This is a genomic window from Pseudanabaena sp. FACHB-1998 (genome assembly GCF_014696355.1).
In the GTDB taxonomy this organism is placed as follows: domain Bacteria; phylum Cyanobacteriota; class Cyanobacteriia; order Pseudanabaenales; family Pseudanabaenaceae; genus Pseudanabaena.
The window spans coordinates 1-57671 of record NZ_JACJQA010000039.1 but is presented as its reverse complement, the minus strand read 5'-3'; the positions used below and the strand labels follow the sequence as shown (position 1 = coordinate 57671).

The window sequence follows — 57671 nt, the reverse complement described above, 5'->3', positions numbered from 1 at the left end:
ATGCTGAAGAGACGGCTCTGCTCTATGCAGCAACGGCTTTAGCAGTTTCTCAAACTCCATTAGGGTTATCCCATCTTAAGGGAAGTATGCAAGTTTTAAGCGATCGCCTCATTTCAAGTATTGAGAGGGATGGCGGGAAAGTGTTAATGCAGCATCAAGTTAGCGCGATCGCTGATCACGGCAAAAGTAAACAGGTCAAAGTAAAAAATTTAAGAACAGGAGAAATCTGGTGGGATGAGGCGGATCATGTGGTGGCAAATGTGACGGTGAATAATTTTGTGCAGCTTTTGGGAGATGCTGCGCCTAAGGGCTATGTTAATCGAGTTGAGAATCTCAAACCTGCTGCTGTGGCGTTTGTGGTTTATTTAGGTGTAGATCGCGCCGCAATTCCCGATGGCTGTCCGCCGCATTTGCAATTCCTAGAAGCCTATGAAGAAGCCCATAAAAATAATTCCTGCACCAAACCCCATTCGTTATTTGTATCCGTGAGCAAAGAGGGAGATGGTCGCGCTCCAGAGGGTAAAGCGACCATTATTGCTTCGGAATTTACCGATGCGGCGGTTTGGTACGGTGGTGAGGATTATCAAGAACTCAAAAAGAGATTTACCGAACGGGCGATCGCGCAGTTAAGTACCTATTTTTATCTCAATGAGCAGACTATTATTCATGTCGAGGCGGCGACACCGCAAACCTTTGAGCGTTACACAGGACGCGATCGCGGCATTGTGGGCGGCGTGGGAATGCGCGTCTCTACTTTTGGCCCCTTTGGTTTTGCTAATCGCACCCCTATCAAAAATATTTGGCTAGTCGGTGACTCTACGCATCCGGGGGAAGGAACCGCAGGCGTAAGTTATTCTGCTTTAACGGTGGTTCGACAAATAACCATGTAAGGTGCGGGATATTTATCCAAATCGGTAAATATGTAGTATTATCCGTGCCAAGAAATTGATTTTTTCAGATTTTGTACTACATATTGGTTCGGCAATTGTAACGATAAGTTACAATACAGTGCTAAAGTTAGATGCAAATTAGTCTAAAAAACTCAAGAACCCTGTGCAAAAATCTTGAGAAATTTCTTGAGAGGGACTCCCATCTCTCCCAGCAGGGCAAAACCCGAGTAAAAAACTAAAGTGTGTTGAGTCCCATCCTTGCTCAGGGCTGGGCGATCGCTGAAGCAAATATTCAGTCGTGAGGAGCATTTTCTACCTGTGGCAACAAATCCCATTAATCTAGGTCAAAAATCGCGGTTGGCTAATAATCCATCTAAGAAAAAAAACGTTATCAGCCCTAAATGGACGATCTTTTTCGTTCTGTTTGTCGCGCTGTTATCGGGGGGATTAGGAGCAGGCTTAGCTTTTGTACTAAGCAGTAGACCTTTTCAGCAGCGTCAACTTTCGGCTGATGAAGCGGCTGTCTTTAATCGCAACTCCGACAGTATGACGGCGGCGATCGCAGGTGTGCCTACTCTGTCACGTCCTGTCAATATCCTAGTTTTAGGGACAATTATCCTCACCTCCGATCTCCCTGATGCTCAAACCAGACCTAAAGGCAAATATTTAGCTGAAGTTGACAACAATTTCAACGGCATGAGCGATGCCATGCTACTGATCCGCTTTGATCCCGCATCCCAAAAAGTTTCAGTTCTTTCAATTCCGCGTGATAGTCGCGTCAATATTCAAGGCGTAGGCACAACCAAAATTAATTTTGCTAACTACGCAGGTGGAGCCTCGCTATCGGCTCAGACCGTAAGCCAATTAGTAGGCGATATTCCGATTGATCGCTACATTCGCTTTAACGTCAATGGGTTTGGCAAGCTCGTCGATGCCCTTGGTGGGGTAGATGTATATGTCCCCAAAAAGATGAAATATCAAGACGATAGCCAACATCTATACATTAATCTCAATGCGGGGCAGCAAAAGCTAAACGGTAGCAAGGCTATTCAATATATGCGTTACCGTCATGATGATTTAGGCGATATTGGTCGCGTACAACGCCAACAAGCATTTTTTCGCGCCTTCATCGATCAAAAGCTAAAGCCTGAAAGTATTACCAAGTTTTCCGAAATCCTTGCCATTGTTAAGGACAATATTGATACGAATCTCTCCGTTGAAGAGGTTTTAGCCCTTGCTGGTTATACGTCTAAAATCGATCGCAAAAATATTCAGATGCACATGGCTCCTGGGCGATTTAGCAATCCTGGGGAATTTGACAACCTGAGTTACTGGATTTTGGATAATCGCCTGCTTGCCAAGATTATGTCCCAAAGCTTTGGCGTGCTTAAAAAGGCAGATGCTAGCTCTACCGATAGTAGTCCCCAATCTTTGAGAGTGGCGATTCAAGATAGTCTGTCTCAGCCTGAAGGAACCAAAAAAGCTACTACTACTTTGTCTAAGGCTGGATATTCACAAGTTTTTCCTGCTAGCGATCGCTGGACTAAGTCTCTACCGAAGACCCAGATCATTGCTCAAAATGGCGATCGCGAAACTGCGGAAAAAGTGCGTGAAGCCTTGGGGATTGGTGAGGTTTTAGTTGAGTCTACGGGGGATTTAGAGTCTGATGTAACGGTGCGGGTTGGTAAGGACTGGCTCCAAGCGAATAATATTCCGCTTAAGCCTGTGAAACCCACCCCCACTAATCAACGCTAATTAAAATAAGGGCTGCGCGAAGCGCAGCCCTTATTTATGGGAAGGCGATCGGGCGATCGCTTGCATCCGCACTAGTCACAATCTCTACGATCTTATTGTGGGCGGACTCCTGAAACAAAGCCTCCACTGTCACTTGGGCAACTTTAGTACGGGGAATACTGCCTTCAAATAGCTGATCTGCCCCAGCTATAACCAATCCGCCTTGCTTTTCATAATTCAGCAATCCCCTGGGGCGCACAATCGTATAGGTCAAGCCACTGGCTTGTAAATACTGCTCCGCTTGTTTTTTCCAAAACAGCACTAACCAAAAAAGATTTAAGGGGTGAAAAAATTTAGATACGCAAAGGGAAGAAACGATCGCGAAATGTTGAATATTTTTTGCCTTAGCAGTATTAACTAAATTCTTTGTGCCTAAATAATCGACTAGATAGGGTTCGAGAGCATTAAGACTTGGCTTTGCACCCGTAGCGCAGATCACCATGTCACAATCAGCGATCGCCGCGTTTAACGGGTCGGCAAATAGGACATTGCCTTGAACTAATTCCGCCTCGGGTGGCAAGATCTGCCTAGCTTGGTCTAAATTTCGGACTAAAGCCCTGACGGAAATATTACGTTTGATTAATTCCGCCACAATATGCTGTCCTGTTTGCCCTGTGGCTCCTGCGACAAATACTTTCATAGGTAATTAATTATTTATAGATTATTTAGATTCTATAGCGCTTTTCAAGTAAGCAAGGCGCAGAGAGTTGTCTTCTCCCCGTAGGTAAAAGCAAGCTTGTAACAAGTACAAGCTTGCTTTTGCAATGCCTAGCCTCAGGTAGAGCGATCATTGGTGAGCATTTTGGCGGTAGTCTCTCTGGTATAATCCATAACTGAAAAGGTCTGTTTTGATTCTGTTTTAACAAAGTGCTTTTACGGCAAATCTATTAAGAAAAGTTAAGAAACACTCAAGAAATATCTAAAGAAATATCAATGCAACTCACACACCGTCCTCGCCGCCTCCGCCGCAATCCTTCTGTCCGCAGTCTTGTTAGAGAAGCACATTTGTCGGTAGATGACTTTATCTATCCAATGTTTGTAATGGAAGGAGAGAATAATCGCGTTGAAGTTCCTTCGATGCCCGAAGCCTATCGCTTTACTCTTGATCTATTAGTAAAAGAAGTAGAAGAGAACTATGCGTTAGGTATTAAAGCGATCGCCCTTTTTCCTGCTGTGCCAGAAGAGAAAAAAGACCTAACAGGCACAGAAAGCTTTAATCCTGAAGGGCTAGCCCAGAGAGCCGTCAGAGCAATTAAGGCGGCAGTTCCTGAAGTGATCATTTTTACGGATGTTGCCCTTGATCCTTTCACCACCCATGGTCATGATGGCATCATTGATGACAATGGCGTAATTCTGAACGATCCTACTGTAGAAGTACTGGTAAAAATGGCAGTTTCCCAAGCTGCCGCAGGTACAGACTTTGTTTCTCCCTCAGATATGATGGATGGGCGCATTGGTGCGATTCGTCAAGGCTTAGATGAAGCAGGATTTGAGAATGTAGGCATCCTCGCCTATTCTGCCAAATACGCCTCGGCATACTATGGACCCTTCCGCGATGCCCTTGGTTCTGCTCCAAAATCTGGCGATAAGAAGACCTATCAAATGGACCCTGCGAATTCTCGCGAAGCCATTAAGGAAGTCTATCTCGATATTGCGGAAGGTGCGGATATTGTGATGGTTAAGCCTGCTTTGGCTTATCTGGATATTATTGCCAAGGTTAAAGACGCAACCAATGTACCTGTTGCCGCCTATAACGTCAGTGGCGAATATGCGATGGTCAAGGCGGCGGCTCAACTGGGTTGGATTGATGAGAAGAAGGTGATGTTTGAAACCTTGCTCAGCATGAAACGGGCTGGTGCAGATTTGATCCTCTCCTATCACGCTAAGTCAGTCGCCCAACTTCTTGCTTCGGGTTATCGTATTTAGTCCTTAAAAAATGAACGCAAAAGAACTTCTCGAAAGTTACGCTTTGGGCGATCGCGACTTTAGTAAGCGATCGCTCATAGGATTGATTTTGACTGGAGCTAACTTAGCTGGAGCCAACTTTATTGAATCCGATCTCGAAGAGGTGACGCTGGATGTTGCCAATTTAGAAGATGTTGAGCTAAATCTGGCTAATTTAGTGCGGGCTAACTTGAGTGGTTCAATTTTGATTCAAGCAAATCTGAATGGCACAATTTTGGAACAGGCTTCGCTGATTGGCGCTAATCTCTCCGAAGCTTTCTTAATTGAGGCGGATCTTAGTGATTCTATTTTGGTTGAAGCCAATTTTAGTAATGCATTTTTAACGGGCGCTAACTTAACTGCGGCAAGGTTATGTCGGGCTAATTTAGCCAATGCCTTTTTGACGGGTGCTTGTCTCAATGGAGCCGATTTGCGCGGCGCAAATCTCACCGAAGCGGATCTGACGAGGGCAAATCTTACTGGGGCAAACTTATCGGGCGCAAATCTCACTCGCGCTAATTTAACTAATGCCAAACTGAATTGGGCAAATCTGGCTAATGCGAAGCTGGTGGGCGCAGACCTTACGGGGACTTATTTATCAACGTTGAAAAGTATTGAGGGGACGGACTTTACCGATGCGCGTAATGCCCCTAACTCCGTTGAGCTTGTTAATATGGAAGAGTTAAACTCAATAAATTCACCAGAATAAATTTGAAAGTATCGTGGGCTTTGCCCACGATACTTTCAAATTTAATAAATTGGTATGTAAATTAAAAAAGCTTATGCGATTGTTTCGTTCAATTTTCCTCACTCAAAATTTTACTTCTGGGATTGCTTCTAGTTGTGCCAAAATCGCCTTGGCGATCGCAATCGCTGGGGGGATGACAGTTCCTGTATTGGTGCAAGTATCAGATAGCGCCTATGCTCAATCTAAAAAAGATGCAACCGACTGGATCAGACAAGGACGACAACTCTGGCAAAAAAATGATATCGCTGGGGCGATCGCAGCCTATCAACAAGCCTCCCAATTAGAACCAAAAAATTCCAAAATTCTTACTAGTCTAGGCTTTTTGCTGACCCAGCAAAATAATTATTCGGCAGCCATTAGTGTCTTAGAGCGAGCTACGAAATTAGATGCGACTAATGCCAAAGCTTTTAATGCTTTGGGTTTTGTCTATGTGAGGATTAAAGACTCGGGCAATGCACTTAATGCCTACCGTCGGGCGATCGCCTTGGATCGCCAAAATATTGATGCCTATAACAGTGTGGGCTTTTTACTAACGGAACAAAAAAACTATACGGAAGCTGCCAAAATCTATCGCCAAGCGATCGCGATTGCGCCTAGAAATGCTAAGAGCTACCTCAACTTAGGCTATGTTCTGAAATTAACGGGCGATCGCAAGGGAGCCTTTGAGACTTATAGTCAAGCTGATCGGATTTCACCCTTTGATGCGGATATTTTGGTGGCGATCGGTGGGCTATTTGCGGAGCAAAATCAATACGAAGAGGCGATCGCCAAATACAAAAGAGCGCTAGAAATCAATCCTCGCCATTCCCAAGCTAATCTCGCCATTGCCAAGGTATTTCAAAGCGAAGGAAAGTATAACGACGCGATCACGGCTCTGCGTCGGGCTGCTTCGGCGCGGAATATTGCCCCTGATAATTTTGTCAAAATTCAACAGGCGATCGCTGATATTTATATTCAGCAAGGTTCTTTATCTGGGGCGATCGTTGCCTATCGACAAATTATTGAAACTAACCCTGAGGAAGCGTCTATACATCTTGCTCTAGGAAAACTACTGATCACGCAGCAGCGCACTACCGAGGCACGCAAGATTCTGGAAAATGCGGAGCGTTTATTTAATCAACAAGGAAATATTGATGGCTTAGCCCAAACCCGTAAAGCTCTGTCAGAAATTAAGTAGGTTAAATTTTCGGCAGTGGTGCTGTCAAAACTTGATTGCGCCCTGCGGCTTTGGCGCGATAGAGAGCAGCATCGGCGGATTGCATGACGGCGCTACCCGTTGCGCCATGTTGAGGGAAACTTGCCACACCAAGAGAAGCCGTCAGATTGCCTAGATGTTGAGCATTATGGGTTAGAGAGATTTTGGCGATCGCCTCTCGAATCTCTTCGGCACGTTTACTAGCGATTTCCAAAGATGAATCTGGCAAAACGAGGATTAGTTCTTCGCCGCCGTAGCGACAGGCAATATCAGAACCACGCACATATTTTTTGAGCAAGGTTCCCACGGTTTGTAGTACGTAGTCACCTGCCTCATGTCCATAGGTATCGTTGAACTTCTTGAAATGGTCAATGTCCAGCATGATTACCCCAATTTGATGCTGCTGACGTTGGGCGCGGGATAGTTCTTGGTTAAAAGTTTCTTGGAGATAGCGGCGGTTAAATAAACCTGTGAGGGGATCGCGGATACTTTGCTGTTGCAGGGTTTCTTGTAAGCGGAGATTGGCGATCGCTAATCCCACCTGTTCTGCTAATGTTTTCGCCAGTTGTTGTTTCGATTCAGTTAAAGCGTTTGCATAATTGGTGCTGAGATGAAATAAACCAAGGGTTTCACCCTGAGCAATCATGGGGATACAAAGAGTAAGATCGATCGCCTCACCTAACAAAATATGATTGCAATATAGCCCTGACCTGTGATCTACAAAATGCACCCGACCTCGGCGCAAAGCCCAACAGTTATTAGGCAAAAAAGCAACTTCCGAATAAAGCGCTTCTCCCCAAAATGACATCATCTCAACGTGATCGCGAGAAGCACAGGTGAGAAAAATCCCACCTACACATTCGGGGAAGAGCGGTTCTATCAAATGACTCAGAGCCTTACAAGCCTCGTCTACGGTAAAACAAGCTTGGAGAAAATCAATGATTTCACTCAACTTCACCATTTCCCAATGGCGCTGGTTTAGTTCAGCAATATGCTCGCTAAGCCGCTGATTAGCAAGTTTGAGATCGAGTTCCACTTGTTTGCGATCGCGAATATCTCGCAAAATTTTCGATGCACCAATCACATTATCGTTCTCATCCCTAATCGGCGAAACCGTCAAGTCCACATCTATGAGACTGCCATTCTGATGTAGGCGTTGGGTTGCGTAAGTTTCTATTCTTTCACCTTGATGGATAGCCCATAAAATGTGAGATTCTTCAGATTGACGCTCCAAAGGAATCAGCATTAATACATTTTGACCAATTACATCTTGAGCGCTATATCCCAATAAATTCTCGGCTGCTTGATTCCAACTAGTAATAGTACCGTTAAGAGTTTTACTAATGATCGCATCTTGAGAATATTTCACAATGGCTGCTAGCTGGGCTAAGTCAAAAGTGCGAGACGCAACCTGTGCTTCTAAGGATGCTTTAGAAACTTGCAATTGCTCTAGCAAAGAAGCTTGATAGAGCGCAATACCGACATGGACGGCAATCTGCTGTAATCCATTAATTTCGTCAGGCAACCACTGACGTGGTGCAGTGCAATTGTGGGCAATCAGAAAGCCCCAAAGCTGAGATTGATAAAATATCGGGCAGACCAGATTTGCTCGTATTTGATACTTCGCGAGAAACTCCGCATGGCAGGGTGTAAGACTATGATCAGCGACAATATCTGTCCTTGTTGAGAACTGTCCCTGACGAAATGGTTCTAATTCAGCTTCTTCAAAGCAGAAGTCCCGCACTACGCGATCAAGCAAGGAAAACTGTGGCTCAGAAACCGACTCTACCACTACCTCACCCCTGCCGTCTGGATCAAACTGATACAGCAATACACGCTCACAGCCCAGCAGTTGATGAACCTCATCGGCAGTTGTTTGTAAAATTGTTAATAGTTCCAAGGATTCTCTAATCCGCAAGACAATCGTCACAATCAGATTTCCCCAGTCAACTTGAGATGGACTGGGGGCTGATAAATTACTTTGACCTAAATTCTTCATAGAGCGCTCGCAACTTAACTAGAACCTCAGAAGCGGCTATGTCCTAGCCTCTTGATTTTATCTTCCTACAACCGACGAGCTTGTTAAGTTAGTTATTGAATTATGTAAGTTCGTAGAAACCTGCCAAGCAGATTTCTACGAACTTAAGTAGCGAGGCGAAATTAAATACAAAATCCCCAAACCTGTGGCGCAGGCTGCGCCTGCGCCACAGGTTTGGGGGGACTTACATAATTTCGTTGGTAAACCACTAGTTTGGAACTGTAGGACTTTCTAAACCTGTGGCTTTACCTGCTTTACGGAGGCGATCGCTTTCGGGTTCCATCCATGAATAGACAAAATGACTGAAGCAATTAATCTTTGGCTCTTGGGCAAGAATCGCTCGCATTTGGATTTCAAAACTCGGATGTCCATCAAAGCTTTGTCCCCAAGTGCCAGCAAGCACTGGACAAACTAAAGTTTCGGGCGGCGATTGGCGGACAACTTCACTGACTTGATCGGCAACACATTTGCCATCAGCACAAAGAGCGTAGGTCATCGGATGGCGTTGCATATGGCTAGGGAAGCGATCCCAAGGTTGCATTCTTGCCTCATATTTTCCTGATTCCACACGATTGCCATTGGGGAAGAAAACTGTGCCGATGGGGAGATTATTTTGCTTGAGGGGATTAGTAACGACCGTGAGAAAATTAACTACGCCTTGATAGGCATGGTTTGTGGCGATATTCCACAGTAAGCCTTCCGCGATCGCCGCAGTTTCCGCAGGATTTTTAATATTATTGGGTTTGACCTTAGCGGCTTGGGCGAGTTGTTTTTCGGTCTGAACGACATCATCGGCAGTGAGGTCGCCATTTTTGAGATAGAGCGCCATCATCTCTCTCACATTTTTGTTGTCAATGCTATTAAGCAAAGCCGATCGCGAAGAGGCTCCGTAAATCCATAGCTGCTTGACGTTATCAATTAATTCACCAGTGAGATTAGTGGGATAACGCACATAGTCAAAGACCATCCCATCGGGATTACGCTGCATTAGAGCGTTGACTGCTGCTAGCAAGTCATTTTTGGCGATCTGGCTGTAGGGATCGACAAACAGATGATCGGATTCGTAGGCATCTTCATAAAAGGCGCGACCATTGGCAACCAGCTTGCGGTCAAAATTGGTATTGGCAATGCTGTTATCACCTTTGCCATTAATTGCCAGAGCCGCAGTCCGTCCGCGTACTTCGCTATAGCCATAGCCAAAATTCATTGCAAACGACCAGCCGTATACTTTGATGCCTCGTTCGCGCCCGATCGCGATCGCCTTTTGCCAGAGATCATAGTCCGCAGGCACTTCACCCGCCTTGACGGCTTCTTCCATCACTGATCGCCAAGGTGTGGGATTATTCGCCACAGGCAGTAATATCCGCCCATCATAAAAAACTTCAATAAAAACTTGGTTATAGCCCCGATTCGCCATCTTATCAAAGACATCTTCTAGCACCCCAGCCTTAACATCATTGGGATAGAGGCGCAGCCATGTCGCTTGGGTTTGAGGTGCGAGGCGATCGCGACAGGTTTGTAAATCTGATTTATGTTTTTGAATAATTCCTTGATATTGAGACTGATATTGCGCTTGGAGCTTAGGATCGGTGGCACTGACTAGGGCTAATTTTCGTAATTCATGTTTCCGTAAAATCTCCGCCGTACTTACATCGCAGGTTGGCTTACCCCATAAAATTTTGTCGGGCAAAGCTCCCGCGATCGCCCCTCCCGCAAATGTACTGAGATACCCCACGGACGCGATCGATAGCAAATTTAACCATGACAAATTTTTGATAGCTGCTTTCCATTTCATAGACTTCACGAAAACTGATAAAAATTATGTTTGCTTTTCTGGAGGCGTATTCAACCAATAAGAGTGGCGGCGCTTGGTTGCCACTCTTATTGGTTGAGAGCGACAAGATTTCCCGCTTATATAGACGGACTAGCCTTAACAATGTGGCACACTGACAAGTGTATTTCACGAATCGCTTAACCATGCTTCACAACCCCACCAGATTTAAGCCTAGTTCGATCGAAGCTGACTCCGAAAATGACGAGGAATTAGAATTTTATGATTTTAATGAGCCAGAACCCGGCAGTCCACCTGGGACATTAATCATTGATGAAGATGCCAGCATTCCGAATATTTTCTTGATTGATTACAATACGGATGAAGCACTGGGAGTTCAATTGGCAACTCCAGAGGAATGCTTTCCTTATCTTGATAGTCAGTCGGTGTCATGGGTGGATGTACAGGGGTTAGGCTCTGAGGATGTTTTGAAGCGCTTAGGCAAAGTTTTTAGTCTCCATGAATTGGTTCTTGAGGATATCGTGAATATTCCCCAAAGACCAAAGGTAGAAAGCTTTGAGGATCAGGAATTGATCATTCTGCACATGGTTACAAGTCGTGAAGATGGGCGGGGATTTTATGATGAGCAGGTGAGCTTAATTTTGGGGAAAAATTATGTCTTAACAGTGCAAGAGGAGCCTGAAAATGATGTATTTGAGCCAATTCGCCAGCGTATCCATCGCAATCGTGGGGTGATCCGATCGCAAAAAGCCGACTATCTTACTTATGCCCTCATTGATGCGATCGTTGATGGATTTTTTCCCGTGTTAGAAGACTATGGCGAGCGTTTAGAAGACTTGCAAGATGAAGTGGTGGATAAGCCCACGCGCCAAACCCTTGATAAAATCCATAAAATTAAGCGAGAATTATTGCTACTGCGCCGCGCCATTTGGCCGCAAAGAGATGCGATTAATTCTCTCATTCGCGAAGAGAGTCCCTTGATCGATCGCGATGTTCGGGTATTTTTGCGCGACTGCTATGACCATACCGTACAGGTGATCGACATGGTAGAGACTTACCGCGAACTTGCGGCTAACTTGATGGATATTTATCTGTCTTCCTTGAGCAATAGCACTAACGAGGTAATGCGTTTCTTGACCGTGATTTCGACCCTCTTCATTCCCCTAACTTTTGTGGTTGGTCTGTATGGCATGAATTTTGATACTAGTTTGGCGGGCAATATGCCTGAACTGAAAATGCCCTACGGTTATGTGGGTTGTTGGGTCGGAATGTTAGGTATTTCAGGAGGTTTAATCTTTTACTTCTGGAAAAAGGGCTGGCTCTTTAGCCCAAAATAAAATTTTTTACTTAAAGCAAAGAACAAAATGGCAATGCCATTTTGTTCTTTGCTTTAACTGGATTTGTTTTTTATAGCTGTCGTCTGTCTTGATTAGAAAACAAAACCCGAAGCGAGAGGCGGCGCTTTGCGCCGCCTCTCGCTTCGGTGGTTCCCGACCTAATTCAAGTGACGACAGCTATAATTCCCAAAATATGAATTTAAGGAAAATATGCTACTTCCGAAAACTCAAAGTAAAAATCAACTAAAAAAACGGAGATTGCAAAGGGTAACTTTACAAGCCCACCAAGTCACCCAAAATCTGCAAATTCATAGCGCGATCGCCCTCACTCCAGAGCAGAAACACTATTTAACCAACGTATTGCGCCTCGAACTGGGGGCTGAATTTATTGCCCTCGATCGCCAAGGTGGATGGTGGCTTTCTCAATTAGCGATCGCCGCCGATGGGGAAACTATTCAAGCAAAAATTATTGATCAACTAGAAAATAATTCCGAATTATTTGCCCACATCACCCTTGGCATCGCCATGCCTAAAGGCAGCAATATCGAGTCCATCATTCGCCAAACGACCGAGCTAGGGGTGCGCCAAATTTCGCCATTATTTAGCGATCGCACCGTTATCAAATCAGGGACAGATATTGGCACTCAAAAACGCGATCGCTGGCAACGCATTGCCGAGGAAGCCGCCGAGCTTTCCCTACGAAACTATGTGCCAGAGATAAATCCTCCCCAATCTTTCAAGGAATGGCTAAATAATTCCACGCAATTACTAGAGCAATCTCACAAATATATTTGCGTGATTCGTGCCGATGTCCCCCATTTGCTCAATGCTTTACAAAGCGTGAATTTACAAAGTATTAATGATGTCGAAGCGCGATCGCAAATATTTATGGCGATCGGTTGCGAAGGCGGATGGACAGAACGAGAAGAAGAAATGGCGATCGCCGCAGGATTTATTCCTGTTTCTCTAGGCGATCGGGTCTTATCAGCAGTCACAGCCCCAGTGGTAGCATTGTCTATAGTTAGCGCCTTTTTAGAAGCCTGTTGAAATTCATATTATGATTGCCAATCAATCCCAAATAGCCCAAACATTACAAACCCAACCATTACAAATGGTGCAGCAAACCATTGCTCTGCGTACCAACGGTAAGAATCTCCACAATATTACCCGCCAAGTGGAAGCAGTATTAACCCAATCAGGGATAAAGATGGGACTGTGTAACGTCTTTTTAAGACATACATCTGCCAGTTTGATCATTCAAGAAAATGCTGATCCCGATGTATTAGCTGACCTAGAAACATTTTTTAGTAAGCTTATCCCCGAAGATGCTAGCCAATATCGCCATATTTCCGAAGGTGTTGACGATATGCCATCCCACATTCGCAGCACCCTAACTAAAACCTCAGAAACTATCCCGATCGCCAATGGTAAACTTGCCCTCGGTACTTGGCAAGGGATTTTTGTCTGGGAACATCGCAATATGGGACATACCCGCGAAGTATTGATACACATTACAGGATGCTAGATGAAGACCTCCAAAAAGCCATCAGCGAGTCGATATCGCCCCACAACTAAACAAAAAAAGTGGCTGAGAGGATTCCAGTGGTTTTTGCCAGGATTGCTAGTCAAGCGATGGCTTTTTGTCAGCATTATTGGCATTATTTTGATCGTCTTAGGTATTGCCATTTCCGCCAGACTGACCCCAATTTTATTTCTATCGCGAGTAATTGGTAATACACTCGATTTATTAGTCTCGATTTTGCCACGAAATATCAGTGGGCCCATTGCCTTGGCGATCGGGCTGGGCTTGCTTTGGTTTGGTCAGAAACGAGCCCTTGGGTCGATTACTCAAGTACTGATGCCTGATCAAGACAAGGAACTCGTAGATTTATTAGTCTCCCATCGCAAACTCAATCGCGGTCCCAAAATTGTCACCGTTGGGGGGGGGACAGGCTTATCCAATTTATTACGGGGTCTCAAGCAATATAGCGCCAATATTACGGCGATCGTGACGGTCGCGGATGATGGTGGCTCGTCAGGGCGCTTGCGCCGTGAGCATGGGGTCTTGCCTCCGGGGGATATTCGTAATTGCCTTGCCGCCTTAGCGGATGAGGAAAAATTAGTTACTGAGTTATTTCAATATCGATTTAAAACAGGTGAAGGGCTTTCAGGGCATAGCTTCGGTAATTTATTTCTGACCGCCATGAGTGAAGTGACTGGGGATCTCGAAAAGGCGATCGCCGCGAGTTCACAGGTTTTAGCTGTTCGTGGTCGGGTACTACCTGCCACCCTCGATCACATGGTTTTATGGGCGGAGTTTGAGGATGGACGCTATGTAGAGGGCGAGTCCAATATTCCTGAAGCTAAGGGCAAAATCAAACATATTGGTTGTAAACCCGAAAATCCCAAAGGCTTACCTCAAGCTATTGATGACATTAATGAAGCCGATCTGATTATCATCGGACCCGGCAGTCTTTACACCAGCATTATTCCTAATTTGCTGGTTCCAGATATTTTACAAGCATTGATCAATCGGAATGTACCATCAATCTATCTTTGTAATATCATGAGTCAGGTAGGAGAAACTGACGGTTACACCGTATCTGATTATGTACGAGTTTTAGATGAGTTAGCTGGCGTACGATTGTTTGATGTGGTTTTAGTCCAAAAATATCCACCTTCTGAGCGATCGCTACAACACTATGAATCTTTCGGCTCCCACTTCACCTATTTAGATCGTGAAAATCTTGCCAAAATTGGTTGTCCCGTACTAGTAGCCAATATAATGCGAGAAAAGAATAATGGGACTGTGTGTCATGATTCCGAAAAACTTGCAGGGGTGCTAATGCGTTGGTATAACCGTCAATAAAGCTCAATTTTCAAAGCTCAACTTTTAAAGCTCAATTTTTAAATATCAGATTCGCCAAACGTTAAAAAATACTTTCAGTGTCACAGCATTATCATATCCAAGTTAACAGTGATATCTACGCTCTTACCAAGTTACAGGACTGGTTTGAGCAGTTTCAAACCATTTTGCCCAAAAATACATGGATGCAATGCAATCTCGTATTGGTTGAAGTGTTTACTAATGTCGTTTCCTATGCCCACGAAGCCATGCCAGAGGAAACACCGATTGATATTGAAGTACTCATCCATGAATCAGAAGGGAGCTTGGAGCTTAAAATCTGGGACTATGGCAAGCCCTTTGACTTTAAGACAGAAATGGATCGGCGCATGACCGAAGCCCAGCGAAATCAAAACTTAGAAAGTATTGACGACATTCCTACAGGCGGAAGGGGCTTAGTTATAGCAAAAACGATCGCGGATAACTTAAGCTACGAATCTGAAGCCGATGGTCGTAATTGTTTTATCATGACCAAAAAATATTCCAGTTCTTCAGAAATTTAATCTTAACCAAACCCCAAAAGCGAGTTGTGGCGCGAAGTGCCACAACTCGCTTTTGGGGTTTTAGTAGCGCTTTATCCATAACACAAAGGCAAACAAGGCGATCGGTAAGCTAATCGCCGCAAGGGAGATCGCATTCATTGCTTCTATGGATAGATCGTTAAGTGATGGTAATAATGGCGCAAGGTATTTGATTACAGCCGAAATGAGAGTTGAGTATACAAATAGCTGTAATACAAACAAAAACTGAGTGAATTTGGTTAGTGGCATAGTTAATTTTTCTTTTTACCACCTTCTTTGTCTTGAATTTCCGCAGGCACAGGGAATTGCTCAATCGGTTGCCCTGCTAAAGCTCTTTCCATAAACTTGCGCCAAATGGGAACGACATAAACACCACCCGTAACCCCATTTGCCATAGGCGAATAATCATCATTGCCGATCCAAATCGCTACAGATAATTGGGGTACATATCCCACAAACCAAGCATCACGAAAATCCGAAGTGGTTCCTGTTTTCCCTGCAACAGGTCGTCCTTCGCTAAGTTGCGCCTCAGTTGCCGTCCCATTAGTAATTACACCTCTTAACGCATCAGTTAAATAAGAAACAGCTATCGGATCAAGAATTAGCTCGGGTTTGGGCGTGTTATCTAAAACCAAGTTGCCATTGCGATCGGTTACACGAGCAATCAAAGTAGTTTTCGATTTATAGCCACCACTCGCAAATACGGCATAGGCTCCCGCTATTTCCATGGGAGTTACATCAGCAGCACCTAGAGGCAAGGATACTACGGGTTTAAGCGGGCTATTAATTCCCAGTTTGCGACAGATTGCAATTACATTGTCGTTACCCACCTCAATGCCTAACTTAATGGCGGGAATATTGCGGGATACAGCGATCGCCTGACGAATACTAATAGAACCTGAAAACTTGTTGTCATAGTTGCGCGGTACATAGGGTTCGTCCCCATCGGGAATCGTCATCGGACTATCATCGATCACCGAGTCAGGAGTATAGTTGCCTGTGGCAAAAGCTGCATAGTAAACGAAAGGCTTAAACGAAGAACCTAATTGTCTTCTGGCTAATACGGCTCGGTTAAATTGGTTTTTATCAAAATCACCAACACCTCCCACTAGCGCTTTCACAAAACCTGTACGCGGATCGACCGCTACTAAGGCTAATTGATCAGCATACGCTCCGCGATCGACCAGATCCTTATGCCCCTCTGCCGCAACTTCTTCAGCAATTCTTTGGAGTTTCAGATCAATCGTAGTCTGCACGCGCAAACCACCCTGCAACACCACATCTTTACCAAATTTTTCTTCTAATTCCGCAGTTACAGCCTGTGACACGTAAGGTACACGGCTAGCTTCGTAGGAGATCCCTTGTTTGCGAATGACAATTTTTTGAGCTTTAGCGGCTTTTACCTCCGTAGGTGTTGACCACCCCAGTTCTAAAAGTCGATCTAAAACTAATCCTTGGCGCTTCTTAGCTTCCGCAAAATTATCGACGGGGTTAAATACAGAGGGTGCTTGAATAGTCCCCGCTAGCATGGCGGATTCGCCGAGGGTCAAGTCAGCCGCCGATTTACCAAAGTAATTTTGAGAAGCGGTTTCGGCTCCGTTAGTGTTTTTCCCCAAAAACACTTGATTAAGATACATCTCAAGGATTTGCTCCTTGGTAAATACCTGTTCTACTCGCATTGCTAAAACTGCTTCAGCAACTTTGCGATTAAGACTACGTTCGTTTGATAAAAATAAGTTTTTAACTAATTGCTGCGTTAAGGTAGATCCTCCTTCTACGGTTCCTCCAGCATTAAAGTTGGCTAAAACTGCCCGACCGATCCCACTGGGATCAATGCCTTTATGGGTGTAAAAGTAGGCATCTTCCATCGCCAGAACCGATCGCTTTAAATGGGGAGAAATGCGATCGAGGGTAACGACTTCACGGTTAACGTCACCATGTAAGCGGGCGATTAACTCACCATTGATATCATAAATATAAGTTGTTTCTACGGGTACATAGCCTTTCAGAACCCTCACATCTGGTAGATCCCGAAAACTTAGGGCTAGTCCCACTAGTCCGCCAGCTACTGCTGCACCACCAATCATGATAATGCCCAGTAACGTGCCACCAACAGCTTTGAGAGTGCCTTTTATAATACTGCCAGTAAGAGACTCAGAACGCTCTACACTATTCGATGCCACAGCAATCTACCCTTTGATTAACTCATAGGTAATCTTACTGCATTATTCAAATAAATTAAAACCGATAAATGAAAGCAGGTGTAAAGCACCTGCTTTCATTTATCGGTTTTATAGCTGTTGGCATTCTTGTTAGGACACAAAACCAGAAGCAAGTGGCGGCGCGAAGCGCCGCCACTAAAAAAGAAATCCAGTAAAAAATTTTCAAAACAAAAAATGGCGTAGCTATGTTTTGTTTATAGGTTAGCGGCGTTGGGCTAGTTTGTCGTAGACCAATTGCAGATCGACATGGTGATGGGCGATCGCTACCAAGGTGTGATAAAACAAATCCGCTACTTCACCAGCGATCGCATCAGGATCATCATCCTTACAAGCCATGACCACTTCCGCAGATTCTTCACCTATTTTCTTTAAAATCTTATTATCGCCACCTGCAAACAATTTACAGGTATAGGAGCTTTCTTGCGGATGCTCGCGGCGATCGACAATTACGGCAAATAATTCAGACAGAGGATCATTCATAAAATCAAAGTACTTATGCAAAGTAATTGTGAAGTACTTTGTTTGTACCTCACTATCTTAATAATAAAGGCACGCTATGCGTGCCTTTATTTATCTTGAATGTCTTGCTTTGCAAGACATTCAAAAAAATTAGTTGTTGCCAACAATTACTTGATGGAAACCTTACCACCAGCTTCTTCGATTTGCTTCTTAGCAGCTTCAGCATCAGCCTTAGGCATAGCTTCCTTGATGGTCTTAGGAGTAGACTCAACCATGTCCTTAGCATCCTTCAAGCCCAAGCCTGTGATTTCACGGACGATCTTCAGAACGGCAATCTTCTTATCAGCAGGAACTTCATCAAGTACCAAGTCAAAAGAGGTCTTCTCTTCAACTTCTTCAGCAGGAGCAGCAGCGCCAGCAGCAGCCATTACCATACCACCAACAGGAGCAGCAGCAGAAACACCAAAGGTTTCTTCGATTGCTTTAACCAATTCAGAAGCTTCAAGAAGGGTCAAAGTCTTTAGTTCTTCAACAATGCTGTCAATTTTTGCGGACATAGGTTTTCTCTTTGATTTAGTCAGTTATTAGATTTTAGTTTTGGTCGCTTCAGGCGGTTAGCCTTAAGCATTTTGGAGAGATTGAGCTAATAGCTAGACGCTAATAGCCAATAACGATCTAAGCAGCTTCTTTTTCGGAAACAGCTTTGATAGCGCGTCCCAAAGATTGGGGAACCTCTTTGATACCGATCGCAATCTTGGCAGTAACAGCATTGATTGCACCAGCAATTTGAGAGATAAGAACTTCCTTGGAGGGGAGATCGGCGATCGCCTGCAAGTCTTTTGCAGACAACGCGCGACCTTCTAAGACACCGCCCCGAAGTTCGGTTTTCTTAGATTCCTTCTGGAAAGCTTGATAGGCTTTAACAGCACCACCAATGTCTTCCTTAACAAACAAGCAAGCAGAAGGTCCAGTCAAGAAACTTTCAAGAGGCTTCCATTCAGGAGTTGTAGAAATTGCTTGCTTGAGCAAAGTGTTTTTGGTAGTTCTGCACACTGTTCCTGTGGAACGAAGTGAGCGACGGAGCTTAGTAATTTCCGCCACTGTCAAAGTTGCAAAGTCAATGACCATGACCATCTGAGTTCCTTCAAACTCTTTTGCCATTTCACCGACTAAAACTTTTTTCTGGTCTAGGGTCTTGCCCATATATTTTTCACCTCCTTTTGTTTTTCGTAAGATTTAAAGTTGACTTATAACTTTAAACCTTGCTATAGAACCCTTAAAGCCATAAAAAAAGCCTTATCTTTTAAAAGACCAAGGCTCAAAAGGTATCCAAATTGGAATCCTTTGTAATCACCTCGGCAGGAAATTAAGCCATTAGCACCTGCTGTCTTTGGAGCTATTCAGTTGTAGAAATTTCTCTCTAGGCTTATAACAACAATTTAGATTTGGCTTTCTTATTTTTGTCAAAGTTTCAACTTTATGAAAGCAATAACTTTGACAAAAATAATGACTTTAAAAGGCTTTATAACTATGCTTCTGACAACTTGAGATCGCGCAGTGCAGCGACATCGACCTCAATCGCAGGTCCCATAGTTGCAGATACATATAGCGATCGCCAGTATCTGCCCTTCGCGCCAGATGGACGATTGCGGTCAATCGTTTCTTGCAAAGCTTTGAGGTTGGCAAGTAAATCTTCTGCGGAAAACGCAGCTTTGCCAAATAGGATGTGAACAATGCCTGTGCGATCGGCACGGAATTCTAGCTTACCAGCTTTGAACTCATTAATTGCACCACCCAAATCAGTAGTTACCGTACCACCTTTAGGCGAAGGCATCAAGCCTCTTGGACCGAGCAACTTACCGAGTTTAGCCACCTGCGGCATCATGTCGGGTGTAGAAATCAGCAAATCAAAGTCCATTCTGCCCTTGCTGATTTCATCAATTAGTTCTTCAGAACCAGCGATATCTGCACCTGCGGCTGTTGCTTCAGCAACTTTTTCCCCACGGGCGATTACCGCTACTCGAATGGTCTGACCAGTTCCTTTGGGAAGGGTTACGGTAGTACGCAATTGTTGGTCGGCGTACTTAGGATCTATACCTAAACGGACGTGAGCTTCTACTGATTCCGCAAACTTAGCTGTCGCTGTTGCTTTGACTAGTTCTAGAGCTTCAGTAGGTTCATAAGGACGCTCCTCAACTTTACTTTGAGCTTCCCTAAGACGCTTTGATACTTTTTTTGCCATGATTGCTCCTACGGGGTGCGATCGGAAAATTAATTTCCTCCCCCAACTAAAGTTTTGATTGTTGTGGTTGAGATACTTATTTAATTGAAGTTATAAGTATTTAAAGATTTCATCTAAAGACTTCTAAACTTAGGCAGTAATAGTAACGCCCATGTTTTTAGCAGTACCTTCGATAATCTTCATCGCCGCATCAATGTCATTGGCATTGATGTCTGGCATCTTGGTTTCCGCAATTTGGCGAAGCTGATCGCGAGTAATTGAACCAACTTTCTTACGGTTAGGTTCTGCCGATCCAGAGGTAATGCCAGCAGCTTTTTGAATTAAAACTGATGCAGGAGGAGTTTTGAGGATGAAGGTAAAACTTCTATCTTCATATACAGATATTTCTACAGGAATAACCATACCTGCCTGATCGGCAGTACGGGCATTATATTCCTTACAAAACATCATAATGTTTACACCATGCTGACCCAAGGCAGGACCAACTGGTGGAGTTGGGCTTGCTTTGCCAGCATTAAGTGCTAACTTGATAATTGCCGTAACTTTTTTAGCCATTTTCTTTTTTAGCCAATGATAGCCGTTAAAATTTCTACTAAAGACGCTAAAAACTTGAGTTTAAGCGAATTTAATTTTGCTTTTGTACCTGATTGAACTCTAGTTCTACAGGCGTATCTCTACCAAAGATCGAGAGAAGGGCTTTCAGCTTACTGCGCTCTGGGCTAACTTCAACCACTTCACCTTCAAAATCTTTGAAAGGTCCATTAAGCACTTTGATTTTGTCGCCTTGAGCCATATCAATTTTGACTACTGGCTCTTGCTCGACGGTGACACGGAAGATTCTTTCGACTTCTTTTTCGGTCAGAGGACGGGGCTTAACATGTCCGCGACCACGACCATAGTGACGTTTTTGTTCTGTACCCACAAAGTTGATTACATGGGGAGTGCTTTTTACAGCCAACCATGCATCGTCATCAACTTCTAGTTGTCCAGCTTCATTTTTGACAGTCTTAATCTGGATAAGAACATACCCAGGAAAGATTTTTTCTTCAGAGGTCTGACGACTACCATCTTTTCTGAGCTTGACTGTAGGTGTTTGCGGAATTTCGATCTGCTTAATCCTATCTTCCACATCAAGGGTCTTGATGCGTTGTTCTAGGCTTGACTTAACCTTTTTTTCGCAACCAGAGGCAATTTGGACGGCATACCATTGAAATAGTACGTCTGATTCCTCTTGGCTAGAATAATGGTCGATGTCTTCAGTAAACATTATTGAAACACCTGCAATGCTAGTGTTCTAAACAATGCATCAATTAGATAAACAAAAGTTGCAACCGCAACGATCATTAAAAGAACAGATGCAGATTCACTAATAAGTTGTTGGCGGCTAGGCCAAACAATTTTGCCGAACTCGGCTTTGGAGTCTGCAAAAAACTGAGATATACCAGAGATGTCAGATGTCGATTCTGAGTCAGACTTTGATATTTCTTTTGGTTGCTCTTTTAGTTCGTTTTTGGTCATAGGGGCAACTCTTGCGATCCTTTTGCAATCTTTATAAGTGAGATATGTTCAACTTAAAGCTTGAGCATATCTATATTTTAAGTGTGGTGAAGCGCGCCCTGAGGGACTCGAACCCCCGACATCAGGTTTTGGAGACCTGCGTTCTACCAACTGAACTAAGGACGCACGTATTGAAAACGCTGTTTTGATACGAAACCAGCTATATCTAATGTATCAAAAAAGTATTCGATAATTAGTATACCTGTAGATGGTTTTATAGTGGACGATCAAAACGTTGTTTAAGACGAGTTGCTTTACCAACAAGGTCGCGTAAGTAGTAGAGCTTAGCACGACGGACTTTGCCACGACGAATCACTTTAATGCTTTCAACTTGAGGAGAATGTAGCAAGAAGGCTCGCTCAACTCCAACTCCTTGAAATACACGACGAACAGTTATGACAGAGTTAATGCCAGAACCACGTCTTGAGATGATCACGCCTTCGTATGGCTGAGTACGTTCTTTGCCGCCCTCTTTGATCCTAACTCCAACCTTAACAGTGTCTCCCACATAAAGTTGAGGAAGATCTGTTTTGATATATTCCGCTTCAATTGAGCGTATGATTTCAACAGCGTTCATGAGGAATGCCAAAAAAGTCGCGATCATCTATGTTAGTGGATGATCGCGCTAATGTCTATATTTTTTGCAAAAAAAGTAAGGACAAGGCAGAGCAACTTGTTTAGGACTTTGCCGCGCCATCAAAAATCTTAAATGTTTTTGCGAAGGCTAGAGCTAGGGGGAAGGTTACTCTTATTCTGTTCCGTTTGACGGTTGGCGATAATTTCGGAGGCGTTGCTTTGTAAGGTGCGATCGCGGTAGGGGATCGCAGCACGAGTGGTGAGAAAGGCGGCTTCGGTGTCCGAGATGGGGGGAAGTGGGGTGGAAGGAAAGGAGGCGATCGTGCTGGGGGATTTGCGTCCGATGGGGGCGATTGCGCCAATTCGTAATCCTGCGGCAAGCATGGCGGCGCGAACGGCAGCGGATGAGGAGTAAGTGACGAGATAGCCGTCGGGTTTGAGGCAGTTGGCTAAAAGTTGAATAAATTCGACTGTCCAGAGTTGGGGACAATGGGGCGGGGAGAAGGGATCGAGAAAGATGGCATCTGCCCATTTTTGAGGGACTTGGCTAATAGTTTGCCTTGCATCGCCAATTAGTAGTTGGAGTGTGAGATCCTTGGTTTCGACTATTTGCTTTTCGGCGGCAGTGGTGAGAATTTGGGCGATCGCTGGTTGCCAGATATTGACTAAGCCTGCGGCGATCGCTTGTTGGGGGACATCAAGGTTATTTTCGAGGGCGATGATGTGAAGTTTGGCAGATGGTGTGGGTAAGGCGAAGATACTGGCGATCGCGGCTGCCGAGTTATAGCCTAAGCCATAGCAAACATCGAGAATGTGGAGATAAGTTTGCGTTTGGGCTTTTTCCGAAATCTTTGTCGGGATCACAAATTTTGCTTCGGCTTCATTTTTCGCGCCATGAGAGCTATGAAAGGTTTCTTGAAAGGTTTCTGACCAAAAGGTAATCGAACCATCTTCGGTAGGGAAAAGTGAGAGTGTATCCATAGTCTAAAAGAATACCTAATACGCGATCGCCTCTTTAATCTCTGTGTTAGTAAAGGGCGATCGCTAAAAGTTGAGTATTTTTATATACTTTATTTTCGTATAATCCTCATATGTGATAATGTATAGGCAAATATGACGATTAAATGATGTATTTATGGTAGATCCAGCTAAAAATCAACTATTTTACGGGGATAATCTTGAGGTGTTGCGGCGGCATATCAAGGATGAGTCGGTTGATTTGTGTTACATCGATCCGCCGTTTAACTCGAAGCGCAACTATAACCAGATTTATAACAATATTGGGAAGGAAGATCAGGCACAGGCGCAAGCTTTTATCGATACTTGGACTTGGGATGATATTGCTAATCAGGGTTTGGCGGAGATTCAAGAAAATTATCTAGGTCATTTTACTTCCCAAAGTATTGATCTCATTTCTGGTTTGGCTAAGGTTTTGGGGAAGGGAAGTTTACTTGCTTATCTGGTCAGCATGACGTTACGGATTGCTGAAATCTATCGAGTTTTAAAGCCAACTGGAAGTTTTTATTTGCATTGCGATCCCAGTGCTTCTCATTACTTAAAGATAATTACAGATGCTATTTTCTGTCCACAAGGTGGAGATTATAAAAACGACATTATTTGGAAACGTCAATCTGCTCATAGTGACGCTACAAAAAAGTTTTGTGATATTGCAGATATTATTTTCTACTATGTGAAATCATCAAAAACGGTTTTCCATCCACAATACGGAGAACATGATAGCAATTACGTTGAAAAATTTTATAGACATGACGATAATGACGGGAGGGGAAGATATAGACTTTCAGATATGACTAGTCCTAATCCACGACCAAATATGATGTATGAGTGGATGGGATATCCTTATCCAAGTAAAGGTTGGCGTTACCAAATAGAAACAATGCAAAAATTACATGATGAGGGAAGAATTTATTATCCTCGTCATTCAGATGGTAAATTCGACACAAAAAAACGTCCTCAGTTAAAGCGCTATTTGGAAGAGCAGGAAGGTTCGATTATTACAAATATTTGGACTGACATTCAATCGCTAACTCCTCATGCAGCCGAGCGTTTAGGTTATCCAACTCAAAAACCTGAATCACTATTAGAAAGAGTTATTAAATCTAGCAGCAAAGAAGGTGATGTAGTTCTTGATGCTTACTGTGGTTGTGGTACAACTGTTGCAGTTTCTCAAAGATTAAATCGTCAATGGATTGGAATTGATATCACCTATCAAAGCATCAGCCTAATTCTCAAACGCTTAGAAGATAGCTTTGGCAAAGGCGTATTAGACAACATCTTGCTAAATGGCATTCCCAAAGACATGAAATCTGCCGAAGCGTTAGCTCTTAAAAGCGACGATCGCACCCGTAAAGAATTTGAAAAATGGGCAGTCCTTACCTATTCCAACAACCGCGCCACAATTAATCAAAAGAAAGGCGCAGACAAAGGCATCGATGGCATTGCTTACTTTAGAAGCGAAAAAGACGACCCTGAAAAAATTATCTTGCAAGTCAAATCTGGCAAAGTCTCATCCCGTGATATTCGCGATCTGCAAGGCACAATCACCCGTGAAAGCGCCACCCTCGGCATTTTCATCACTCTGCAAAAGCCCACCAAAGACATGATCAAAGAAGCCAAAGAAGCAGGGATTTATAAGAGTCAGTACATGAACGCTCCCGTTGATACAATTCGGATCGTCACCGTCCAAGAAATCATCGAAGAACAAAAACGCCTTGATATTCTCCTTGCCCTAGAAGTCCTCAAATCGGCTGAAAAGCAAATGGAGGTTAAGCAAGGTAGTTTGGATTTCGAGTAAATAGCAATTTAGCCGCAATCTCATAAACTAAGCATTTGTTTGACATCATTTAAAGCGATCGCGATTTCGCTTTTATGCAAAAAAGTTAGAGAGAGACTTGCGATTACAAGCCTCTCTCAAGTTGCAATAAATTAGAACAAATCTAAATCAGTAACAGCACCTTTGCTGCTGGTCGAAACAAGGGTGGCGTATTTTGCCAAAACACCTTTGGTGTAGCGCGGCGCAGGCGCTTTCCAATTAGCACGACGGGCGGCTAACTCCTCATCGCTGACATTGAGTTGAATCAAGCGCTGATGGGCATCAATCGTGATTGAGTCGCCTTCGTTGACTAAGGCGATCGTGCCACCAACATAGGCTTCAGGGGCAACGTGACCGACTACCATGCCATAGGTTCCACCAGAGAAGCGTCCATCGGTGATTAAACCAACGGAATCACCTAAACCAGCACCGATGATTGCACTTGTGGGCGCTAACATCTCGCGCATACCGGGCCCACCCTTAGGCCCTTCATAGCGAATGACGAGAATATCTCCTGCATTGATCTTGTTATCAAGAATTGCGGCAAGAGAATCTTCCTCTGATTCAAAAACACGGGCTGGCCCTGTGATGATTGGATTCTTTACGCCAGAGATTTTTGCCACTGCGCCTTCTTCAGCGAGGTTGCCTTTGAGGACGGCTAAATGTCCTTGCTTATACATGGGACGATCCCAAGGACGGATCACATCTTGATCGGCGCGAGGTTCCGCAGGGATATCTTTGAGAACTTCCTCAACAGTTTGACCTGTGACTGTGATGCAGTCGCCATGTAATAAGCCATGAGCTAAGAGCATCTTCATTACTTGAGGGATGCCGCCTGCTTTGTGGAGGTCAGTAGCGACATAGCGACCCGATGGCTTGAGGTCACAGAGAACTGGGACATTTTGGCGAATGCGCTCAAAATCATCAAGATGCCATTCCACACCTGCGGAATGGGCGATCGCCAAAAAGTGCAAGACCGCGTTAGTGGAACCGCCCACCGCCATAACTACAGAAATAGCGTTTTCGATCGACTTGCGGGTGATGATATCGCGAGGACAGAGATTATTCCGAATCGCATTGACGAGGATTTTGCCAGCTAATTCCGTGTTTTCTGCCTTTTCGGGCGCAATTGCCGACATGGTGGAGGAATACATGGGACTCATTCCCATCGCCTCAAAAGCCGAAGACATTGTATTGGCAGTGTACATACCGCCGCAGGAACCAGCTCCCGGACAAGCATTGCGCTCTACGGACATCAATCTTACTTCGTCGATTCTGCCTGCACTATATTGACCCACAGCTTCAAAAGCGCTTACTACAGTTAGGTCTTCACCCTCTAAATGTCCTGGCTCAATTGTGCCGCCATAGATAAAAACAGCAGGAATGTTCATTCTTGCCATTGCGATCATCGCTCCTGGCATATTCTTATCGCAGCCACCGATCGCCAAAACCCCGTCCATACTTTGACCAGTACAGGCCGTCTCAATAGAGTCAGCAATTACATCACGGGAAACAAGGGAATACTTCATCCCCTCAGTTCCCATCGAAATACCATCACTAATGGTGATCGTCCCGAAAACTTGAGGCATCCCATTTGCCGCACGAATTCCTGCTTCTGCGCGTACTGCGAGGGGCGCGATCCCCATATTACAAGGGGTAATTGTGCTGTGGGCGCTTGCTACACCGACGATAGGTTTAGTAAAATCCGTGTCTTGGAACCCAACGGCACGCAACATGGCACGGTTAGGCGATCGCTGAACGCCTTCGGTAATTGCACGACTGCGGCGATTGTCAGACATAATTCAAATCTCTTTATTAGTTTAATCAACTAAAACATTTTAGAATTTTTGGACGCGAGAACAATATATTTGGACTATCGGCGACTAAACAATGCAACTTCAAAAAATCCTATCCCTTTCCTTGCCAAATTCTTTAAAGCGTTATGCTGTAATCACTGCAATCAGTATGACTATTGGGTTGGGGTTATATGGCTGTGGTGAAAGTAAGATTTCTCAATGTAACAAAGTTGTTACTGTTGCCAATAAAACTAAAGCCTTATCAGCGCCGCAGGATATTTCAGGCTTGGTTCCCCTAGCTGAAAATATCGATCAGATTCGTACAGAAGTGCAAGCAATTCCCGTGCAAGAGGCAAAACTCAAAGAGTTACAAGTGCAATTGCTAGGTATGTATGGTGATGCTTCACAAGCCCTGAAAGCGCAAGCTAAAGCTACTGAAGCTAAGGACAGCAATGCCTTGACGAAAGCTAAACAAGATCTAGAATCGGCGGCGAGCAAAGAAAATGATATTGCCGATCGCTTAAATGCCCTATGTGCTAAGTAAGAAAATAAGCGCAAATCTTACAAAGCAAGATTTGCGCTTATTTCCTGAGCTTTTGAAACCAAGATTGTAATAAATCTTGACATTCCTGTTCGCGGATACCAGCGATCGCCTTTAGTTTATGAAATGACAAAGGACTATCGGGTAAATTTGCCACTGTCCGAATCGCTCCCGCTTTAGGATCATCCGCCCCATAAACCAAAGTACTCACCCTAGCCTGCAAAATTGCCCCCGCGCACATCGGACAAGGCTCTAAAGTCACATACAAAGTACAATCCGTCAGATGCCAATCTTTTAAAAATTTTGCCGCTTCGCGAATCGCGACCATTTCGGCATGAGCCGTAGGATCTTGCGATCGCTCTTTTTGATTTACACCTGTGGTGATCGCTTGCCCTTCTTTATCTACAATCACTGCCCCCACAGGGATTTCTCCCATTTCCCCAGCATTTTTTGCTAAAGCGATCGCTTGATCCATCCAATATTGATGAGTTTGTAGGTTTTTCATTACTTTTGGTGAAAAATGTTACATTTACCACCATTTTTTTGCAAAATGGTATTAGCCGTGAATTGAGTACCCTATGACTTTAGAACCCATTGCTTTAACCACACCACTTTTTTACGTCAACGATCGCCCTCACATTGGCAGTGCCTATCCCACGATCGCTGCCGACGCTTTTGCACGGTTCTATCGCCTCAAAGGACATCCAGTTATGTTTGTGACTGGAACCGATGAACATGGACAAAAAATCCAACGCACAGCCGAAAAAAATCATCTATCCCCCCAAGAGCATTGCGATCGCACCGTAGCCGATTTTTATGCCCTCTGGGAAAAATTCAATATTCGTTTTGACCGCTTTACGCGCACGACCGCAGCAAAACATCAAGCGATCGTTAACGAATTTTTTCAAAGAGTCTATGACTCAGGGGACATTTACCTAAATCAGCAACAAGGCTGGTATTGCGTAGCCTGTGAAGAATTTAAAGAGGAACGAGAATTACCTGAAAGCCATCACTGTCCCATCCACACCAATGTTGTGTGCGAATGGCGCGACGAACCCAACTATTTCTTCCGCCTATCTAAATATCAAGAAGCCCTCGATCAATTTCACGCAGTCAATCCCCAATTTATTCAGCCCGAAAGCCGTCGTAATGAAGTCCTCGGCTTCATGAAGCAAGGCTTGCAAGATTTCTCCATATCTCGCGTTAATCTTGATTGGGGCTTCCCGATCCCCACCGATCCCAGCCATACAATTTATGTTTGGTTTGACGCTTTGTTAGGATACGTCACCGCTTTACTAGAGCCTGACGATGAGCCTACCCTCGCCAATGCCCTCAAAAAGTGGTATCCCTTCAATCTGCACATCATCGGCAAGGATATTCTAAGATTTCATGCAATTTACTGGCCCGCAATGCTGATGTCCGCAGGATTAGACTTACCTGAACGAGTATTTGGTCATGGATTGCTGACAAAAGACGGCTTGAAAATGGGCAAAACTCTTGGCAATACAATTGATCCCTACGATCTAGTCGATCGCTTCGGAGCCGATCCCATCCGCTACTTTTTTCTTAAAGAAATTGAATTTGGCAAAGACGGAGACTTTAACGAAGAAAGATTCATCGCAATTGTTAACGCCGATCTCGCCAATAGTCTTGGCAACTTACTTAATCGTAGCCTCGGCATGGCTAATAAATATTGTCAGCAAGTTGTGCCAGAACATGATCCCAGTGAAATAACTGCATTGGTGCAACCCATTATCGAACTAGCATCAAGTTTGGGCGATCGCGTAGCGATTGCTTACCAAAAATTAGACTTCCGATCAGCCTGCGAAAGAATTCTTGAACTAATCTGGAATTGCAACAAATTAATTGATGAAACTACACCTTGGAAAAAATTTAAGGAAGGTAAACAAAAAGAAGTCAATGAAACCCTTTACACCTTGCTAGAAGCAGTCAGGATCGCAGTTTACCTCTTATCACCCATCACCCCAAATCTCAGCTATTCCGCCTATCAACAGCTAGGGTTAAGGTTTGATGAAACTTTCTCCCCTGATTGGAGTCACGCAAACTGGGGAATACTACAATCAGGCGAATCGCTATCAACGCCAACGCCGATCTTCCAACGCATTGAAAACACTTAATATTTAGCTGAATATTTAGCTAATTGTTTATTGAGAAGTTTGAGTTTTGTAATTTTTTAACCATTAAAGCACCCTATATCTATGTCTATGAGTATATTTACTTATGGTGTATAATCTAAAATAAGCTATAAAGATAAGTTATTTATCAAAATAATTTTAAATAATTTTATCCCAAAAAAATCATTTTTATATTTCTAAATTTATTTTGAATTTGTCTTTTAAAGAGTTTTGGGAAAAGCTGACTCCTTATATTAAGGATATCTTTTAACGTCCACCGCTAGCCCTAAGCTATGCGTTAGTTTATTAAAGAGTTTTAAGAGGTTCTTCTGAATTAGGTAAACACTTAGGACGGTTTTTAAGTATCAATGCTAATACCAAAGCTTCATCCCACGGCACTAGATAATAAACGTTCTATAGGCAAAAACATGTTACCTTTCGAGCAAGATTCTGGCTTTAAGCCAGACCAAATTTTAGAAAATCGAGGGCGGGTTGCCATCTTCATAGATGGCTCTAACCTCTTTTACGCAGCCCTACAATTAGGGATTGAAATCGACTACACCAAGTTGCTTTTGTGCTTGACCGACGGCTCTCGGCTGCTTCGTGCTTTCTTCTATACGGGAGTTGATCGCACTAATGAAAAGCAACAGGGATTTTTATTGTGGATGCGTCGGAATGGCTATCGGGTCATTTCTAAAGAGCTAGTCCAATTACCAGATGGCTCTAAAAAAGCCAATCTTGACGTTGAGATCGCCGTAGACATGATGGCTCTCATCGGTTCCTACGACACGGCTGTGTTAGTCAGTGGCGATGGCGATCTTGCCTATGCTGTTGATGCGGCTAGCTATCGAGGCGTGCGAGTTGAGGTGGTAAGTCTGCGATCGATGACTAGTGATCATCTAATTAACGTTGCCGATCGCTACGTCGATCTAGAGGCAATCAAAGAGGATATCATGAAAATATCACGTCCGCCTTCTTCTTCCTCAGCGCCATCAATCGCAAGCTACGCCTATCGTCCAATTACAGGAATTGCCGCCCTTGAAAGCGACATCGATAGCTAAAGCGGAGGTCGCTTCGCCTGAATTATGCATGTAAGGGCATCGCTCATCCATAACTCTAGGACAAAGCTAATTTTAAAAATATTGACAGAAGTTGCCATTGTCAATATATTATAGAGTTCGCTGTAAAATATTCTGTCTTCGTAATTTGCTTCTGCTGAATTGTAGCTAACCCACTGCATAAAACGCACGCTCTCACGAAGATTGTGTTGTACAGCCATCTGCTCCAAAAGTTTATCTACAACTTAACCACAAGTTAGTTGGGATCGACCATACCTAGGGCAAATGTAACAAAATTGAAAACTGACAACAAATTGGGAGACTTATAGTGGCTCGCATTGCAGGAGTTGACCTTCCTCGTGACAAGCGCATCGAAATAGGACTAACGTACATATACGGAATCGGTCTAACTAGCGCCAAAAAAATCTTAGCAGCTACCAAAATAAACCCCGATACGCGGGTTAAAGAGCTTACTGACGTTGAAGTAACGACTTTACGCCAAGAGGTAGAATCCAACTTTCAAGTAGAAGGCGATCTGCGTCGTCTCGAAGGTTTAAGCATCAAACGCCTAGTAGACATCGGTTGCTACAGAGGTCGTAGGCATCGTATGGGACTTCCTGTGCGCGGACAACGTACTCGCACCAATGCTCGTACCCGTCGTGGCGGTCGTCGCACTGTTGCAGGTAAGAAGAAGGCTCCAGGTAAGAAGTAATTAAGGATTAATACGAAACTATGGCTCGTCAAACAACACGTAGAACTGGCGCACGCAAGAATAAGCGTAATGTTCCTAATGGAGTGGCTTATATCCAGTCTACTTTCAACAATACTATCGTCACGATCGCTGACACCGTAGGTGATGTAATCTCTTGGTCTTCGGCTGGTGCGAGTGGCTTTAAGGGCGCGAAGAAGGGTACTCCATTTGCAGCGCAAACTGCCGCAGAATCTGCTGCTAGAAGAGCGATCGAGCAAGGAATGCGCCAAGTTGAAGTGATGGTTACAGGACCTGGATCGGGTCGTGAAACCGCAGTCAGAGCTTTACAAGCTGCTGGTTTGGAAATCACTTTGATTCGTGATATTACCCCCATTCCTCACAATGGTTGCCGTCCTCCTAAGCGTAGAAGAGTCTAAATGAATTACGAATTAGCAATTACGAATTACAAGAAATTAATAGACAATTAATTCGTAATTCGTAATTCGTAATTATTTCAAGTCTTTTCCAATTTTGATTATTTACTCGTCCAATTCCCCTTTGATTTTCGTTTACTCTTGCAGACTAAGTCGGTACAAATATGGCACAGTTTCAGGTTGAGTGCGTTGCATCCCACACAGAAAAAGATAATAGCCAGTACAGCCAATTTGTACTGGAACCACTAGACCGGGGGCAAGGCATTACCATTGGAAATGCGCTCAGACGGGTATTGCTCTCCAATCTTGAGGGTGCGGCCGTCACTGCTGTTCGCATTGCTGGTGTCAACCATGAGTTTGCGACAATTCCTGGCGTGCGGGAAGACGTTTTGGATTTGATGCTCAACCTGAAGGAACTAGTGTTGAAGTCTTACAGCTCAGCACCACAGATCATTCGTTTGGTAGAGCGAGGTCCAAAACTTGTCACGGCAACTAGTTTCCATTCTTTGCCATCGGATATCGAGATTGTTAACCCTAACCAATACATTGCGACTCTCAGTGAGGGTGCAACTTTGGAGATGGAATTAACGATTGAGCGTGGTAAAGGTTATCGTTCCGTAGATCGCTCTAAGGAAGATCACAGTTCTCCTATTGACACACTCAAAATTGATGCTGTGTTTATGCCTGTGCGTAAGGTCAAGTATGAGATTAAGGACGCTCGGATCGGTGATGCGATCAATAAAGAGAGTCTTCAGATTGATATTTGGACTAACGGCAGCATTACACCTCAAGAAGCATTGAGCCAAGCGGCTAGTGTGTTGGTGAACTTGTTCTCGCCTCTTCAAGAAATTACTCTTGCTCCAACTCTGCCTCAAGAGCGTGATGAGCAGGATGAGACCAAGCAAATTCATATTGAAGAACTGCAACTATCGGTTAGAGCATACAACTGTCTTAAACGCGCACAGATCAATACTGTGGCGGATTTGCTGGAGTACACTCAAGACGATCTATTGGAAATCAAAAACTTTGGTCAAAAGTCGGCTGAGGAAGTTATGGATGCCCTCAAACAGCATCTTGGCTTGACCTTAACTGAGTCCAAATCATCTAAAGCTCTGTAAACAAGCTCTCTAAAGAGTTTTATATCCATCTAGTACACACCTATGCGTCACCGTTGTAAAACCCCGCAGCTAAATAGGGCTGCCGATCAGCGTAAAGCTCTTTTACGGGCTTTGACGACTGAGCTAATCCTCAGAGGCGAAATTAAGACGACCAGAGCTAAGGCTGATGCTGTTCGCACCACTGTCGATCACATGATCACTTTGGCTAAGGATGGTTCTTTGCACGCTCGTCGTCAGGCGATCGCCTATTTATACGATATCTCCGTCAAAGATGGCGAACCCGTAAGCGATCGTCCTCAGACCAAGACCAAACAAGAACAATTACCTGAAGAAGAGCGCGTAACTACCTTGGTTGACTTATTGTTCACCCAAGCTAAAGATCGCTATGCTGAGCGTAATGGTGGCTATACCCGTATTGTTCGCACGATCAGCCGTCGTGGTGACAATGCGGAAATGGCAATCTTGCAACTTGTATAAGGCTAGTAATTAGTTAAGTTACTCCCTTAGATTACTTAGTTGAATTACTTAGTCAAATTAATAAGTAATAGCCAATCCTGAACTATTGTCAAAGATGATTTTTGCTGTCGATCCTCAGTCTTCCCAACGTGTTGCTTTAGTTATTCAATATCTAGGTACACATTATTATGGATGGCAGAGACAGCCCAATCATCCCTCTGTGCAGCAAACGATTGAAGAAGCGATCGCCAAGATTTGCGGTAAACCAACCGTTGTGCATAGTGCAGGTAGGACTGATACAGGCGTTCATGCGGCGGCTCAGGTTGCCCACTTTGATACGCCTAGTATGATTCCACCCCATCGATGGGCAAAGGTGCTAAACACATACTTACCTGACGATATCTTAATCTGCGGATCGTCGAAGGTTCCTTCTGACTGGCACTCAAGATTTTCGGCAACATGGCGGCGTTATCGGTACACGATTTATACGGCGGCGATTCCGAATCTATTTGTAAAGCAGTTTAGTTGGCATTATTACCACGATCGCCTTGATGAGCAGCTTATCCATGAAGCCCTACAGCCAATGTTGGGCGAGCAAGATATGGCTGCCTTTCAAAGAGCAGGGTCAAGTCGTCCCCATAGTCGTCTTGAGCTTCAAGAAGCTCAATGCTGGCGAGAGGGTGATTTTGTCCATGTGGAAGTCCAAGCTAGTGGCTTTCTGTATGGCATGATTCGTTTGCTAGTGGGGCAGTTAATCGATGTAGGGTGTCATCGCCTGAGTATCGAAGCCTTTACCAGTAGATGGAAAGACAAGCGCCGTATCGAAGTTAAGTATGCTGCACCGCCGCAAGGTTTGTGTTTATTGGCGATCGGCTATGCTGATAACCCATTCGCTGAGTTCGCATCGTGCAAGCAGACTTTGAGCTTATTAGATAATCAAGCTATTAGTTTGATTTGACTGGATTTAAAAAGCCAAGCTCAAGTTTTCCAAGAAAAAAGTTTAATAGATAAATTTCGCTTGTAGAGAAACTAATGACTACAACTACTCTCACTCCTAATAAAAGCTACTTACCAAAAGATACAGATCGCAAATGGTATGTTATCGATGCGGAAGGTCAGCGCCTCGGGCGACTTGCTAGCGCGATCGCAGTAATTTTGCGCGGTAAAGATAAAGCTATCTATACGCCCCACTTAGATACTGGCGACTTCGTCGTTGTGATTAATGCGGAAAAAATCGCCGTAACTGGTAAGAAATCAACCCAAAAGCTATACAGAAGACATTCTGGTCGTCCAGGTGGGATGAAGACTGAAACTTTTGATAAGGTAATCGCCCGCGTACCTGAGCGCGTTCTCGAACATGCTGTTAAAGGTATGTTGCCAAAGAATACCCTTGGTCGTCAGCTTTTCACTAAGCTCAAAGTTTACAAGGGTGCTAGCCATCCCCATGAGGCTCAACAGCCTGAAACCTTGGTCATCAATACCATTCCATCGCAGAAGTAGGAGAAATAACCGATGTCAGATACTGAACGTTCTAATCGTGCTGTTTACTGGGGTACTGGTCGTCGTAAGACCGCGATCGCCCGTGTACGCCTCGTTCCTGGTGAAGGCAAAATCGTAATCAATGGTAAGCCCGGCGATTTATATTTGCAGTTTAACCCTAGCTACATTTCAGGTGTTAAGGCTCCTTTGGAAACCTTGGGCTTAGAAAATGAGTATGACGTATTGGTCAATGCTCATGGTGGCGGTGTTACAGGACAAGCCGATGCAATTCGCTTAGGTGTTGCTCGTGCGTTGTGCGAACTAGCTCCTGAAAATCGTAAGCCTCTTAAGGTTGAAGGGTATATGACCCGCGATCCTCGTTGTAAGGAACGTAAGAAATACGGACTTAAGAAAGCGCGTAAGGCTCCTCAATACTCGAAGCGTTAATATTCAAATCATAAAAAAAGGTCACTACGTGACCTTTTTTTTGTATCTACCCTAGTTTGCGAAAATGGGCAAACTTTTTTATAAATTAAAAACTAAATTTAGTAAGAGTTTTTAATTTGTTATTAGCGCTCAATGCCGTGATCTAAAACTTCGTAATAAAGGGGCAAATAGCCTGACTTGATGCCGCTATCTTCTTTTGCCTTATCGAGGTTGCCTTTTAAGGTGTGGCTATTGTGAACGCTGTAAATTTCATAGCGATCGCCAATAAATACATAATCAGCTACATCCGTAAATTCTTCGCCTTTGGTCAATTGCCAGCGATCGTTGACATAGACAAAATGATAATCTGCCAAGTCGGGGCTGGAAGATGGGCGCTCGACGGCTGCCGAAATTTCGGCGGTGTAATGGGGATTGCTATTAGTGGGGGGAATAATTTTGCTGGTGACGTTGCGATAAAAGCAGCTTTCATTATTGCAAAAGCGTAATTTTGCCATTTTATTTTTGATATTCTCAAAGCGCTCAATGATTTGATGGGAGTCAAGCTCATTGGCGGCGGATACTTTGTTGCTTAAGGAATTGGCAAAGGTGATGACCAGACAAATCACACAAATCAAAAATATTTTGGCAAGCGATCGCCATTGTTTGATGGTCATAAAAATTGTGTTTATATAACTTAATATTATTCCTTTGATTCTACTCTCTTATAGCGAATTTCCAATAGGTGCATAAGTGCTAAATCCGAAAAAATAAATGGCGAAACGAAGCGGCGCCATTTATCTTCAAAAAATATTGAGATGCGTCAGGAAGTGCCGCATCTCAATTAGATATTAAGCAGGATGCAGATTACTGAGGTTACTCATAGAATAATGACTAGCAAAAATTACATTTATATATTCTTCAGATAAATACCGCCGTGCTAACTACAGAGATTTCTTCAAATTGCGATCGCTTTCAGACTTCATTGCAGCAATGGACATGGCGAGGACATCAAATTCAATATGCTGTGATTGGTACGGGGACACCGCTTGTCTTGATTCATGGCTTTGGTGCGTCCATCGGTCACTGGAAAAAGAATATGACCGTTTGGGCTGAGGCAGGTTATCAAGTATTTGCCCTTGATTTACTGGGATTTGGGGCTTCTGCAAAACCAGCCTTAGATTACTCTTTAGAACTTTGGGAAGATCTGCTCAAGGATTTTCATCAAGAATTGGTGGCGCGTCCTGCGGTGTTTATTGGAAATTCGATTGGGGCTTTACTGGCGTTGATGCTGACGACTAATACCCCAGAAATTGCGAGCGGGGCAGTGCTGCTCAATGCCGCAGGGGGCTTAAATCATCGTCCTGAAGAGTTAAATTTGCCTTTGCGTTTGGTGATGGGTGCTTTTGCAAATTTGGTTAGCTCCGAAACAACTGGAAAATTTGTTTTTAATCAAGTGCGTCAAAAGCGAAATATTCGGAACTCCTTACGCCAAGTCTATCGTAATCATCAGGTGATCGATGATGAGCTAGTAGATATGCTCTATCAACCATCCTGTGATGAAGGCGCACAAAAGGTTTTTGCCTCAATTCTAACTGCGCCTGCGGGCCCACGCACGTCGGATTTGTTGGCAAAAGTGGAGAAACCTTTGCTAGTTTTATGGGGGGATGCTGATCCTTGGACTCCGATTAATGGAGCAAAGATATATCAAGAGGCGAGTAAGACTAAAGATATTGAGGTGATTGCTATTCCAAATACTGGGCATTGTCCCCACGACGATCGCCCTGAAATTGTGAATGCTCTTGTCGTTCATTGGTTGCAAAGGTTATTCGCTAATAGCTATTAGTCTGTAACTTTAAATCCAAAGAGAAAGGCGGCGCTTTGCGCCGCCTTTCTCTTTGGATTTATATCGGCGCTTTGCGCCGCTATTTTTGTTTTCTAGCTATTGAATAAATGTAAATTTGCCACTGTTGCCATCGGGAGCCATTTTGATTTGAGCAACATAGAATTGCTTCTGTACGATTTCACCTTCTGGGGTGAAAGAAATTTCACCAATGGGAGTTTCGTATTTACCTGCTAGCAAAGTTTCATTGAGCTTTGTTCGCAGTTCAGGTAATTGCAAAGTACTGAGCTTAGTTTGCTTATCTAGAGTCCGCAATGCTTCAACATAAACTTGCACGGCGGTAAAGGCTTGAGCGCTGAACTGAGGTGGTTCCTTCTTATTCTGCTCGTTGTAGAGTTTACGGAATTCAGTATTAATTGGATTATTTAATTCAGGGCTGTAGGCTTGCGCGATGATAATTCCATCACACAGAGTCTTACATACTGGCAAAAGATTGGAAGTATTTAGTCCATTACCTCCAATGATTAAACCCTTGTAACCAAGTTCCCGTAACTGTTTGACAAGGTTGCCTCCATCAGCCGATAAACCTGAGATGATCACTAGATCGGGTTTAACGTTAATGGCATTAGTAACTTGAGATTGAAAATCTGTATCCGTTGTTTGGAAAGTTTGTACTGTTGCGAGTTCTAAACCTTTTTGTTTGACTGTCTCTTGGAAAGTGCCTGTTTCTGATTTGTTGAAGGCATCATTTTGAGCGTAGAAAACAGCTACTTTTTTAATTTGCGGATTAATTTTTAAGGCTGCCTCGATCGCATTGGGAGCAACTACAGCTACGGGAGCTGATACTCGCGAAATATATTTTCCAAGTTGGGGAATGCCCTTAGCAGTGTTGGAGGCGGCGATCACGGGTACACCCGCACGCTCAGCGATCGGATCTGCTCCAAAGGCTTGTTGAGAAAGGGTGGGTCCCACAATGCCAACAACTTTATCTTGAGAGATTAAAGTATTAAAAGCGTTAATTGCACCTTGCTCATCCCCTGCGGTATCTTGTAAAACAAGGCGGATGGGTGTGCCATTAACTCCGTTTTGCTTATTAAAATAAGCTTCCGCGATTTTTGCGCCTGTAACGCCTTCTTGTCCGAGTAGCGCGACGTTGCTGGTTTGGGCAAAGGCAATGCCGATGGGAATGGAGGTTTGGTTGCCTCCTGTGGCAGGACTATTGGGAGTAGTTGGATTAGAAGTAGGACTTGTTGGGGTACAAGCTATTGCGAGTAAGCAAGTCATCAATGCTGCGATCGCATAGCCCAGTAGATTTTTGATAGGTTTTGGTATTAGTCTTAACATTAGTCAATGAGCCTCAAAAAGCAAGTTTTCAATAGTTTATAGTTTTATCATCTAATACAGCGCTTTGCGCTTTCTCGAATCCCAGATAAATTTTGAAAAAGCTTGCTTCGCAAGCTTTTTCAAAATTTATCTGTATTACACAAACCCTAAATAGTCTGTATGAATAATATGAAACGCAAAGCGTTTCATATTTAGTAGGTTTGGCATATTTCTAAGCGATAGAAAACTGCATCTACTAAATTAAATCCTTCCCAAAAGAATAGGGTCGGCAAATGTCCTTGAGGAGAAGCGATCGTAAAGGTTAGATTTTCATATTTGCGCCATACTTTCGGCGAAAAAGCAAGCTTAAACCAACGTGGTTTGCGCCAACCAACGCGATCGGCAAACCGCTCATAAACAACAGCAAATTCCCAATAATTATTTTCGCGATAAATTAACTTCCCTCCTAAACTGTCCCAAATTTGCCTTTGGGAAGTCCAACCAAAATGACCATTACTAGCTTCCATCCAAGCGCGATCTATTTCTAGCCAAAGATCACAGGGGATTTGTTGAATATCTACGGTCGTAAGTTGCGATATTTGAGTTTTTTTGGCAAGTTCAAGAATGATTTGATTGGTTAAGCGATCGCCTTCTTGCCATTGTCCTAAACTCAGAGCTTCTCTAAGTTCTCGCAATCCCTTAGAGCGTAAAGCCATGTTTGCAGAACTGGTAATATTTGTAATTTTAAGAGGCTGTAAATCCTTTAAAACTTCTTCAGCCGATTGATAGCGATTGACGATCGCCTTAGCCAAAAGCTGATCTACCATCTTTGCTAATTGCGTAGATATGGCATTAGGTAACTTCTCTCGCCAAATCCAGCGATCGCTAGCATCATCGTACAAATCAAAGGGAGAGATACCTGTTAGTAAATGAATACAAGTCACACCCAAACTATACAGATCGCTCTGAATTACTGCCTTGCCGCGTGTTTGTTCGGGTGCAATATATTCCGCACTCCCAATTAAAGTTCCTGTTCTTGCCGTATTACTTTTAAAAACTTTCGCCGCCCCAAAATCCACCAATACTAAACTCATCTTTCCCTTTTTCCTTTTTCCTTTTTTTCTAATAATATTATCTGGCTTAATATCCCGATGAATAACTTGGCGATCGTGAATAAACTGAAGCACAGGCAAAATCTCAGCTAGTAACTGATAGATTTTTGCTTCACTGAATACACCTTGGCGTTGCAGTTCATTGTAGAGATTTTCGCCTTCTATTAACTCTTGAACTAAATACCAACAACCATCTTCTTCAAAGTAGGCAATCAATTCAGGAATTTGAGGATGAGAACCCAGTTCTTTAAGTTGATTAGCTTCGCTCTCAAATAGGGCGATCGCTTTGGTCATTAACTTAGAGTCTGGTAATTGAGAATCGGCAAACTGCGGTAAAAACTGCTTAATTGCACAGGGTTGCCCCAATCGCCCCAAATCTCTCCCCCGAAAAGTGCGTCCCATGCCTCCCTGTCCAATTAAAGCGATCGCCTCATATAACCCTTTAAGCTGCAAATTTTTTCCACAATTCATGCAAAATCGACCCGTTTCGGGATTGTTTGGCTTTTGACATTGGGGGTTAAGGCAGTAGGGCATATTTCTGACGATAGATTTACATTTGTTTACACTAAATGTAAAGTTTATTTAATTAATATAAAACTTCTGTAGGAAATTAATTAATCATGGTATCTACACCAACCAAGACCCCAGCAAGCGACAACAACAGTTCTCCAACAGTTAACAAAACCGTCGGTCTTAATGTAAATCCTACAGGGGCAGGCGTATTTGGTTTTAGTAACTTTGCCGAAACATGGAACGGACGCATGGCAATGATCGGTTTAGTTGCTGGTTTTGCTAATGAAGTGATTACTGGTAAAGGTATTCTCGCTCAAGTAGGCATTACAGGCGGTATTAGTGTCCTGTTTGCGCTATTTTTCACAGGTTTCACCATCGCGACATTGCTCGGCTATTACGCTGTAAAAGCAACTAGAGATTCGTAGTAGCTTTGCTACTTTTACTAAAATATATAAACCCAAAGATGAACGGCAATGATTGACGCTAGTTTAGTTCTTTGGGTTTTTGTGTTTCTAAAGCATTTTTCCTAATCTCTCTACAAGCACTGAAAAGCTATTATTTAATCATTACTTTTATATTTATTGCTATGGCTAATGAGATTCTTTACTCTATTGGGGAGACACCACTAAAGGATTTGATCAAGGCAAAAAATGCTGATAAAGATAGCTCATATTATTGCCCAGACTGCAAACAACCCTTTATTCTTCGCAAAGGATTAAAGAAGCGTCCACATTTTGCACATAAGTCTGTTAGCCCTAATTGCACACCAGAATCAGCTTTGCATTACAGTTTTAAGACTCTACTGCACAATAAAATTCAATATCATCTAGATCAAAATCTACCTTTAAATATTCATTGGAAATGTAATATTTGTAATGATGTACACAAAGGGAACCTATTGAAGAAAGCAACAATGGTTAGGCTAGAGCATGATTTAGGAGTCTGCCGCCCTGATATTGCACTATTGGATAAAAACGGGAAAGCAATTGCTGTAATTGAGGTAGTTGTAACTCATAAGCCTTCACAGTCAGCAATTGAATACTATAGAAACAACAAAGTTATTCCAATTTTATACATCTTGAAAGCTGATCAAGATGTAGATCGTCTAAATTATGAATCCCTGAGACCTGACAGTATTGATTTATGCACTAATCCAAAATGCTCAAAATGTGGTCACTATATGCAAAAGAAGCAATTAATCATTGTCGATTCATCATGCTGGAAATGTCACTCACAGATGAAAGTTGCTCTTGTTATAGCTGATATTCAAATTGATTTGGATATTTTATCTTCTGAAGATATCCAAACTGCAAATGAACATGGGTGCTTTTTTAACAAGCAATACAGCCAATTCATAAACAATACATACTTAGCTAACACTTGTCGCAATTGTAATAATTTTATTGGAGAAAATTTTCTTCCAGACTATTTGTTATTTCCTACTCTTAAACGAGAAGTTATAGATATAGGTTTTTTTTGTCTTTACTGTGTTAATAAAATCAAAACTCAAAAATCTTAATATATAGGCATCGGCTTCTGATTTTGTAAATTCTTTATGGGGAAGCCTGAGCATGTAGTCATAAGTGGCTTAAGAGTAAAGTTTTAGATTTCTGTAAATCAGACAATAGTCATAAAACAGGAGAAATAGCTAGTTTTGGGTTGCTATGTTTAATAAATTCTTGAGACAGTAAATTTGAAATACTACTTTTTTTGCACGAATCACTAAGTTTGTGAGTATAATTTTGAAAACGATTATCATTTTTTGAGCAGCTTATGCTTAAAGCGCAAATGCTTGAAGTGCAAAACCTATCAGTGAGCTATCGGGAAATTATCGCTTTGTCGAATATTTCCTTTAGCCTGAGTTCTGGTTCATTAGTGGGATTGATCGGGGCTAATGGCGCAGGCAAAAGCACATTACTCAAAGCTATGCTCGAATTGATTCCCGCCCAAAGTGGTCAAATTTTTTTTGATGGACAACCTTTAAAAAAACAACGACATAAAGTTGCTTATTTACCACAGCGATCGCAAATTGATTGGGACTATCCCGTGACCGTGTGGAACGTGGTGATGATGGCACGGACTCAGCATAGCGGCTGGTTTGGCAAAGTCAGCCGTCAATCTAAGGAAATTGTCCGCCAAGCTCTAGAGCGGGTTGAACTGTATGAACTTCGCGATCGCCCGATCAAAAATCTCTCAGGTGGACAGCAACAGCGTGTATTTCTGGCGAGAGCTTTAGCACAACAGGCGGAAATTTTATTGCTAGATGAGCCTTTGACGGCAGTTGACAAAAAGACTGAAGCTTTGATGTGGCAAATTTATAGCGAGCTGAAGCAAGAAGGTAAAACGTTATTAATTAGTTGCCATGAATGGGGAAGCCCCCTTGATCGCTATGATCAATTATTGCTCCTCAATCGCCAGTTAGTCGCCAGTGGCACACCGCGACAGGTTTTGACCAATAAAAATATTCAGCTAGCCTATGGTGCGCCCTTTGCGCCAACTAATCAAGATAGCTTCGACCATACCGACGAACTTTTATTTTGTTAAACAAATTAGAGCGATCGCTCTAATTTATAGCTGTTGCCATTTTGGTTAGATCACAAAACCCGAAGACGAGTTGCGGCGCTTCACGCCGCAACTCGTCTTCGGGTTTTGATTTGTCCTAATGCAAGTGTCTACAGCTATATATAAAAATCTATAAATAATTAATCCCATTTACCGCAAGTGCAACTAATATAGTTAATCTGTTTTAACTAAACATATATTGCGGGCGCAGTAATGAAGAGATTTCGATTTTGGATAGCAATTTGCTTCAGTTTTTTCCTAGTCCTTATTTCCCATCCATTTATCGAAAGACTCTCTCCCCTAGCGGCTCAAATTCCACCAGCCCCCCTAATCAGCACGCCCAGCAACCCAGAAAAAGGTGAACTTCAAAGCTTTGATGAAGCTGTTAAAAATCATGAAAAGTTAACAGGACTATTTACCATTTATCGTCACAAAGAAACAGGTAAATACTTAGCCGAAATTAAGCCTGAGCAACTCGATCGCAATTTTCTGGCGGTAATGACCTTAGAATCAGGGATTGGCGAAAGAGGGCTTTATCGGGGCATTCCTCTGCGCGATCTTATTTTTAATTTGCGGCGCTTAAACAACAATTTACAATTTGTCCTGCCTAACACCAACTTTCGCACTCAGTTAGGAGATCCACAGGAGCGATCGCTCAAACAATCCTTTAGCGACTCGATTTTATTATCATTACCAATTCGGAGCATCCATCCCAAAACCAAAGCTTTTCTAATAGATTTAGAACCTCTGGTCGTCAGCGATGCATTACCCAACTTGAATCGCACCTTAGCAAATAGATTGGGAGGCAGTTTTATGCTTGATCCCACTAAATCCTATCTCAACAAAGCTCAAGTATTTCCTCAAAATATCGAATTAGAATCCGTGTTTGGATTTATGGGAAATCTATCGCCTCGAAGCGAATTTAATGCTCCTGATTTAAATAGTCTGCCCGACAGCAATGCATTTACCTTAAAGGTTCGCTACAGTTTTTCGCAACTACCAACCCAAAATGGTTATCGACCTCGCTACGCCGATGAGCGGGTTGGCTACTTCGTCACCGCTTATCAGGATTTATCTAAAAATTCTGGTAAGGTTCCCTTTGTGCGCTATATCAATCGTTGGCAACTAGAGAAAAAGAATCCTAGTGAGTCAATCTCGCCACCGAAGCAACCCATCACTTTTTGGATTGAAAATACCGTTCCCTTAGAATATCGTGATGCAATTCGAGAAGGGACTTTAATGTGGAATAGAGCTTTTGAGAAGATCGGCTTTAAAAACGCAATTGTGGTTAAACAGATGCCCGATCGCGCTAATTGGGACCCTGCGGATATTCGCTACAACACGATTCGCTGGTTTAACTCCATTGACGGCTTCTTTGCGATGGGTCCTTCGCGAGTCAATCCCTTAACTGGTCAAATTCTTGATGCGGATATTATTATTGACAGCAGCTTAATTCGAGCCATTAGACAGAACTATGAAAATGTTGGTCAGCAAAATAATTGGCAAAATATTCCATTTCTAGCACGTTTAACGGGTAATCCAAATCTATGCAACTATGGCATGGATGCTCGTCGCCTCAAGCTGGATAAACTCTCTTTGCTAAAAAATCAAGGTCGGAATTTAGAAAGCAATCAAAGTAATAGCAATCTATTTATGTCTAGTGCCAATGATCTCTGTTATGGCATGGAGGCAATGGAACAGTTCAAATTAGGTGCGATGTCTTTATCACTCTTGCAGAATGTACTGCCTAGTAGCGATCGCATGAAAGATTACATTAATCAATTTGTGCGTGAACTAGCCGCCCATGAGGTCGGGCATACCCTTGGCTTACGGCATAACTTTCATGGTAGTGCCATGCTTGCTCCTGAGGAATTAAATAATCCTGAAGTTACCAGTAAGCGTGGTTTAGCAGGTTCGGTAATGGACTACAACGCTGTGAATTTAGCTCCACAGGGAACTAAGCAAGGAGATTTCTTTGCCAGTAGAATTGGAGCCTATGATGAATGGGCGATCGCCTATGGATATACTCCCATTAATGCGATCATTCCCTCTGACGAACTGAAGGAATTAGGCAAAATCACCAGCCTCGCCGCCCAGCCAGAGTTAGCCTATGCTCCCGATGAAGATGCTGCCGCAGGACTCGATCCGCTGACCCAATCCTATGATTTGAGCAATGATTTAGTTACCTATACGCAATGGCAGTTTGATAATGCCCGTGTCATGTGGAATCGCATCGAAAAGCGTTTTCCCGGAAAAGGCGCAAGCTTTAATGATACTAAAATTGCTTTCAATCAAGTCTTTAATTACTATGCTAACAATCTATTCGCCTTAGTTCCCTATGTTGGTGGGCAATCCTTTAATCGTTATCGATCTGGTGATGCAGTCGGAAGGTTGCCCTTTGAGCCAATTCCAGTTACTAAGCAAAGAGAAGCCCTAGCATCTATTCAACGGAATTTATTTGCGGCGGATGCTTTCAACTTCTCACCCAATTTGTTGAATAAACTTGCGCCTTCCCGATGGTATCACTGGGGAACTTCGCCACAGTTTTCTTCTCTCGACTATCCCATTCTGGAACGAATTTTGTCTTTGCAAACTTTAGTATTGAGCGATTTGCTTTCTTCCGATCGCCTGCAAAGATTGCGCGATACCGAGTTAAAAACTAATGCGGGTGAAGCTCTCACCCTGCCTGAACTATTTGATACTTTGCAGCAAAGTATTTGGTCAGAAGTTCTCACCCCCACTAATGACATGACGCAAATTTCGAGTTTGCGCCGATCGCTCCAACGCCAACACATGAATCTATTAGTCAATCTCGCTTTACGCAATCGCCTATCCTTTGACAAAATCGATAACTTTCTTGATTTGATTGTGGGTATTCAAACTAGCAATCCGCCCGAAGATGCGCGAACTCTCGCTTGGTATCAATTGCGCCAACTCCGCGATCGCCTTGCCAATGTTTTACGCGATCGCGGCGATAAGCTCGACACCTATACCAAAGCCCATCTAGAAGAAGCTAGCGATCGCCTTACCAAAGCGATCGACGCAAAACTTCTATCTCAATAAAATTAAGGATGTGCGGCACGAATCGCCCCATATCCTTAACTACTTATGCCAATAATCCAATGGAAAATGCTTTAAATACTTTTAATGTCTTATTGCTTGTGCCGACAGGCATTAAGGCGGCGATCGGTGGTTATGCGGGGGATGCCTTGCCAGTGGCGAGAGCGATCGCTTCCATCTCTGATCACGTCATTACCCATCCCAATGTCTTGAATGGCGCAAGTTTATATTGGTCGATGCCCAATGTGCTGTACACCGAGGGATATGCCCTTGATCGCATGGCAAAAGGGGAATGGGGCTTACGAAAGGTGAGAGCTAATCGCATCGGTGTAATTCTGGATCGCGGCATGGAATCAGATTTAGAATTGCGCCATCGTCAAGCGATCACTGCTGCACAGGCGACATTAGGACTAAATATTAGCGACGTGTTGGTGACCGATTGCGCTCTTGGGGTAGAACTGCGATCAGGAGATTCAGGAGCGACATGGGGAACGATCGCCAATCTCGATAGTTTATTGAGAGCTGCCGAGAAGTTAATCAAAGTCTCCAAAGTCGAAGCGATCGCCGTAGTCGCCAGATTTCCCGATGATCCTGATAGCGAGGCTTTACAAAACTATCGGCAAGGTAAAGGCGTAGATGCGCTTGCGGGTGCGGAAGCCGTCATCAGTCATGCGATCGTGCGGGAATTTGCCATCCCTTGCGCCCATGCCCCCGCCTTGCAATCTTTGCCTCTGGATGCAACTGTATCTCCCCGCGCCGCTGCCGAGGAATTAGGATATACTTTTTTACCCTGCGTCTTAGTGGGATTAAGTCGCGCTCCTAAAATTATTTCCAATCGCAATTTATTGAAGCCTAGCGATATTACATCTGACGATATCCATGCGATCGTTACGCCTTACAGTGCTTGCGGGGGTGCAGGATTATTGGCGCTTAATCCGTTACCTCATGTCCAAACTATTTTTGTGAAAGAAAATCACACGACCCTTAATGTCACCCCTGAAATGTTGGGATTAAAGGGAATTGAAGTGGAAAATTATTGGGAAGCGATCGGGGTTTTATCCGCCATTAAAGCGGGAATCAATCCTCACAGTTTAAGATTGCCGTAACAAGTTAGGAATCAATTAGGCGATCGCCTCTTTAATCTCTGTGCAAGTAAAGGGCGATCGCGTATTGATATGTTTTAATTAGCCAAGAATTACGCTGTGTTATTTTTAAGTCATGCCAACGATTTTAAGGATTGGTGCATATCGTTTTTATTTTTATAGTCACGAACCAAATGAACCACCGCATATTCACATTGATCGCGATAATTTGACCGCTAAGTTTTGGTTACAGCCAGTTAGCCTAGCTCAAAATATTGGGTTTCCTGCTAAAGAGTTAAGGAAATTACAATCTATGGTGATCGAAAATCAAATACAACTATTGGAGGCATGGTATGAGTACTTTGGCGATTAAGACTGATGAGAGAGTTAAGAATGTTAGCTTCACGGAAGATACAATCAGTGTTGACTTGATGGATGGTCGGACAATTGTAGTTCCGTTGGTGTGGTATCCAAGGTTATTAAATGGAACTATTGAGCAGCTTACTAAGTGGGAAGTCTGTGGTGGTGGCTATGGTATTCATTGGGAGGATCTTGATGAGGATCTGAGTACTGAAGGTATGTTGCGTGGTGCGCCTGCTCCGATAAAGTCAAGAGCAATTAGTTAAGGCGATCGCCTTTCTAATCTCTGTGAGTAAAGGGCGATCGCCTAACTACCAGTTGCATCGGCGATCGCCAAGTCAGGCAATTGAAAAGATCGCTTCCAATCAAGCGATCGCCTAACTACCAGTTGCATCTCGAAGCCACAGGAGCATCCGAGCAGATATGGGACTTCCAATCAAGCGATCGCCTAACTACCAGTTGCATCTGTCAATGGTGACATCACCATTAAGTGTCACCCCCTTCCAATCAAGCGATCGCCTAACTACCAGTTGCATCGTTATAATTTTTCTGGCGCTTTGATAACTTCTTGCTTCCAATCAAGCGATCGCCTAACTACCAGTTGCATCGTCAATTAGTTATCCCCAAAACGTCAAGTTTGATGGTCTTCCAATCAAGCGATCGCCTAACTACCAGTTGCATCGCAAGAGTTAAAGGTATACCTGCTAAATGGTCGACTTCCAATCAAGCGATCGCCTAACTACCAGTTGCATCTTAAGGTGTTACCCCGCAATTCATCAAAATGAGGCTTCCAATCAAGCGATCGCCTAACTACCAGTTGCATCGTCAAAGTTAGGATGAGTTTCTAAGCTGTTGTATGCTTCCAATCAAGCGATCGCCTAACTACCAGTTGCATCGTGTAATAGAGAAGTTGGATGGAGTTTGCGTAGCGACTTCCAATCAAGCGATCGCCTAACTACCAGTTGCATCTCACCATCATTTTTGCCAGTATCGATCGAAACTGCTTCCAATCAAGCGATCGCCTAACTACCAGTTGCATCGGGCGAGACATAAACTGCATCGCCATCTACCAAGTTGTCTTCCAATCAAGCGATCGCCTAACTACCAGTTGCATCACATAGATGCGTCAGAACCCTTGCAAGATTTTACCCTTCCAATCAAGCGATCGCCTAACTACCAGTTGCATCTTCGCCTTGCTTAGGTAACGCGGCTTTGTACTCACTTCCAATCAAGCGATCGCCTAACTACCAGTTGCATCCTCAAGTCACTATTGAGCAAGAATCTTTAGCAAACTTCCAATCAAGCGATCGCCTAACTACCAGTTGCATCAAAATATTGGAGTCGAAGGTTTCCCCAATAATATTCTTCCAATCAAGCGATCGCCTAACTACCAGTTGCATCGATCAAGGTTTTGTCTGGCAAGCCTTTTAAACTAACTTCCAATCAAGCGATCGCCTAACTACCAGTTGCATCTCTGGTTATTACCGCGCTTTAAATTGCTTGCATTACGACTTCCAATCAAGCGATCGCCTAACTACCAGTTGCATCCGCGAATTAGTGGAAGGCTGCATGGTGAGATCATCACTTCCAATCAAGCGATCGCCTAACTACCAGTTGCATCTACCAGATAAAAACCTAGCACCCGTGCCAAGAATTCCTTCCAATCAAGCGATCGCCTAACTACCAGTTGCATCGATCGCTGAGTTAGCGATCGCATTTTATAAACTTAACTTCCAATCAAGCGATCGCCTAACTACCAGTTGCATCGATTCTATTTCATTGAAAGCAGAATCTAGAAGCTTGCTTCCAATCAAGCGATCGCCTAACTACCAGTTGCATCTCAGCACAATACGGGTCATCTGTAGCAGGTTTATACCTTCCAATCAAGCGATCGCCTAACTACCAGTTGCATCATCGCCTAATTACCAAATTACTAATCATGAAAATGCTTCCAATCAAGCGATCGCCTAACTACCAGTTGCATCAAAAACTACGCAAGCTCGTCGATCTCACTGGCAATCTTCCAATCAAGCGATCGCCTAACTACCAGTTGCATCACTGGATAAGCGATCGCCATCATCAAAAAGCCTACCTTCCAATCAAGCGATCGCCTAACTACCAGTTGCATCAACTTTACTTCATCAGCGCTAAACGGGCGCGGCGCTCTTCCAATCAAGCGATCGCCTAACTACCAGTTGCATCTCGCATCTTTTACGCCGCCAAAAGCACCCCGTTCTACTTCCAATCAAGCGATCGCCTAACTACCAGTTGCATCTTGGGACAATGTTCAAACTGCTTTTGAATATTCTTCACTTCCAATCAAGCGATCGCCTAACTACCAGTTGCATCTAAGGAAGGTGTATTAATTTCTTTATCAATAAGCTCTTCCAATCAAGCGATCGCCTAACTACCAGTTGCATCGCAACTTTCATGATTTGGGGAAACTTTCTACTAGCTTCCAATCAAGCGATCGCCTAACTACCAGTTGCATCCAAATTGAATGTAAGCCATTAGCTAATACCCCATCTTCTTCCAATCAAGCGATCGCCTAACTACCAGTTGCATCCGAAGATGCTGGTATCACTACCCGCATGGACGGGATCTTCCAATCAAGCGATCGCCTAACTACCAGTTGCATCCGCCAGATCCCAAAAACTAAGCTGAGAGCCAATATCAGGATCTACTTGCGCGGATCGTTTGCGAGATCTACGTTTTGGAGAATCAATAGTATCAGGTTGGAAATCTTGCCATAGCTCAAGGTCTCTCTGTGATTGGATTTCAAGGTTTGCGCGAATAGGTATTGGCGATTGTGGCTGCAAGTCGTTTACTGGTGAGGGTTTAATCTCATCAGCTATTTCTAAAGCCCCGCTTTCGCGGTTGATTGCGGGAGATGTTTTTCCTCCCGATCCTTTCTTACTCTTGCGAGTCTTACTCAGTTGACGTTTCTTCCCACTCGTTGAGCGATCCACGTCCTTGACTTCCTCTGATGAAGCAGAGTAGGGTATCAATACCAAGCCTTTAAATGCGATATTGCGGATAACGGTTGAAGCGTTGTTATCTGCGTTGTCGCTATGACCACAATTCAAGCAATTAAACACAGCTTGAGATGGACGAAACTTTTCAGAATAGTAACCACATTGACTGCAACCTTGAGAAGTGTGCGGTGCGGGTACTTTCTTAAATATTCTTTCTGATGCTTTGGATTTAGTCTCTAGCATCGTTTTTGTTTTGCCAATCGCCACATCATGCAACGATTTGTTTAAACCCGCCTTAGCCGCCGCACCATTGGGTAAAAAAGCACCATTTTCACCAGCTTTTGCTTTTGGAGCGCGAACCATATTTTTAACTTTGGTATCCTCGATCGCGATGCACTGATACTCACTCACATACTTTGAGGTGAGCTTATGGATAAACCTGTCTCGTTGCCGAGCGATCTTGAGATGGATTTCGGCTAATTTTTTGCGCTTAGCTTTGAGGCGATTGCTTTTAAGCTTAGTCTGCTTCTCATACTCCTCGGAGCGAGAAATAGATCGCTGAATACGAGCCAATTTCTTAGCTTGTAACTTGGCATAGCGCTTTGACTCGTGCCGTCTGCCATCACTATCAGCAATGGGAGCGACTACACCAAAATCTAAACCTACTTCTTGCTTTTTCGCAGGTTTTACAGGCTTCTCATCTACAGCGCTAGTGAACTGGGCATAATAGCCATCGGCACGTTTAACGATGCGTACAATCGTATGATTGCCAGCATATCTACGATAAAGTCCTTTTGCTTTAATTTGTCCTAATTCTGGATAATCGATGAAAGAATTATCGCCAGTCAAGGGTAAAATATGCACTAATGTCCGACCATTGCTATTAGAGAAGCTTTCTAATCTGTCGGTTTTACCTTTATATCGTGGTCTGCCTTTTTTGCCTTTACGGTACTGACTCCAAGCGTCAATTAAGCTATCCACAACAGATCGACGCGATTCGCGATCAATAGAGTGCAGAAACTCAGGACATCGTTTATTTGCGATAAAGCGATAGTTTTCAACGTGTTTGTATGGATCATCAATGTCCTTGCCCTGATGCTTGCGAATATCACAGCGATCAGGATGATAAGCACAGCAAAGTCCGTACTGATTATCAGGATTGGTATAGGTAACGCCGTCTATTTTGCAAGATTTACGATACTGCCATACTTCAGGACTAGGCTCTGTCCATTCATGTTTTTTGCGCCAATCAAGCTGTTGTGATTCTTCAAGCAAAGACAAACCAGCATTCCAAACCCACTTCAACTGAGCAAGCCACAAATCGATCTTTGCAGCTTGCTCAGTTGTTGGATATAGCCGAAATTCGGTTATTTTTTTGGTTTTTTCGCCTGTCATAACATCATTCTAGCTAGAAACTCATTATATGCCCAACTATTGCAATCATTGAGCCAACCAAAAACACTCACTTATCCAACTCCGCCAAAAAATCATCAACAGAACCAGATTTGAATTTTCCTTCTCGATACTCCTTCTGAACCTCTCGAACTTCCCCAATAACTTGCTGCCGTTGACGTAACTTCAAACGATTATTCAACACGTCAATTAAAGCAGTTTGATCATCTAAAGACAAAGCTTCTATGGCAGTGAGAGCTTCTTGAAACAGAGACGTTTTTAAGGCTTGACTCATAGGATTATTTATGAAAACTTACGCTGTAACCTCGGTTTTTATTGTACTTCAGAAAAAAGCGATCGCCTCATAAACCAAGCATTTGTTTGACATCATTTAAAGCGATGGCGATTTAACTTCACTCAACTTGCGATCGCTGATTTAGGTAAAAGCTATAATCTTTAACAATCTAGCAATCAATAGCAGATCGACAACTTTATGAATGCAGTTTCTTATGTTGATGCACAGAGCAACTTGGCAAAAATGATCGATCAAGTATGCGATCATCATGATCCTGTGATCATTACGCGCCATCAACAACCATCAGCAGTGCTTCTATCTCTTGAAGACTATGAATCCCTTGCAGAGACAGCTTACCTTTTAAAAAGTCGTAATAATGCCAAGCGAATTTTTGAGGCGATCGCCGAATTAGAATCTGGCGGCGGTACTGTGCGGGAGTTAATCGAGTGAAGATACTTTTCTCAGAACGTGCTTGGGAAGATTATATTTACTGGCAACAAACAGACAAAAAAATGCTCAATCGAGTTAATAGCCTGATCAAAGATATCCAACGCAATTCCTACAGTGGCATAGGCAAACCCGAACCATTGAAACATGGATTATCGGGATATTGGTCTAGACGTATTGACGATGAGCATAGGCTCCTTTACAAAATTGAGAATGATACACTTTTATTAGCTCAAATTCGTTACCACTATTAAAGTCTCAAGCAACTACTCAAATCGAGATTGAGCAACTATCCCATAAACCAAGTATTTGTTCATCATTTAAAGTGATCGCCATTCTAATCACAGTTTCACTTTTAGCTGAAGGGCGATCGCCCCAAACCATTCCAGACAGTTGTGTTACTCTAGCAATACGTTACTGGTTCTGTAAAACTATGAAACTACAAATTCAAGGCATTAAATCAGGACAAACGATTCAACTGTTAGATATAGTTAACATCCCTGATGGAGCAGTATTTCTGGAAATTGAAGCAGATAAACCTAGCGATAAAAGCGCCAGAATAGAAAGACTAAATCGTATATTTGGCACATGGTGCAACCATCCAGATATTGATCTAATATTCACCGATATTGACACACAACGTCATCGGGACTATGGGAGAAACATCGACTCCTTCGACTTCTAACTATTCATGTATTTACTTGACACCAACATCTGCATCGCACTACTCAAAGGCAATCCTCAAGTTATTTTGTCCTTTAATGCCTGTGCTGATGAATGCTATATTTCCACAATTAACGTTGCTGAACTTTATAAAGGTGTTTATTGCTCACAGCGCCTAGAACAGAACCTTGCATCACTTGAGCTTTTTCTACAAGATATGCCAATTATCAGTTTCGATCTATTAGCTGCTAAAGAATTTGGCAAAATCCAATCAGAACTTAGACAAATCGGTAAACCCACAGGTGAACTAGATGCCATGATTGCTGCTGTAGAGCGATCGCGTCATGATCGGGTAGTTACAAATAACACAAAAGACTTTATCAATATTTCTGGTTTAGGGTTGGAAAATTGGATCGTTTAGCGATCGCCTCATAAACCAAGTATTTGTTCATCATCATTTAAAGCGATCGCCATTCTAATCACAGTTTTACTTTTAGCAAAAGCGCGATCGCTTTGTGGTGATTTGAATGAGCGATCGCGAGTTATTGGTAATTAGTTGATAGACGCTACATTAAACGTCCGCATCTAAATTTATTACGAAGTAAAGGATTTACCTAAACCCAGAGCCGCAAGGCGTTTACGGAAATTAATAGAACTTTTATCGCCAGCGATATGAACCTCATCGGCTAAGCATATGGGCAAATCTTCGGGCCATTGCTCCTCAACGATCGCCTTATCCTCGTCAAATACTTGATGATTAAAATCAAGCGTATCTTGGAGCGGTGCATCCTTATCAAAATTTCGGCAAATTGGCACAAATACTCGCGTTTTACGTGCGGAAATTGGTGAAGCGGCATTGAGAACATGTAGCTTTCCGTGAGGGAAAAAGACTGTAAGCTTAGCGGTGAAGGGAAGGAACACCTCAAACAGTCTGCGCCATAAAAAATCAGGGGGCGCTAAATGCTTCATACCATGACCGTAGTTACTTACCGTGCTGATATAGTCGGCACGGAATCCAGAGGGAGTTTGCTCAATGGCATAGTCTGGGACTTCTGGATTATCCGCCTCACCAAAGGATTTAGCATGGATAAAGGCAAAGTGACTCACATCTAAAAAGCCTTCCACTTGTCGCCCTGCGGCGGCTTCTAAATTCACGGCTTCGGGTAATACCTGAATGTAATCAGGATCTTCCCATTCCTCTAGTTCAGGAAAGGGAACTAAGCCATTGTCGATTAATCTTGTCCACACCAGCCCATAGCGTTCTACCGCAGGAAAAGTCTTAAGTCTGAGCCTTGCGGGAATTTTGGCATTTGGCTCCGCAGGAATACAAACACATTGTGCATCGCGATCGTACTGCACGCCATGATAGGGACAAACGAGGCGATCGTTTTCAATCCAACCCAAGCTGAGGGGTGCGCCTCGATGCAGGCAAAGATCTTTGGCGACGATGATCGTACCATCGGAAACTCGATAAATTACTAAGCGCTCATCTAATAGGCGAGTGCCATAGGGCTTTTCGGCTGTGATTTCATGGGAGAACGCCACGGGATACCAGAAGGGGGCAAGCGCTTGCCAATCACTTGGGCTAAAGGTGCAATTGCGCGGCAAAGATACTTCTTGGGTCGCTACCATAAAGATCACTTTTGTATATAGGTATAAGTCCGACGTTACAACGAGATAAGGTTCTATTCTGTATAACTTTGCACGAATCCCTAACCCCCAAAGAGAATGACGGCGCTTCGCGTCGCCATTCTCTTTGGGGATTAATAAAAGCGGTGCGAAACGCTACTTTTTTTAATAAGGGGCGGCGCTTTGCACCCCACTTATAGCTGTAATCACTTGCTTTATGAAAAGCCAAAAACCAAGAAGTGAGTGGCGGCGCGAAGCGCCGCCACTCACTTCTTGGTTTTTGTATTTTAACCAGAGTGGCTATAGCTATATTTTTTTCTCTGCAAAACTTAGAGGGCTATAGATTTTCAATTAGTCCCAAAATTTATATTGAAAATCGCGGTAATTATGTGTAACAATCGTAGATCGCACTTTTAAGTAATCTCACAACTAAAAAAATGGCTAAAAACAAAGGTGTCCGTCTCGTTATTACGCTAGAGTGCACCGAATGTCGCACCAATGCCAATAAGCGTTCTCCTGGTGTATCTCGTTATACAACCATGAAAAATCGTCGTAATACCACCGCAAGATTAGAACTCAAAAAGTTCTGCCCTCATTGCAACTCTCACACCGTTCACAAAGAAATTAAATAGTTTCTAAAGTCCGTTAGTCCCCTAATTAAAAAAACCGCATAATCCCATCATGGCAATGAACTCCTCTTTTTATCGTAAGCGCCTCTCCCCGATCGCGCCTGCTGCCAAAATCGACTATAAAGATGTCGAATTACTGCGTAAATACATTACTGAGCGTGGCAAGATTCTGCCCCGCCGTATTACAGGTTTAACTGCAAAGCAGCAACGCGCTTTGACCACCGCGATTAAGCAAGCCCGTGTAGTTGCTTTGTTGCCCTTCATTAACAAAGAAGGCTAGAGAAATAGGCACAAAGTGTCATTTGTTAAAAAAAGAGAGTTGCTTTGCAACTCTCTTTTTTTGATTCTACAAGCATTGACTAATAACGCTAATGACCGATCGCGAAAGGCTGTTAAAGTCATAGCCGCCTTCTAGACCAAATAAAATTTTGGGGGTTATTTCTAAACACAACTTAGTGAAAGCACCAAAATCTTCGGGTTTCAGCAAAATACTTGCTAAAGGATCATCGGCATTGGCATCAAAGCCCGCACTCACAATTAACAAATCAGGCTTGAAATCTTGCAAAAATGGCAAGATCTGATTTTCAAAGATGGGCAAGTATTCCTTAATTGCGGAATTAGCGCGGATGGGAATATTTAAAATATTGTTATGTGCGCCCCTTTCATCGGCGCGACCAGTCATGGGATAAAAAGGTGACTGATGGGTAGACACATAGGCAATATCCGCTCGATCCCAGACTGCCTCCTGTGTACCGTTGCCATGATGCACATCCCAATCGAGGATGGCGACGCGATCCAGATTTAGGCGATCGCAAGCCGACATGGCGGCGATCGCCGCATTACCAAAAATGCAAAAACCCATTCCTGAATGAGCGCGGGCATGGTGACCGGGGGGACGTGCTAGCACAAAGGCGGGGCGACCTGATTCGAGAACTAAGTCTAGTCCATCGAGCCAAGCACTAACTGCCAGTAGAGCCACATCATAGGTTTGCGCTGAGGCGATCGTATCGCCATCAATATAGCCGCCGCCGCGATCGGTTAATGACTGGAGCGAGGCAACATATTCAGGAGTATGAAAGCGCTGCACTTCTTCTAAAATATTCAAGCCCGATCGCCTATGGGAATCGATTGAGGTTGGCTCTAGCCAATTTAATTGGGAGGCGATCGCCGAATTTTTAAGGGCTTCGACGGTAGCGGTGAGACGACCTGCTTTTTCAGGATGATAAGTCCCTGTATCATGCTCTAAAAATAGCTCAGAATAGATAATAGGAAATTTATCAGAAGGATTTAAAGTTGAGGAAATATTGTTAGAAAACATAAGTAATTTGGCTTATCTACAATTCTCGGAATATTTGTTGTCTCCATAGAGACTAACGTTATACTTTTAAAACTATAGATTTGTTTGAAATCTTTCTTAGTTCCACAGCAATTTTACTTGGGTTTTTCCTGTGGTCGATCCATCACAACCAACATATCCATCGGATACGGAAAAGCTAGCCGTGCCAAAGGAGCTTGCTTCATTGTTCCACGAGATCGTTAATCTATATCATCAACACCACAATCAACTAGTTGTTATTGATGGGCTAAACGATCTCATTACTGCTACAAAAGGGGGGAAGAATTATCCTCTTCTCCCAAATCAAGTCAGTCCACCTCTTCATAACTATCTAGATAACCAAGAGCTAGAAAGTGAGTCTGATTTTCTTAAAAGTTGGGATGATATATTCAACGTCCAAGTTTATATTGATACAGATATTTACGGTGAGTTAGATCCGCGACCACCTGCCTTAGTACAGATTGAAAATGGTAATAACGATGGGGAAACTATAATTCAACATACAGAGGCGACAGAAGCCTATGTTCAGTCATGGAAAGAGTTAGCGGAAAGTATGTCTTCATTTCCTGACGACTTATTTACGCGTCTATGGACAACGATCGAAATCGCGAAAATTTTAGAATGTTCTCCCAGCAGCTTGCGGCGTTCCCGTAGACATGGGCGCTTGCCTCTTAAAATTAAAAACCTGATTCTTGACTGCATTTCCCATGATGGAAAAAGAAGTTTATGGTTTGTCAGACCAGCCTAATAAACTAGGGACTGACTTCTGTTATAGCTATGGTCACTTGCATTAGGACACAAAACCAGAAGAGGAGTTGCAGTGCAAAGCGCCGAACTCCTCTTCTGGTTTTGTGTCTTAACAAGAATAGAAACAGCTATAGCAATGTAAGTTTTGCTTAGGAAATAAACCCCAAAAAGCGAGTTGCGGCGCTTTGCGCCGCAACTCGCTTTTTGGGGTTTTGGTTTGTACTGGCTAACTTTTGCTTTGCTATATAACAGAAGATAGTCTCTAGTTTTTAGTTATCCCAAATTAAGAAATGGCGTAGCCATTTCTTAATTTAAAAACTCTTACTGGGTTTGTTTTTTAATTCACAAAAGTGTGACACCACTTTTGTGAATTGATATTATAGCCTGTGGAGGTTTTATATAGTAACTGATGTTACGTGGAAGGAAAACAGAGTAGAGTAAAGATAGACTCCGACAGAGGTTGAAAGGTATGGACAGAAAGTTCTTAGACCTATACTCAGATTACCTAATCAGTAGTTT

At 43.4% G+C, this 57671-nt stretch carries 58 protein-coding genes, 1 tRNA gene, 1 pseudogene, 1 CRISPR repeat array and 1 other annotated feature (1 of these 62 running past the window's edge); of the genes and pseudogenes, 37 read left to right on the top strand and 23 right to left on the bottom strand.

Going from position 1 to position 57671, the window contains the following annotated elements:
* Both crtD and H6F42_RS16465 read left to right on the top strand, forming a co-directional pair.
* Positions 1–890, top strand: the 3' portion of a protein-coding gene (gene crtD / locus H6F42_RS16470) for a C-3',4' desaturase CrtD (protein WP_190400454.1). It extends 619 nt beyond the left edge of the window; only the last 890 of its 1509 coding nucleotides appear in the window; the start codon falls outside the window, past its left edge; its stop codon occupies positions 888–890.
* Positions 891–1148: 258 nt separating this feature from the next.
* Positions 1149–2645 carry an LCP family protein gene (locus tag H6F42_RS16465; RefSeq protein WP_242018481.1) on the top strand — a complete coding sequence of 499 codons (1497 nt, stop codon included), beginning with the start codon at positions 1149–1151 and terminating at the stop codon, positions 2643–2645.
* Positions 2646–2679: 34 nt separating this feature from the next.
* On the opposite strand, the gene H6F42_RS16460 is transcribed toward H6F42_RS16465, so the two are convergent.
* Positions 2680–3324, bottom strand: a complete 645-nt coding sequence (locus H6F42_RS16460; protein ID WP_190400453.1) for an SDR family oxidoreductase — start codon at positions 3322–3324, stop codon at positions 2680–2682.
* Positions 3325–3617: 293 nt separating this feature from the next.
* Between H6F42_RS16460 and hemB the strand changes: the two genes are divergently transcribed.
* From hemB to H6F42_RS16445, 3 genes are all read left to right on the top strand, one after another.
* Complete coding sequence (hemB, locus tag H6F42_RS16455) at positions 3618–4610, top strand: porphobilinogen synthase (protein WP_190400452.1); 993 nt, start codon at positions 3618–3620, stop codon at positions 4608–4610.
* A gap of 10 nt (positions 4611–4620) precedes the next feature.
* Positions 4621–5337 carry a pentapeptide repeat-containing protein gene (locus tag H6F42_RS16450; RefSeq protein ID WP_190400451.1) on the top strand — a complete coding sequence of 239 codons (717 nt, stop codon included), beginning with the start codon at positions 4621–4623 and terminating at the stop codon, positions 5335–5337.
* A gap of 73 nt (positions 5338–5410) precedes the next feature.
* Entirely contained in the window at positions 5411–6553 is a 1143-nt protein-coding gene (locus H6F42_RS16445) for a tetratricopeptide repeat protein (protein ID WP_190400450.1), read from the top strand.
* Position 6554: 1 nt separating this feature from the next.
* On the opposite strand, the gene H6F42_RS16440 is transcribed toward H6F42_RS16445, so the two are convergent.
* Together H6F42_RS16440 and H6F42_RS16435 are read right to left on the bottom strand one after the other, a co-directional pair.
* Complete coding sequence (locus tag H6F42_RS16440; RefSeq protein ID WP_190400449.1) at positions 6555–8570, bottom strand: diguanylate cyclase; 2016 nt, start codon at positions 8568–8570, stop codon at positions 6555–6557.
* Between the two features lie 247 nt (positions 8571–8817).
* A complete protein-coding gene (locus tag H6F42_RS16435; protein WP_190400448.1) occupies positions 8818–10404 on the bottom strand; it encodes a hypothetical protein in 1587 nt (528 codons plus the stop codon).
* Positions 10405–10586: 182 nt separating this feature from the next.
* Between H6F42_RS16435 and corA the strand changes: the two genes are divergently transcribed.
* The 5 genes from corA to H6F42_RS16410 all read left to right on the top strand — a co-directional run bounded on the left by corA (position 10587) and on the right by H6F42_RS16410 (position 15146).
* Positions 10587–11738 carry a magnesium/cobalt transporter CorA gene (gene corA / locus H6F42_RS16430; protein WP_190400447.1) on the top strand — a complete coding sequence of 384 codons (1152 nt, stop codon included), beginning with the start codon at positions 10587–10589 and terminating at the stop codon, positions 11736–11738.
* A 210-nt stretch (positions 11739–11948) separates the two neighbouring features.
* Entirely contained in the window at positions 11949–12785 is an 837-nt protein-coding gene (locus H6F42_RS16425) for a 16S rRNA (uracil(1498)-N(3))-methyltransferase (protein WP_190400446.1), read from the top strand.
* 10 nt (positions 12786–12795) lie between these two features.
* Positions 12796–13263: a secondary thiamine-phosphate synthase enzyme YjbQ gene (locus H6F42_RS16420; protein WP_242018479.1), complete on the top strand. Its 468-nt coding sequence runs from the start codon at positions 12796–12798 to the stop codon at positions 13261–13263.
* The gene (locus tag H6F42_RS16415) at positions 13264–14607 is read left to right on the top strand and encodes a gluconeogenesis factor YvcK family protein (protein ID WP_190400445.1); all 1344 of its coding nucleotides are present in this window, start codon (positions 13264–13266) and stop codon (positions 14605–14607) included.
* A gap of 77 nt (positions 14608–14684) precedes the next feature.
* Positions 14685–15146 (top strand): ATP-binding protein, encoded by a 462-nt coding sequence (locus H6F42_RS16410; RefSeq protein ID WP_190400444.1) that lies wholly within the window; start codon positions 14685–14687, stop codon positions 15144–15146.
* Positions 15147–15206: 60 nt separating this feature from the next.
* Here H6F42_RS16410 and H6F42_RS16405 read toward each other — a convergent pair whose 3' ends face one another.
* Positions 15207–15413, bottom strand: coding sequence for a hypothetical protein (locus H6F42_RS16405; RefSeq protein ID WP_190400443.1), 207 nt, complete (start codon positions 15411–15413; stop codon positions 15207–15209).
* A 2-nt stretch (positions 15414–15415) separates the two neighbouring features.
* The gene (locus tag H6F42_RS16400; protein ID WP_347272322.1) at positions 15416–17347 is read right to left on the bottom strand and encodes a PBP1A family penicillin-binding protein; all 1932 of its coding nucleotides are present in this window, start codon (positions 17345–17347) and stop codon (positions 15416–15418) included.
* A 68-nt stretch (positions 17348–17415) separates the two neighbouring features.
* Here H6F42_RS16400 and H6F42_RS22165 point away from each other — a divergent pair, with 68 nt between their 5' ends.
* Positions 17416–17541, top strand: coding sequence for a hypothetical protein (locus tag H6F42_RS22165; RefSeq protein WP_277873883.1), 126 nt, complete (start codon positions 17416–17418; stop codon positions 17539–17541).
* A 46-nt stretch (positions 17542–17587) separates the two neighbouring features.
* Here H6F42_RS22165 and hisE read toward each other — a convergent pair.
* The 10 genes and pseudogenes from hisE to H6F42_RS16350 form a co-directional block, all read right to left on the bottom strand.
* Positions 17588–17854 (bottom strand): annotated as a pseudogene (gene hisE / locus H6F42_RS16395) (phosphoribosyl-ATP diphosphatase); the annotation flags it as partial.
* Between the two features lie 158 nt (positions 17855–18012).
* Complete coding sequence (gene rplL, locus H6F42_RS16390) at positions 18013–18402, bottom strand: 50S ribosomal protein L7/L12 (protein WP_190400441.1); 390 nt, start codon at positions 18400–18402, stop codon at positions 18013–18015.
* A 118-nt stretch (positions 18403–18520) separates the two neighbouring features.
* A complete protein-coding gene (rplJ, locus tag H6F42_RS16385; protein ID WP_190400440.1) occupies positions 18521–19048 on the bottom strand; it encodes a 50S ribosomal protein L10 in 528 nt (175 codons plus the stop codon).
* Positions 19049–19123: 75 nt separating this feature from the next.
* Positions 19124–19257, bottom strand: a sequence feature (ribosomal protein L10 leader region).
* 116 nt (positions 19258–19373) lie between these two features.
* Entirely contained in the window at positions 19374–20087 is a 714-nt protein-coding gene (gene rplA, locus H6F42_RS16380) for a 50S ribosomal protein L1 (protein WP_190400439.1), read from the bottom strand.
* A gap of 129 nt (positions 20088–20216) precedes the next feature.
* Positions 20217–20642, bottom strand: coding sequence for a 50S ribosomal protein L11 (gene rplK, locus H6F42_RS16375; protein ID WP_190400438.1), 426 nt, complete (start codon positions 20640–20642; stop codon positions 20217–20219).
* 70 nt (positions 20643–20712) lie between these two features.
* Positions 20713–21354: a transcription termination/antitermination protein NusG gene (nusG, locus tag H6F42_RS16370; protein WP_190400437.1), complete on the bottom strand. Its 642-nt coding sequence runs from the start codon at positions 21352–21354 to the stop codon at positions 20713–20715.
* The gene (gene secE, locus H6F42_RS16365) at positions 21354–21605 is read right to left on the bottom strand and encodes a preprotein translocase subunit SecE (RefSeq protein WP_190400436.1); all 252 of its coding nucleotides are present in this window, start codon (positions 21603–21605) and stop codon (positions 21354–21356) included. The genes nusG and secE overlap by 1 nt, the downstream gene beginning before the upstream one ends.
* Before the next feature lie 92 nt (positions 21606–21697).
* Positions 21698–21770 (bottom strand) — tRNA-Trp (locus H6F42_RS16360).
* An 88-nt stretch (positions 21771–21858) separates the two neighbouring features.
* Entirely contained in the window at positions 21859–22221 is a 363-nt protein-coding gene (rplS, locus tag H6F42_RS16355) for a 50S ribosomal protein L19 (RefSeq protein ID WP_169364627.1), read from the bottom strand.
* A 128-nt stretch (positions 22222–22349) separates the two neighbouring features.
* Positions 22350–23201, bottom strand: a complete 852-nt coding sequence (locus tag H6F42_RS16350; RefSeq protein ID WP_190400435.1) for an MnmC family methyltransferase — start codon at positions 23199–23201, stop codon at positions 22350–22352.
* A 154-nt stretch (positions 23202–23355) separates the two neighbouring features.
* Between H6F42_RS16350 and H6F42_RS16345 the strand changes: the two genes are divergently transcribed.
* A complete protein-coding gene (locus H6F42_RS16345; protein ID WP_190400434.1) occupies positions 23356–25035 on the top strand; it encodes a DNA methyltransferase in 1680 nt (559 codons plus the stop codon).
* A 131-nt stretch (positions 25036–25166) separates the two neighbouring features.
* Here the strand turns inward: H6F42_RS16345 and ilvD are convergent, their stop codons facing one another.
* Entirely contained in the window at positions 25167–26852 is a 1686-nt protein-coding gene (gene ilvD / locus H6F42_RS16340) for a dihydroxy-acid dehydratase (RefSeq protein ID WP_190400433.1), read from the bottom strand.
* Positions 26853–26943: 91 nt separating this feature from the next.
* On the opposite strand from ilvD, the gene H6F42_RS16335 reads away from it, so the two are divergent.
* Positions 26944–27393 carry a hypothetical protein gene (locus tag H6F42_RS16335; RefSeq protein WP_190400432.1) on the top strand — a complete coding sequence of 150 codons (450 nt, stop codon included), beginning with the start codon at positions 26944–26946 and terminating at the stop codon, positions 27391–27393.
* 37 nt (positions 27394–27430) lie between these two features.
* Here H6F42_RS16335 and tadA read toward each other — a convergent pair whose 3' ends face one another.
* On the bottom strand, positions 27431–27895 hold the full coding sequence (gene tadA, locus H6F42_RS16330; RefSeq protein WP_190400431.1) for a tRNA adenosine(34) deaminase TadA: 465 nt from the start codon (positions 27893–27895) through the stop codon (positions 27431–27433).
* 73 nt (positions 27896–27968) lie between these two features.
* Between tadA and metG the strand changes: the two genes are divergently transcribed.
* The 9 genes from metG to rpsI all read left to right on the top strand — a co-directional run bounded on the left by metG (position 27969) and on the right by rpsI (position 35208).
* The gene (gene metG / locus H6F42_RS16325; RefSeq protein ID WP_190400430.1) at positions 27969–29528 is read left to right on the top strand and encodes a methionine--tRNA ligase; all 1560 of its coding nucleotides are present in this window, start codon (positions 27969–27971) and stop codon (positions 29526–29528) included.
* Positions 29529–29953: 425 nt separating this feature from the next.
* Positions 29954–30586, top strand: a complete 633-nt coding sequence (locus H6F42_RS16320; RefSeq protein ID WP_190400429.1) for an NYN domain-containing protein — start codon at positions 29954–29956, stop codon at positions 30584–30586.
* 325 nt (positions 30587–30911) lie between these two features.
* The gene (gene rpsM / locus H6F42_RS16315; RefSeq protein WP_126388050.1) at positions 30912–31295 is read left to right on the top strand and encodes a 30S ribosomal protein S13; all 384 of its coding nucleotides are present in this window, start codon (positions 30912–30914) and stop codon (positions 31293–31295) included.
* 20 nt (positions 31296–31315) lie between these two features.
* Positions 31316–31711 (top strand): 30S ribosomal protein S11, encoded by a 396-nt coding sequence (gene rpsK, locus H6F42_RS16310; protein WP_126388052.1) that lies wholly within the window; start codon positions 31316–31318, stop codon positions 31709–31711.
* Positions 31712–31872: 161 nt separating this feature from the next.
* Positions 31873–32826: a DNA-directed RNA polymerase subunit alpha gene (locus H6F42_RS16305; protein WP_190400428.1), complete on the top strand. Its 954-nt coding sequence runs from the start codon at positions 31873–31875 to the stop codon at positions 32824–32826.
* Between the two features lie 42 nt (positions 32827–32868).
* A complete protein-coding gene (gene rplQ / locus H6F42_RS16300; protein WP_190400427.1) occupies positions 32869–33303 on the top strand; it encodes a 50S ribosomal protein L17 in 435 nt (144 codons plus the stop codon).
* Positions 33304–33397: 94 nt separating this feature from the next.
* Positions 33398–34240, top strand: coding sequence for a tRNA pseudouridine(38-40) synthase TruA (gene truA, locus H6F42_RS16295; protein WP_190400426.1), 843 nt, complete (start codon positions 33398–33400; stop codon positions 34238–34240).
* Positions 34241–34314: 74 nt separating this feature from the next.
* Positions 34315–34782, top strand: a complete 468-nt coding sequence (rplM, locus tag H6F42_RS16290; protein ID WP_190400425.1) for a 50S ribosomal protein L13 — start codon at positions 34315–34317, stop codon at positions 34780–34782.
* A 12-nt stretch (positions 34783–34794) separates the two neighbouring features.
* Positions 34795–35208 carry a 30S ribosomal protein S9 gene (rpsI, locus tag H6F42_RS16285; RefSeq protein WP_009628981.1) on the top strand — a complete coding sequence of 138 codons (414 nt, stop codon included), beginning with the start codon at positions 34795–34797 and terminating at the stop codon, positions 35206–35208.
* Between the two features lie 122 nt (positions 35209–35330).
* Here rpsI and H6F42_RS16280 read toward each other — a convergent pair whose 3' ends face one another.
* Positions 35331–35861, bottom strand: coding sequence for a hypothetical protein (locus H6F42_RS16280; RefSeq protein WP_190400424.1), 531 nt, complete (start codon positions 35859–35861; stop codon positions 35331–35333).
* A 260-nt stretch (positions 35862–36121) separates the two neighbouring features.
* Here H6F42_RS16280 and H6F42_RS16275 point away from each other — a divergent pair, with 260 nt between their 5' ends.
* The gene (locus H6F42_RS16275; protein WP_347272321.1) at positions 36122–37030 is read left to right on the top strand and encodes an alpha/beta fold hydrolase; all 909 of its coding nucleotides are present in this window, start codon (positions 36122–36124) and stop codon (positions 37028–37030) included.
* A 96-nt stretch (positions 37031–37126) separates the two neighbouring features.
* Here the strand turns inward: H6F42_RS16275 and H6F42_RS16270 are convergent, their stop codons facing one another.
* Together H6F42_RS16270 and H6F42_RS16265 are read right to left on the bottom strand one after the other, a co-directional pair.
* A complete protein-coding gene (locus H6F42_RS16270; RefSeq protein WP_190400423.1) occupies positions 37127–38371 on the bottom strand; it encodes an ABC transporter substrate-binding protein in 1245 nt (414 codons plus the stop codon).
* 191 nt (positions 38372–38562) lie between these two features.
* Entirely contained in the window at positions 38563–39996 is a 1434-nt protein-coding gene (locus tag H6F42_RS16265; RefSeq protein ID WP_190400422.1) for a serine/threonine-protein kinase, read from the bottom strand.
* An 86-nt stretch (positions 39997–40082) separates the two neighbouring features.
* On the opposite strand from H6F42_RS16265, the gene H6F42_RS22355 reads away from it, so the two are divergent.
* The 7 genes from H6F42_RS22355 (at position 40083) to H6F42_RS16230 (ending at position 47305) form a co-directional block, all read left to right on the top strand.
* Complete coding sequence (locus tag H6F42_RS22355; protein WP_190400421.1) at positions 40083–40400, top strand: chlorophyll A-B binding protein; 318 nt, start codon at positions 40083–40085, stop codon at positions 40398–40400.
* A 161-nt stretch (positions 40401–40561) separates the two neighbouring features.
* Positions 40562–41494 (top strand): competence protein CoiA family protein, encoded by a 933-nt coding sequence (locus tag H6F42_RS16255; RefSeq protein WP_190400420.1) that lies wholly within the window; start codon positions 40562–40564, stop codon positions 41492–41494.
* Between the two features lie 269 nt (positions 41495–41763).
* Positions 41764–42519: an ABC transporter ATP-binding protein gene (locus H6F42_RS16250; protein WP_190400419.1), complete on the top strand. Its 756-nt coding sequence runs from the start codon at positions 41764–41766 to the stop codon at positions 42517–42519.
* A gap of 231 nt (positions 42520–42750) precedes the next feature.
* Positions 42751–45600, top strand: coding sequence for a zinc-dependent metalloprotease (locus H6F42_RS16245; RefSeq protein ID WP_190400418.1), 2850 nt, complete (start codon positions 42751–42753; stop codon positions 45598–45600).
* 59 nt (positions 45601–45659) lie between these two features.
* Positions 45660–46703: a DUF3326 domain-containing protein gene (locus H6F42_RS16240; protein ID WP_190400466.1), complete on the top strand. Its 1044-nt coding sequence runs from the start codon at positions 45660–45662 to the stop codon at positions 46701–46703.
* 112 nt (positions 46704–46815) lie between these two features.
* Positions 46816–47052 carry a DUF4160 domain-containing protein gene (locus tag H6F42_RS16235; protein WP_190400417.1) on the top strand — a complete coding sequence of 79 codons (237 nt, stop codon included), beginning with the start codon at positions 46816–46818 and terminating at the stop codon, positions 47050–47052.
* Positions 47033–47305: a DUF2442 domain-containing protein gene (locus tag H6F42_RS16230; protein WP_190400416.1), complete on the top strand. Its 273-nt coding sequence runs from the start codon at positions 47033–47035 to the stop codon at positions 47303–47305. The genes H6F42_RS16235 and H6F42_RS16230 overlap by 20 nt, the downstream gene beginning before the upstream one ends.
* Before the next feature lie 22 nt (positions 47306–47327).
* A CRISPR array of direct repeats spans positions 47328–49678; the repeat unit is 37 nt; unit sequence CTTCCAATCAAGCGATCGCCTAACTACCAGTTGCATC.
* Between the two features lie 1798 nt (positions 49679–51476).
* On the opposite strand, the gene H6F42_RS16215 is transcribed toward H6F42_RS16230, so the two are convergent.
* Positions 51477–51701 (bottom strand): hypothetical protein, encoded by a 225-nt coding sequence (locus H6F42_RS16215; RefSeq protein WP_190400415.1) that lies wholly within the window; start codon positions 51699–51701, stop codon positions 51477–51479.
* Positions 51702–51899: 198 nt separating this feature from the next.
* Between H6F42_RS16215 and H6F42_RS16210 the strand changes: the two genes are divergently transcribed.
* From H6F42_RS16210 to H6F42_RS16195, 4 genes are all read left to right on the top strand, one after another.
* Positions 51900–52151 carry a type II toxin-antitoxin system prevent-host-death family antitoxin gene (locus H6F42_RS16210; RefSeq protein WP_190400414.1) on the top strand — a complete coding sequence of 84 codons (252 nt, stop codon included), beginning with the start codon at positions 51900–51902 and terminating at the stop codon, positions 52149–52151.
* Complete coding sequence (locus tag H6F42_RS16205) at positions 52148–52402, top strand: Txe/YoeB family addiction module toxin (RefSeq protein ID WP_190400413.1); 255 nt, start codon at positions 52148–52150, stop codon at positions 52400–52402. The genes H6F42_RS16210 and H6F42_RS16205 overlap by 4 nt, the downstream gene beginning before the upstream one ends.
* 71 nt (positions 52403–52473) lie before the next feature.
* Positions 52474–52833, top strand: coding sequence for a hypothetical protein (locus tag H6F42_RS16200; protein ID WP_199289077.1), 360 nt, complete (start codon positions 52474–52476; stop codon positions 52831–52833).
* Positions 52834–52839: 6 nt separating this feature from the next.
* The gene (locus H6F42_RS16195) at positions 52840–53232 is read left to right on the top strand and encodes a type II toxin-antitoxin system VapC family toxin (RefSeq protein WP_190400412.1); all 393 of its coding nucleotides are present in this window, start codon (positions 52840–52842) and stop codon (positions 53230–53232) included.
* A 173-nt stretch (positions 53233–53405) separates the two neighbouring features.
* Here H6F42_RS16195 and H6F42_RS16190 read toward each other — a convergent pair whose 3' ends face one another.
* Positions 53406–54443: an aromatic ring-hydroxylating dioxygenase subunit alpha gene (locus tag H6F42_RS16190; RefSeq protein WP_190400411.1), complete on the bottom strand. Its 1038-nt coding sequence runs from the start codon at positions 54441–54443 to the stop codon at positions 53406–53408.
* A gap of 434 nt (positions 54444–54877) precedes the next feature.
* Here H6F42_RS16190 and rpmG point away from each other — a divergent pair, with 434 nt between their 5' ends.
* Positions 54878–55072 (top strand): 50S ribosomal protein L33, encoded by a 195-nt coding sequence (rpmG, locus tag H6F42_RS16185; protein ID WP_009629301.1) that lies wholly within the window; start codon positions 54878–54880, stop codon positions 55070–55072.
* A gap of 55 nt (positions 55073–55127) precedes the next feature.
* Complete coding sequence (gene rpsR, locus H6F42_RS16180; RefSeq protein ID WP_055074037.1) at positions 55128–55349, top strand: 30S ribosomal protein S18; 222 nt, start codon at positions 55128–55130, stop codon at positions 55347–55349.
* A gap of 66 nt (positions 55350–55415) precedes the next feature.
* Here rpsR and H6F42_RS16175 read toward each other — a convergent pair whose 3' ends face one another.
* Positions 55416–56387 (bottom strand): histone deacetylase, encoded by a 972-nt coding sequence (locus tag H6F42_RS16175; RefSeq protein WP_190400410.1) that lies wholly within the window; start codon positions 56385–56387, stop codon positions 55416–55418.
* A gap of 130 nt (positions 56388–56517) precedes the next feature.
* On the opposite strand from H6F42_RS16175, the gene H6F42_RS16170 reads away from it, so the two are divergent.
* Positions 56518–57153, top strand: coding sequence for a hypothetical protein (locus H6F42_RS16170; RefSeq protein ID WP_190400409.1), 636 nt, complete (start codon positions 56518–56520; stop codon positions 57151–57153).
* The last annotated feature ends 518 nt before the right edge of the window (positions 57154–57671 follow it).

Excerpts from the sequence above, each read along its gene's own strand:
- H6F42_RS16460 (WP_190400453.1), bottom strand. The coding sequence starts at position 3,324 with ATGAAAGTATTTGTCGCAGGAGCCACAGGGCAAACAGGACAGCATATT.
- hemB (WP_190400452.1), top strand. The coding sequence starts at position 3,618 with ATGCAACTCACACACCGTCCTCGCCGCCTCCGCCGCAATCCTTCTGTC.
- H6F42_RS16450 (WP_190400451.1), top strand. The coding sequence starts at position 4,621 with ATGAACGCAAAAGAACTTCTCGAAAGTTACGCTTTGGGCGATCGCGAC.
- H6F42_RS16445 (WP_190400450.1), top strand. The coding sequence starts at position 5,411 with ATGCGATTGTTTCGTTCAATTTTCCTCACTCAAAATTTTACTTCTGGG.
- H6F42_RS16440 (WP_190400449.1), bottom strand. The coding sequence starts at position 8,570 with ATGAAGAATTTAGGTCAAAGTAATTTATCAGCCCCCAGTCCATCTCAA.
- H6F42_RS16435 (WP_190400448.1), bottom strand. The coding sequence starts at position 10,404 with ATGAAATGGAAAGCAGCTATCAAAAATTTGTCATGGTTAAATTTGCTA.
- corA (WP_190400447.1), top strand. The coding sequence starts at position 10,587 with ATGCTTCACAACCCCACCAGATTTAAGCCTAGTTCGATCGAAGCTGAC.
- H6F42_RS16425 (WP_190400446.1), top strand. The coding sequence starts at position 11,949 with ATGCTACTTCCGAAAACTCAAAGTAAAAATCAACTAAAAAAACGGAGA.
- H6F42_RS16420 (WP_242018479.1), top strand. The coding sequence starts at position 12,796 with ATGATTGCCAATCAATCCCAAATAGCCCAAACATTACAAACCCAACCA.
- H6F42_RS16415 (WP_190400445.1), top strand. The coding sequence starts at position 13,264 with ATGAAGACCTCCAAAAAGCCATCAGCGAGTCGATATCGCCCCACAACT.
- H6F42_RS16405 (WP_190400443.1), bottom strand. The coding sequence starts at position 15,413 with ATGCCACTAACCAAATTCACTCAGTTTTTGTTTGTATTACAGCTATTT.
- H6F42_RS22165 (WP_277873883.1), top strand. The coding sequence starts at position 17,416 with ATGAAAGCAGGTGTAAAGCACCTGCTTTCATTTATCGGTTTTATAGCT.
- rplL (WP_190400441.1), bottom strand. The coding sequence starts at position 18,402 with ATGTCCGCAAAAATTGACAGCATTGTTGAAGAACTAAAGACTTTGACC.
- rplJ (WP_190400440.1), bottom strand. The coding sequence starts at position 19,048 with ATGGGCAAGACCCTAGACCAGAAAAAAGTTTTAGTCGGTGAAATGGCA.
- rplA (WP_190400439.1), bottom strand. The coding sequence starts at position 20,087 with ATGGCAAAAAAAGTATCAAAGCGTCTTAGGGAAGCTCAAAGTAAAGTT.
- rplK (WP_190400438.1), bottom strand. The coding sequence starts at position 20,642 with ATGGCTAAAAAAGTTACGGCAATTATCAAGTTAGCACTTAATGCTGGC.
- nusG (WP_190400437.1), bottom strand. The coding sequence starts at position 21,354 with ATGTTTACTGAAGACATCGACCATTATTCTAGCCAAGAGGAATCAGAC.
- secE (WP_190400436.1), bottom strand. The coding sequence starts at position 21,605 with ATGACCAAAAACGAACTAAAAGAGCAACCAAAAGAAATATCAAAGTCT.
- rplS (WP_169364627.1), bottom strand. The coding sequence starts at position 22,221 with ATGAACGCTGTTGAAATCATACGCTCAATTGAAGCGGAATATATCAAA.
- H6F42_RS16350 (WP_190400435.1), bottom strand. The coding sequence starts at position 23,201 with ATGGATACACTCTCACTTTTCCCTACCGAAGATGGTTCGATTACCTTT.
- H6F42_RS16345 (WP_190400434.1), top strand. The coding sequence starts at position 23,356 with ATGGTAGATCCAGCTAAAAATCAACTATTTTACGGGGATAATCTTGAG.
- ilvD (WP_190400433.1), bottom strand. The coding sequence starts at position 26,852 with ATGTCTGACAATCGCCGCAGTCGTGCAATTACCGAAGGCGTTCAGCGA.
- H6F42_RS16335 (WP_190400432.1), top strand. The coding sequence starts at position 26,944 with ATGCAACTTCAAAAAATCCTATCCCTTTCCTTGCCAAATTCTTTAAAG.
- tadA (WP_190400431.1), bottom strand. The coding sequence starts at position 27,895 with ATGAAAAACCTACAAACTCATCAATATTGGATGGATCAAGCGATCGCT.
- metG (WP_190400430.1), top strand. The coding sequence starts at position 27,969 with ATGACTTTAGAACCCATTGCTTTAACCACACCACTTTTTTACGTCAAC.
- H6F42_RS16320 (WP_190400429.1), top strand. The coding sequence starts at position 29,954 with ATGTTACCTTTCGAGCAAGATTCTGGCTTTAAGCCAGACCAAATTTTA.
- rpsK (WP_126388052.1), top strand. The coding sequence starts at position 31,316 with ATGGCTCGTCAAACAACACGTAGAACTGGCGCACGCAAGAATAAGCGT.
- H6F42_RS16305 (WP_190400428.1), top strand. The coding sequence starts at position 31,873 with ATGGCACAGTTTCAGGTTGAGTGCGTTGCATCCCACACAGAAAAAGAT.
- rplQ (WP_190400427.1), top strand. The coding sequence starts at position 32,869 with ATGCGTCACCGTTGTAAAACCCCGCAGCTAAATAGGGCTGCCGATCAG.
- truA (WP_190400426.1), top strand. The coding sequence starts at position 33,398 with ATGATTTTTGCTGTCGATCCTCAGTCTTCCCAACGTGTTGCTTTAGTT.
- rplM (WP_190400425.1), top strand. The coding sequence starts at position 34,315 with ATGACTACAACTACTCTCACTCCTAATAAAAGCTACTTACCAAAAGAT.
- rpsI (WP_009628981.1), top strand. The coding sequence starts at position 34,795 with ATGTCAGATACTGAACGTTCTAATCGTGCTGTTTACTGGGGTACTGGT.
- H6F42_RS16280 (WP_190400424.1), bottom strand. The coding sequence starts at position 35,861 with ATGACCATCAAACAATGGCGATCGCTTGCCAAAATATTTTTGATTTGT.
- H6F42_RS16270 (WP_190400423.1), bottom strand. The coding sequence starts at position 38,371 with ATGTTAAGACTAATACCAAAACCTATCAAAAATCTACTGGGCTATGCG.
- H6F42_RS16265 (WP_190400422.1), bottom strand. The coding sequence starts at position 39,996 with ATGCCCTACTGCCTTAACCCCCAATGTCAAAAGCCAAACAATCCCGAA.
- H6F42_RS22355 (WP_190400421.1), top strand. The coding sequence starts at position 40,083 with ATGGTATCTACACCAACCAAGACCCCAGCAAGCGACAACAACAGTTCT.
- H6F42_RS16255 (WP_190400420.1), top strand. The coding sequence starts at position 40,562 with ATGGCTAATGAGATTCTTTACTCTATTGGGGAGACACCACTAAAGGAT.
- H6F42_RS16250 (WP_190400419.1), top strand. The coding sequence starts at position 41,764 with ATGCTTGAAGTGCAAAACCTATCAGTGAGCTATCGGGAAATTATCGCT.
- H6F42_RS16245 (WP_190400418.1), top strand. The coding sequence starts at position 42,751 with ATGAAGAGATTTCGATTTTGGATAGCAATTTGCTTCAGTTTTTTCCTA.
- H6F42_RS16240 (WP_190400466.1), top strand. The coding sequence starts at position 45,660 with ATGGAAAATGCTTTAAATACTTTTAATGTCTTATTGCTTGTGCCGACA.
- H6F42_RS16235 (WP_190400417.1), top strand. The coding sequence starts at position 46,816 with ATGCCAACGATTTTAAGGATTGGTGCATATCGTTTTTATTTTTATAGT.
- H6F42_RS16230 (WP_190400416.1), top strand. The coding sequence starts at position 47,033 with ATGAGTACTTTGGCGATTAAGACTGATGAGAGAGTTAAGAATGTTAGC.
- H6F42_RS16215 (WP_190400415.1), bottom strand. The coding sequence starts at position 51,701 with ATGAGTCAAGCCTTAAAAACGTCTCTGTTTCAAGAAGCTCTCACTGCC.
- H6F42_RS16210 (WP_190400414.1), top strand. The coding sequence starts at position 51,900 with ATGAATGCAGTTTCTTATGTTGATGCACAGAGCAACTTGGCAAAAATG.
- H6F42_RS16195 (WP_190400412.1), top strand. The coding sequence starts at position 52,840 with ATGTATTTACTTGACACCAACATCTGCATCGCACTACTCAAAGGCAAT.
- H6F42_RS16190 (WP_190400411.1), bottom strand. The coding sequence starts at position 54,443 with ATGGTAGCGACCCAAGAAGTATCTTTGCCGCGCAATTGCACCTTTAGC.
- rpmG (WP_009629301.1), top strand. The coding sequence starts at position 54,878 with ATGGCTAAAAACAAAGGTGTCCGTCTCGTTATTACGCTAGAGTGCACC.
- rpsR (WP_055074037.1), top strand. The coding sequence starts at position 55,128 with ATGAACTCCTCTTTTTATCGTAAGCGCCTCTCCCCGATCGCGCCTGCT.
- H6F42_RS16175 (WP_190400410.1), bottom strand. The coding sequence starts at position 56,387 with ATGTTTTCTAACAATATTTCCTCAACTTTAAATCCTTCTGATAAATTT.